General features: G+C 63.9%; 50 protein-coding genes, 5 tRNA genes, 1 other RNA gene and 2 pseudogenes (2 of these 58 only partly in view). 18 read left to right on the top strand and 40 right to left on the bottom strand.

Features of this window, described 5'->3' with window-relative positions; all coding sequences use genetic code 11:
- The 4 genes and pseudogenes from msbA to XpruCFBP8353_RS15480 all read right to left on the bottom strand — a co-directional run.
- Positions 1–1,302 carry the 5' portion of a lipid A export permease/ATP-binding protein MsbA gene (gene msbA / locus XpruCFBP8353_RS15495; RefSeq protein WP_101363986.1) on the bottom strand. The gene continues 468 nt to the left of window position 1, outside the view, so only the first 1,302 of its 1,770 coding nucleotides appear in the window; it begins with the start codon at positions 1,300–1,302; its stop codon lies off the left edge, out of view.
- Complete coding sequence (locus tag XpruCFBP8353_RS15490; protein WP_101363985.1) at positions 1,299–1,763, bottom strand: ExbD/TolR family protein; 465 nt, start codon at positions 1,761–1,763, stop codon at positions 1,299–1,301. Before XpruCFBP8353_RS15490 ends, msbA begins: the two co-directional genes overlap by 4 nt.
- Positions 1,764–1,766: 3 nt before the next feature.
- The gene (locus XpruCFBP8353_RS15485; RefSeq protein WP_101363984.1) at positions 1,767–2,429 is read right to left on the bottom strand and encodes a MotA/TolQ/ExbB proton channel family protein; all 663 of its coding nucleotides are present in this window, start codon (positions 2,427–2,429) and stop codon (positions 1,767–1,769) included.
- A pseudogene (locus tag XpruCFBP8353_RS15480) lies at positions 2,323–4,866 on the bottom strand (DNA internalization-related competence protein ComEC/Rec2); the annotation flags it as partial. The pseudogene XpruCFBP8353_RS15480 and the gene XpruCFBP8353_RS15485, both read right to left, overlap by 107 nt.
- 300 nt (positions 4,867–5,166) lie before the next feature.
- On the opposite strand from XpruCFBP8353_RS15480, the gene XpruCFBP8353_RS15475 reads away from it, so the two are divergent.
- Positions 5,167–6,231: an SDR family oxidoreductase gene (locus XpruCFBP8353_RS15475; RefSeq protein ID WP_101363982.1), complete on the top strand. Its 1,065-nt coding sequence runs from the start codon at positions 5,167–5,169 to the stop codon at positions 6,229–6,231.
- A 105-nt stretch (positions 6,232–6,336) separates the two neighbouring features.
- Here the strand turns inward: XpruCFBP8353_RS15475 and lolD are convergent, their stop codons facing one another.
- From lolD to XpruCFBP8353_RS24105, 10 genes are all read right to left on the bottom strand, one after another.
- On the bottom strand, positions 6,337–7,071 hold the full coding sequence (gene lolD, locus XpruCFBP8353_RS15470; RefSeq protein WP_162301071.1) for a lipoprotein-releasing ABC transporter ATP-binding protein LolD: 735 nt from the start codon (positions 7,069–7,071) through the stop codon (positions 6,337–6,339).
- A complete protein-coding gene (locus tag XpruCFBP8353_RS15465) occupies positions 7,064–8,305 on the bottom strand; it encodes a lipoprotein-releasing ABC transporter permease subunit (RefSeq protein ID WP_101363981.1) in 1,242 nt (413 codons plus the stop codon). The genes lolD and XpruCFBP8353_RS15465 overlap by 8 nt, the downstream gene beginning before the upstream one ends.
- 23 nt (positions 8,306–8,328) lie before the next feature.
- Positions 8,329–8,781, bottom strand: a complete 453-nt coding sequence (locus XpruCFBP8353_RS15460; RefSeq protein ID WP_101363980.1) for a YgfX family protein — start codon at positions 8,779–8,781, stop codon at positions 8,329–8,331.
- On the bottom strand, positions 8,732–8,980 hold the full coding sequence (locus XpruCFBP8353_RS15455) for an FAD assembly factor SdhE (RefSeq protein ID WP_101363979.1): 249 nt from the start codon (positions 8,978–8,980) through the stop codon (positions 8,732–8,734). Before XpruCFBP8353_RS15455 ends, XpruCFBP8353_RS15460 begins: the two co-directional genes overlap by 50 nt.
- A 115-nt stretch (positions 8,981–9,095) precedes the next feature.
- Positions 9,096–9,878: a succinate dehydrogenase iron-sulfur subunit gene (locus tag XpruCFBP8353_RS15450; protein ID WP_101363978.1), complete on the bottom strand. Its 783-nt coding sequence runs from the start codon at positions 9,876–9,878 to the stop codon at positions 9,096–9,098.
- Between the two features lie 16 nt (positions 9,879–9,894).
- The gene (locus XpruCFBP8353_RS15445) at positions 9,895–10,098 is read right to left on the bottom strand and encodes a hypothetical protein (protein WP_165786148.1); all 204 of its coding nucleotides are present in this window, start codon (positions 10,096–10,098) and stop codon (positions 9,895–9,897) included.
- A gap of 9 nt (positions 10,099–10,107) precedes the next feature.
- Complete coding sequence (sdhA, locus tag XpruCFBP8353_RS15440) at positions 10,108–11,898, bottom strand: succinate dehydrogenase flavoprotein subunit (protein ID WP_005995652.1); 1,791 nt, start codon at positions 11,896–11,898, stop codon at positions 10,108–10,110.
- Between the two features lie 34 nt (positions 11,899–11,932).
- Positions 11,933–12,319 (bottom strand): succinate dehydrogenase, hydrophobic membrane anchor protein, encoded by a 387-nt coding sequence (sdhD, locus tag XpruCFBP8353_RS15435; RefSeq protein ID WP_046964082.1) that lies wholly within the window; start codon positions 12,317–12,319, stop codon positions 11,933–11,935.
- On the bottom strand, positions 12,316–12,708 hold the full coding sequence (sdhC, locus tag XpruCFBP8353_RS15430; protein ID WP_101363976.1) for a succinate dehydrogenase, cytochrome b556 subunit: 393 nt from the start codon (positions 12,706–12,708) through the stop codon (positions 12,316–12,318). Before sdhC ends, sdhD begins: the two co-directional genes overlap by 4 nt.
- A 56-nt stretch (positions 12,709–12,764) precedes the next feature.
- The gene (locus XpruCFBP8353_RS24105; RefSeq protein ID WP_243391125.1) at positions 12,765–13,073 is read right to left on the bottom strand and encodes a DUF1674 domain-containing protein; all 309 of its coding nucleotides are present in this window, start codon (positions 13,071–13,073) and stop codon (positions 12,765–12,767) included.
- Between XpruCFBP8353_RS24105 and ygfZ the strand changes: the two genes are divergently transcribed.
- On the top strand, positions 12,975–13,847 hold the full coding sequence (gene ygfZ, locus XpruCFBP8353_RS15420; RefSeq protein ID WP_101363975.1) for a CAF17-like 4Fe-4S cluster assembly/insertion protein YgfZ: 873 nt from the start codon (positions 12,975–12,977) through the stop codon (positions 13,845–13,847). The two genes, XpruCFBP8353_RS24105 and ygfZ, sit on opposite strands and share 99 nt — an antisense overlap.
- 4 nt (positions 13,848–13,851) lie before the next feature.
- Here the strand turns inward: ygfZ and XpruCFBP8353_RS15415 are convergent.
- Positions 13,852–13,926: non-coding RNA, sX9 sRNA (locus tag XpruCFBP8353_RS15415), on the bottom strand.
- A gap of 50 nt (positions 13,927–13,976) precedes the next feature.
- Positions 13,977–15,074, bottom strand: coding sequence for an ABC transporter ATP-binding protein (locus XpruCFBP8353_RS15410; protein ID WP_101363974.1), 1,098 nt, complete (start codon positions 15,072–15,074; stop codon positions 13,977–13,979).
- 420 nt (positions 15,075–15,494) lie between these two features.
- Between XpruCFBP8353_RS15410 and zwf the strand changes: the two genes are divergently transcribed.
- The 6 genes from zwf (at position 15,495) to XpruCFBP8353_RS15380 (ending at position 22,516) form a co-directional block, all read left to right on the top strand.
- Entirely contained in the window at positions 15,495–16,925 is a 1,431-nt protein-coding gene (gene zwf, locus XpruCFBP8353_RS15405) for a glucose-6-phosphate dehydrogenase (RefSeq protein WP_101363973.1), read from the top strand.
- On the top strand, positions 16,922–17,929 hold the full coding sequence (glk, locus tag XpruCFBP8353_RS15400) for a glucokinase (RefSeq protein WP_065469839.1): 1,008 nt from the start codon (positions 16,922–16,924) through the stop codon (positions 17,927–17,929). The genes zwf and glk overlap by 4 nt, the downstream gene beginning before the upstream one ends.
- Positions 17,926–18,645, top strand: coding sequence for a 6-phosphogluconolactonase (gene pgl / locus XpruCFBP8353_RS15395; protein WP_101363972.1), 720 nt, complete (start codon positions 17,926–17,928; stop codon positions 18,643–18,645). The genes glk and pgl overlap by 4 nt, the downstream gene beginning before the upstream one ends.
- A 129-nt stretch (positions 18,646–18,774) precedes the next feature.
- The gene (edd, locus tag XpruCFBP8353_RS15390) at positions 18,775–20,691 is read left to right on the top strand and encodes a phosphogluconate dehydratase (protein ID WP_101363971.1); all 1,917 of its coding nucleotides are present in this window, start codon (positions 18,775–18,777) and stop codon (positions 20,689–20,691) included.
- A 52-nt stretch (positions 20,692–20,743) separates the two neighbouring features.
- On the top strand, positions 20,744–21,403 hold the full coding sequence (locus XpruCFBP8353_RS15385) for a bifunctional 4-hydroxy-2-oxoglutarate aldolase/2-dehydro-3-deoxy-phosphogluconate aldolase (protein WP_101363970.1): 660 nt from the start codon (positions 20,744–20,746) through the stop codon (positions 21,401–21,403).
- Positions 21,404–21,871: 468 nt separating this feature from the next.
- A complete protein-coding gene (locus XpruCFBP8353_RS15380; RefSeq protein ID WP_133125655.1) occupies positions 21,872–22,516 on the top strand; it encodes a hypothetical protein in 645 nt (214 codons plus the stop codon).
- 188 nt (positions 22,517–22,704) lie between these two features.
- Here XpruCFBP8353_RS15380 and XpruCFBP8353_RS15375 read toward each other — a convergent pair whose 3' ends face one another.
- Genes XpruCFBP8353_RS15375 through XpruCFBP8353_RS15365 form a run of 3 tightly spaced genes read right to left on the bottom strand, consistent with a single transcriptional unit; the run spans position 22,705 to position 30,430 of the window.
- The gene (locus XpruCFBP8353_RS15375) at positions 22,705–25,791 is read right to left on the bottom strand and encodes an efflux RND transporter permease subunit (protein ID WP_101363968.1); all 3,087 of its coding nucleotides are present in this window, start codon (positions 25,789–25,791) and stop codon (positions 22,705–22,707) included.
- Positions 25,788–29,300: an efflux RND transporter permease subunit gene (locus XpruCFBP8353_RS15370; protein ID WP_101363967.1), complete on the bottom strand. Its 3,513-nt coding sequence runs from the start codon at positions 29,298–29,300 to the stop codon at positions 25,788–25,790. Before XpruCFBP8353_RS15370 ends, XpruCFBP8353_RS15375 begins: the two co-directional genes overlap by 4 nt.
- Positions 29,297–30,430 carry an efflux RND transporter periplasmic adaptor subunit gene (locus tag XpruCFBP8353_RS15365; RefSeq protein ID WP_162301070.1) on the bottom strand — a complete coding sequence of 378 codons (1,134 nt, stop codon included), beginning with the start codon at positions 30,428–30,430 and terminating at the stop codon, positions 29,297–29,299. Before XpruCFBP8353_RS15365 ends, XpruCFBP8353_RS15370 begins: the two co-directional genes overlap by 4 nt.
- Before the next feature lie 204 nt (positions 30,431–30,634).
- Here XpruCFBP8353_RS15365 and XpruCFBP8353_RS15360 point away from each other — a divergent pair, with 204 nt between their 5' ends.
- The 4 genes from XpruCFBP8353_RS15360 (at position 30,635) to XpruCFBP8353_RS15345 (ending at position 31,788) form a co-directional block, all read left to right on the top strand.
- Positions 30,635–31,027, top strand: coding sequence for a c-type cytochrome (locus tag XpruCFBP8353_RS15360; protein WP_101363966.1), 393 nt, complete (start codon positions 30,635–30,637; stop codon positions 31,025–31,027).
- Positions 31,028–31,035: 8 nt separating this feature from the next.
- Positions 31,036–31,497 carry a c-type cytochrome gene (locus XpruCFBP8353_RS15355; RefSeq protein ID WP_162301069.1) on the top strand — a complete coding sequence of 154 codons (462 nt, stop codon included), beginning with the start codon at positions 31,036–31,038 and terminating at the stop codon, positions 31,495–31,497.
- 92 nt (positions 31,498–31,589) lie between these two features.
- Positions 31,590–31,665, top strand: a tRNA-Ala gene (locus XpruCFBP8353_RS15350).
- A gap of 47 nt (positions 31,666–31,712) precedes the next feature.
- Positions 31,713–31,788: transfer RNA gene (locus tag XpruCFBP8353_RS15345), tRNA-Glu, on the top strand.
- A 176-nt stretch (positions 31,789–31,964) separates the two neighbouring features.
- On the opposite strand, the pseudogene XpruCFBP8353_RS24330 reads toward XpruCFBP8353_RS15345, so the two are convergent.
- Positions 31,965–32,030: pseudogene (locus XpruCFBP8353_RS24330) on the bottom strand (hypothetical protein); the annotation flags it as partial.
- 782 nt (positions 32,031–32,812) lie between these two features.
- Between XpruCFBP8353_RS24330 and XpruCFBP8353_RS15335 the strand changes: the two are divergent.
- Together XpruCFBP8353_RS15335 and XpruCFBP8353_RS15330 are read left to right on the top strand one after the other, a co-directional pair.
- Positions 32,813–32,888: transfer RNA gene (locus XpruCFBP8353_RS15335), tRNA-Ala, on the top strand.
- A gap of 47 nt (positions 32,889–32,935) precedes the next feature.
- Positions 32,936–33,011 (top strand) — tRNA-Glu (locus XpruCFBP8353_RS15330).
- A 294-nt stretch (positions 33,012–33,305) separates the two neighbouring features.
- Here the strand turns inward: XpruCFBP8353_RS15330 and XpruCFBP8353_RS23965 are convergent.
- The 10 genes from XpruCFBP8353_RS23965 to XpruCFBP8353_RS15285 form a co-directional block, all read right to left on the bottom strand.
- On the bottom strand, positions 33,306–33,482 hold the full coding sequence (locus tag XpruCFBP8353_RS23965; RefSeq protein WP_101364028.1) for a hypothetical protein: 177 nt from the start codon (positions 33,480–33,482) through the stop codon (positions 33,306–33,308).
- 590 nt (positions 33,483–34,072) lie between these two features.
- Positions 34,073–34,633: a surface-adhesin E family protein gene (locus XpruCFBP8353_RS15320; RefSeq protein ID WP_101378135.1), complete on the bottom strand. Its 561-nt coding sequence runs from the start codon at positions 34,631–34,633 to the stop codon at positions 34,073–34,075.
- Positions 34,634–34,656: 23 nt separating this feature from the next.
- On the bottom strand, positions 34,657–35,223 hold the full coding sequence (locus tag XpruCFBP8353_RS15315; RefSeq protein WP_053054266.1) for an HGGxSTG domain-containing protein: 567 nt from the start codon (positions 35,221–35,223) through the stop codon (positions 34,657–34,659).
- A gap of 235 nt (positions 35,224–35,458) precedes the next feature.
- On the bottom strand, positions 35,459–35,878 hold the full coding sequence (locus XpruCFBP8353_RS15310) for a hypothetical protein (RefSeq protein WP_053054265.1): 420 nt from the start codon (positions 35,876–35,878) through the stop codon (positions 35,459–35,461).
- Positions 35,879–35,945: 67 nt separating this feature from the next.
- Positions 35,946–36,101, bottom strand: a complete 156-nt coding sequence (locus XpruCFBP8353_RS23730) for a hypothetical protein (protein WP_155405762.1) — start codon at positions 36,099–36,101, stop codon at positions 35,946–35,948.
- A 73-nt stretch (positions 36,102–36,174) separates the two neighbouring features.
- A complete protein-coding gene (locus XpruCFBP8353_RS15305; RefSeq protein ID WP_053054264.1) occupies positions 36,175–36,477 on the bottom strand; it encodes a helix-turn-helix domain-containing protein in 303 nt (100 codons plus the stop codon).
- Positions 36,474–36,722, bottom strand: a complete 249-nt coding sequence (locus XpruCFBP8353_RS24475; protein WP_053054263.1) for a helix-turn-helix transcriptional regulator — start codon at positions 36,720–36,722, stop codon at positions 36,474–36,476. The genes XpruCFBP8353_RS15305 and XpruCFBP8353_RS24475 overlap by 4 nt, the downstream gene beginning before the upstream one ends.
- A gap of 110 nt (positions 36,723–36,832) precedes the next feature.
- Positions 36,833–37,741: a hypothetical protein gene (locus XpruCFBP8353_RS15295; protein ID WP_095574786.1), complete on the bottom strand. Its 909-nt coding sequence runs from the start codon at positions 37,739–37,741 to the stop codon at positions 36,833–36,835.
- A 97-nt stretch (positions 37,742–37,838) separates the two neighbouring features.
- Entirely contained in the window at positions 37,839–39,065 is a 1,227-nt protein-coding gene (locus XpruCFBP8353_RS15290; RefSeq protein WP_053054261.1) for a tyrosine-type recombinase/integrase, read from the bottom strand.
- Positions 39,066–39,249: 184 nt separating this feature from the next.
- Positions 39,250–39,336, bottom strand: a tRNA-Leu gene (locus XpruCFBP8353_RS15285).
- A 138-nt stretch (positions 39,337–39,474) separates the two neighbouring features.
- On the opposite strand from XpruCFBP8353_RS15285, the gene XpruCFBP8353_RS15280 reads away from it, so the two are divergent.
- Both XpruCFBP8353_RS15280 and XpruCFBP8353_RS15275 read left to right on the top strand, forming a co-directional pair.
- Positions 39,475–39,855 carry a response regulator gene (locus tag XpruCFBP8353_RS15280; RefSeq protein ID WP_101364027.1) on the top strand — a complete coding sequence of 127 codons (381 nt, stop codon included), beginning with the start codon at positions 39,475–39,477 and terminating at the stop codon, positions 39,853–39,855.
- A gap of 660 nt (positions 39,856–40,515) precedes the next feature.
- Positions 40,516–43,464, top strand: coding sequence for a PAS domain S-box protein (locus tag XpruCFBP8353_RS15275; protein ID WP_407071314.1), 2,949 nt, complete (start codon positions 40,516–40,518; stop codon positions 43,462–43,464).
- A 620-nt stretch (positions 43,465–44,084) separates the two neighbouring features.
- On the opposite strand, the gene XpruCFBP8353_RS15270 is transcribed toward XpruCFBP8353_RS15275, so the two are convergent.
- Both XpruCFBP8353_RS15270 and XpruCFBP8353_RS15265 read right to left on the bottom strand, forming a co-directional pair.
- Positions 44,085–46,445 (bottom strand): Tex family protein, encoded by a 2,361-nt coding sequence (locus XpruCFBP8353_RS15270; RefSeq protein WP_101363963.1) that lies wholly within the window; start codon positions 46,443–46,445, stop codon positions 44,085–44,087.
- Positions 46,446–46,548: 103 nt separating this feature from the next.
- The gene (locus XpruCFBP8353_RS15265; RefSeq protein WP_101363962.1) at positions 46,549–46,776 is read right to left on the bottom strand and encodes a hypothetical protein; all 228 of its coding nucleotides are present in this window, start codon (positions 46,774–46,776) and stop codon (positions 46,549–46,551) included.
- A 190-nt stretch (positions 46,777–46,966) separates the two neighbouring features.
- On the opposite strand from XpruCFBP8353_RS15265, the gene XpruCFBP8353_RS15260 reads away from it, so the two are divergent.
- Positions 46,967–48,178 (top strand): NAD(P)/FAD-dependent oxidoreductase, encoded by a 1,212-nt coding sequence (locus XpruCFBP8353_RS15260; protein WP_101363961.1) that lies wholly within the window; start codon positions 46,967–46,969, stop codon positions 48,176–48,178.
- Here XpruCFBP8353_RS15260 and XpruCFBP8353_RS15255 read toward each other — a convergent pair.
- The 5 genes from XpruCFBP8353_RS15255 to XpruCFBP8353_RS15235 all read right to left on the bottom strand — a co-directional run bounded on the left by XpruCFBP8353_RS15255 (position 48,136) and on the right by XpruCFBP8353_RS15235 (position 51,950).
- On the bottom strand, positions 48,136–48,624 hold the full coding sequence (locus tag XpruCFBP8353_RS15255; RefSeq protein ID WP_162301078.1) for a hypothetical protein: 489 nt from the start codon (positions 48,622–48,624) through the stop codon (positions 48,136–48,138). The two genes, XpruCFBP8353_RS15260 and XpruCFBP8353_RS15255, sit on opposite strands and share 43 nt — an antisense overlap.
- Complete coding sequence (locus tag XpruCFBP8353_RS15250) at positions 48,621–48,818, bottom strand: PspC domain-containing protein (RefSeq protein ID WP_010373240.1); 198 nt, start codon at positions 48,816–48,818, stop codon at positions 48,621–48,623. The genes XpruCFBP8353_RS15255 and XpruCFBP8353_RS15250 overlap by 4 nt, the downstream gene beginning before the upstream one ends.
- Positions 48,819–48,932: 114 nt before the next feature.
- Entirely contained in the window at positions 48,933–50,009 is a 1,077-nt protein-coding gene (locus tag XpruCFBP8353_RS15245; protein WP_101363959.1) for a class III poly(R)-hydroxyalkanoic acid synthase subunit PhaC, read from the bottom strand.
- Positions 50,006–51,232, bottom strand: coding sequence for a class III poly(R)-hydroxyalkanoic acid synthase subunit PhaE (gene phaE, locus XpruCFBP8353_RS15240; RefSeq protein WP_101363958.1), 1,227 nt, complete (start codon positions 51,230–51,232; stop codon positions 50,006–50,008). Before phaE ends, XpruCFBP8353_RS15245 begins: the two co-directional genes overlap by 4 nt.
- A gap of 55 nt (positions 51,233–51,287) precedes the next feature.
- Positions 51,288–51,950, bottom strand: a complete 663-nt coding sequence (locus tag XpruCFBP8353_RS15235) for a CDP-alcohol phosphatidyltransferase family protein (RefSeq protein WP_207759649.1) — start codon at positions 51,948–51,950, stop codon at positions 51,288–51,290.
- An 84-nt stretch (positions 51,951–52,034) separates the two neighbouring features.
- Between XpruCFBP8353_RS15235 and XpruCFBP8353_RS15230 the strand changes: the two genes are divergently transcribed.
- Complete coding sequence (locus tag XpruCFBP8353_RS15230) at positions 52,035–52,793, top strand: 3-hydroxybutyrate dehydrogenase (protein WP_101363957.1); 759 nt, start codon at positions 52,035–52,037, stop codon at positions 52,791–52,793.
- Positions 52,794–53,168: 375 nt separating this feature from the next.
- On the opposite strand, the gene XpruCFBP8353_RS15225 is transcribed toward XpruCFBP8353_RS15230, so the two are convergent.
- The 3 genes from XpruCFBP8353_RS15225 to ppsR form a co-directional block, all read right to left on the bottom strand.
- Complete coding sequence (locus XpruCFBP8353_RS15225) at positions 53,169–53,657, bottom strand: NUDIX hydrolase (RefSeq protein WP_101363956.1); 489 nt, start codon at positions 53,655–53,657, stop codon at positions 53,169–53,171.
- 84 nt (positions 53,658–53,741) lie between these two features.
- Entirely contained in the window at positions 53,742–54,251 is a 510-nt protein-coding gene (locus XpruCFBP8353_RS15220) for a DUF1249 domain-containing protein (protein ID WP_101363955.1), read from the bottom strand.
- Between the two features lie 206 nt (positions 54,252–54,457).
- A protein-coding gene (gene ppsR / locus XpruCFBP8353_RS15215) for a posphoenolpyruvate synthetase regulatory kinase/phosphorylase PpsR (protein ID WP_010373220.1) crosses the window boundary here: on the bottom strand, positions 54,458–55,246 show its 3' portion. It continues 33 nt past the right edge of the window; only the last 789 of its 822 coding nucleotides appear in the window; its start codon lies off the right edge, out of view; the stop codon is at positions 54,458–54,460.

The following is a 55,246-nucleotide window of genomic DNA, read 5'->3' as shown; positions in this document are numbered from 1 at the left end:
GTCGAACAGCATGACCTGCTGGCCGACCAGCGCAATTTGCCGACGCAGATCCGACAACGCGTACGCCTGCACCGGGTGACCGTCGAGCAGGATCTGCCCGGCCTCGGCTTCATAGAAGCGAGGGATCAATTTGATCAGGCTGGATTTACCGCTGCCCGAGCGCCCGACGATCGCGGTCACCGTGCCCGGTTGCGCGACAAAGCTGACATCGGCCAAGGCCGGATTGACCTGGCCCGGATAGCGCGCAGTGACATCGCGGAATTCGATCAAGCCCTTGGCACGCGTCAGCGGCACGGCGCCTTGATCCGGCTCGTCCGGGCTATCAAGCACCGAGAACAGACGCTCCGCCGACGCCAGACCGCGCTGCACCATGTTCTGCACGTTGGTGAGCTGCTTGAGGCCCGGAATGATCGTCAGCATCGAAGTCATCAGCACGACGAAATCGCCGGCCGTCAACCGCCCGGCCAGTGCCTGTGCACCGGCCACAAACAGCAATGCCGACAAGCCGATTGCGCCAATCATCTGCACCGTCGCAGTGGAAATGCCTCGCGTGGATTCGACCTTCATCGCCAGGCGCAGATTGCGGTCGGCCAATGCGCCATAGCGCTCCATCTCGGTCTGCTGCGCGCCGTAGATCTTGACCTCCTGATGGCTGGACAAGGTCTGGTCGGCGGCTTGCAGCAGCTGTGCGCCGCTTTCCTGGATGCTGTGGCTGATACGCCGATAGCGCCGCGCCACCTTGTCCATCACCCAGGCCAGCACCGGAGCGAGCACCAGAATGGTCAATGTCACCTGCCAGCTATGCCACAGCATCAGCGCCAGCGCGCCGATGACCTGCAACGATTGCTGGATCATCACCTTCACCGCGTCCACCGCGGCTTGCGCCACCTGGTCCGAATCCGAACCCAGGCGGATCAGCATCGACGGCACCGGCTCGGAATCGAAGCGCGAGCCGGGCAAACGCAGATATTTCGCCATCACCTTGATGCGCAGATCGCGCGCGATGCTGCGCGCGGATTTGCCCATCGCCATATCGGTGATGTAGCCGGCGACGCCGCGCACCACGAACAGCAGGATGATCTGCACCGGCAGCCAGCGACTGACTTCGGCATTCTTGTAGATGAAGGTCTCATCGGTGATCGGCTTCATCAACGCCAGAAAACCGGTGGTGCCGGCCGCTTCGATCAACGCCGCAATCAGCGCGGCGACCAGCAGCAGCCGATACGGCTTGGCGAACGCCAGCAGGCGACGGTACGTGCGCCAGGATGAGACTGGCGCCGGGCGGTCGGTGGAGTTGGTCACTGGCGGGTTCCGTTGGTACTTGTCTTGCCGGTCGTGCTCGTCGCGCCGGCCGGGGGCGCGGTGGCGATGGCAATACGCCGGAAGCCGAGCTGGCCCAGCGCATCCTGCGCGGTGACCACTGCCTGATACGGCGTGCGTGCATCGGCGCGCATCAACACGGTCTGCTCGCGATCATCGCCCGCGATCTGGGCGATGGTCTGCTTGAGCGAATCCACGTCCGAGCGCAGCACCTCCTGATCGTTGATGAAATAACGCCCGTCGGCATTGACCAGCACGCTCAACGAACGCGGCGGCGTGCTGGTGTGTTGGTCGCTGGCGGTCGGCAGCTCCAATTGCAGCGTGGAGCGTGCGTCGAAGGTCGTGGTCACCACGAAAAAGATGATGAGGACGAGGATGACGTCAATCAATGGCACCAGATCGATATGCGGCTCGTCCTGGCTTCGGTCGCTGCCGATGCGCATCCGTCAGCCCTTTGCCGTGACGGGCTTGGCGCCCGCTGCGGCCGGTGCCACGGCTGCTGGCACCACGCGGCCATCCATGGTGTCCAGCAACAAGGTGGCTTCCTGTTCCATCTCGATGATGTAACCGGCAATGCGTCCCTTGAAGAAGCGATGCGCCATCAACGCCGGCACGGCGATGATCATGCCGGTGGCGGTGCACACCAGCGCCTTGCCGATGCCGCCGGCCAGTTGATTCACATCGCCCACGCCGTGATCGAGGATGCCCAGAAACATCTGGATCATGCCAACCACGGTGCCCAGCAGGCCCAACAACGGCCCGGCGGATGCGATCGTGCCCAACGCGTTCAGATAGCGCTCCATCCGGTGCACCACATGCCGGCCGGTGTCTTCGATGCGTTCGCGGATCAACTCACGCGGGCGGCCAAGCACGTCCAGCGCGGCGGCCAACAAGGCGCCCAACGGCGAATTGCGGCGCAGGGATTCGATATGGGTGGGGTCCAGCTTGCCGCGCGCGGCCCAGTTACGCACCTCTTCGCCCAGACCCGGCGGCGTCACCTCGTTGCGGCGCAAGCTCCACAGACGCTCCAGCACGATCGCCAGGGCAACCACCCCCAGCAACAGCAACGGCACCATCGGCCAACCGCCTGCCTTGACCAGCTCCAACACGATTCGATTCCTCCGGCAACGCGGCCGCCTATTCGCTGGCCGATAGGATAGCAGCCGACCGCCGCCGTTCCGCAGCATCCCATAGCCGTGGCTGCCAGCGCCGTCGCTCACGCAAACGCAGGCCATCGGCGCCCAGCCAGACCCGGAGCGCGCCGGCCTGCGCGGTATCCAGCACTTCCGCCCCGCCCGCCTGCCAGCGTTGCACCACCTCGGCGAGCGGATGCCCGAATCTGTTGCCGTGGCCAGACGACACCAGCGCCAGGCGTGCGCCGGTCGCAGCGATGAAGCTGGCATTCGAGCCATCAGCGCTGCCATGGTGCGGGACGATCACCAGATCCGCATGCAGGTCCGAGACGTTTCCGCGTAGCAGGCGGCGTTCGACGGTTGCGTCGATGTCGCCCGGCAACAGCGCGCTCGCATGCTGGGTTTCGACCCGCAGCACGCAGCTGGATTGATTACGCAGATACGGAAACCCAGCGGTGGGATGCAGAAAGCGCAAGCGCACACCGTCCCATTCCCACTGCTGCCCGGCGCGGCAGCGGGTGTCGACGTCCAGCGGCGCATCCGGTGGTGCAGCGGTGAATGCGACCGGCAGCCCCGTGCGCACTGCGGCATAGCCACCGGCATGATCGGCGTCGGCATGGCTGAGCACGATGGCGTCCAGCCGGCGCACTCCAAGCGCGCGTAGTGCCGGCAGCACCACGCGCTCGCCAGCATCGAAACCATCGCGCACCGCCGGCCCGGTATCGAACAGCAGCGCATGCCGGTGCGTGCGCACCAGCACCGACAAGCCCTGCCCAACATCCAGTACCTGCACTTCCGCCTCGCCTTGGGCCGGCAGCTCGCGATCCGGCCAGAGCAACGGCAACCACAGCAGCGCCGCCAACGATTTACTCGGCGTCCCGCGCGGCAGCAACAGCCAGAACGCGCCGAGCAAGGCCGCGATCAGGGCAATTCCATCGGACTCCGGCACCCACCACAACGCCACCGGTGTTTGCCCGAGCCAGACGAACCCCGGCCAGGTCAGCTCGAAGCACCAACCCGCGAGCTGCCACGCCCACACGCCGGCCCCTGGGTAGATCGCTTCCAGTGCGGTCCCCACCAGACACAGCGGCACCACCACGAAGGTCCACCACGGAATGGCGACCAGATTGGCGAACGGCCCGACCAGCGATGCCTGCCCGAACAGGCTGACCGTCAACGGCAGCAGGCCGACGGTGGCCACGGTCTGCGCAGACAGGAAGCCGCGCACGATGGCGCGATCGTCAGACGGCAGGCACCAGACCAGCCAGGCCACTCCGGCGAAGCTGAGCCAGAAGCCAGCTACCAGCACGCTGAGCGGGTCCCACAGCAACACCGTCAACAAGGCGAGCGCGAGGATGTGGGCGGTCGAGGCGCGTCGCCGCAGCACTCTGACCAGGGCCACCACCGCAATCATCAACACGGTACGTACCGTCGGCAGCGCCAGGCCTGCCACGACCGCGTAGGCGGCAGCACCAAGTAACGCAGCGATTGATGCCGCGTGGAGGCGCGGCATCAAGATGCCAAGTCGCGGCTGCCAACGCCACACTCCAGCGACCAATAATGCGAAGAATGCCGCGACCAGCCCGACATGAAATCCCGAGATCGCGATCAGATGACTGAGCCCGGTCGCGCGCAACGTCGCCCATGCCGCATCGTCGAGCCCACGCGTATCACCCAGCGCGAGCGCACGCAGGTACGGCGCAGAGGAGCCGCTGACGCGCTCGGCGATGCGTTGCGACATCCTGTCGCGCCAGGCATCCACGCCTTGCGGTGGTGCAGCCTGGTGTGCGGCGGCAGGCACGCGCACATAGCCAGTTGCGGCGATGCGCTGCGCCAGCGCCTGACGCTCCGCATCGAAGCCACCGGGATTGCGCAAACCCCGTGGCGCGCGCAGCTTGAGTCGCAGTTGCCAGCGCGCACCGGCATGCAGCGCTGCGCGCGGGCCGATGCGCTCAGCGCCGAAATCGTCGTACCAGGCCAGCTGTAGGAGCTTTCCACGTAGCGCTGCAGGCTGCGCCTGAGCGTCGTCGACGCGCAGTTGAAAGCGGGTACGGCGCTGCTCGGCGATTGGCAGCCCAACGATCCATCCGCGCACGGTCGTCTCGCGTGCTTCGTCCTGCGGAAGTAGTTGCGCTTGCAGCGCACCGACCACCTGCCATCCCATCAACCCGAATCCGAGCAATACTGCGGACAGCAACACCAACTGCGCTCTCCAGCACGGACGCCGCCACATCGTCATGCCGATGCTTAGCAGCGCCACACAAACGCAGCTGGCATACAACATTTGCGGCAACAGTGCGGGCGACCAGGCGCATGCCACCACGCCAAGCAATAATGCCGCAGCCATGGCAACGGCCGATCCCATCTGCGGCGGCGCTTCTTGCGCTGACACCTCCATGCTGCCGGTCGCCATCCTGGCCCCTCTCACTCAACGCCTTCAGCTTAGGTCGCAAAGGGTTCAACGCACAGCAGAGGTCTGCCTAGGCACGGGTAGGAAGACCACTGTCGCTAAGGTCGCTGATTACGACCACGCACCAACCGCATCGCAGCACTCGCCATGACCTGGTGCGATGCATAGAACAGTGCGTCCATGGAGGTGCATGCCCCGCAGCAAATTGCCCGCTCAGCGATGTCAGCACTCTCTTGGCCCGCATTCGCTTCGATTTCATGGTGTAGGCGCTATGGTCACCGTTGTCTTCCAGGAGCCTCCCCCATGCGTAAAGGCATTGCATTGATTGTCGGTGTGACCGGCATTTCCGGTTACAACCTTGCCAACGTGCTGCTCGCCGACGGCTGGACCGTGTACGGCCTTGCACGTCGACCACTCCCCCACGACGGCGTCATTCCGATCGCGGCAGATCTGCTGGACGCCGAAAGCACCAGCAACGCACTGCGCGGCTTACCGATCACGCATGTGTTCTTCTGCACCTGGACGCGTCGCGACACCGAACGCGAGAACGTCCAAGCCAATGGCGCGATGATGCGGCACCTGTGCGATGCGCTCAGCGATGCGCCGCTGCAGCACATGGCGCTGGTTACCGGCACCAAGCATTACCTGGGCGCTTTCGAAAACTACGGCAGCGGCAAGGCGGAGACGCCGTTCCGCGAAAGCGAGCCACGCCAGCCGGGCGAAAACTTCTACTACACGCTGGAAGACCTGTTGTTCGCACATGCCCAGCAGCATGGTTTCGGCTGGAGCGTGCATCGCTCGCACACCATGATCGGCATGGCCAACGGCAGCAACGCAATGAATATGGGCGTGACGCTGGCAGTGTATGCATCGCTGTGCAAGCACACCGGGCAACCATTCGTGTTTCCAGGCTCGCAAGCACAATGGAATAGCCTGACCGACCTGACCGACGCCGGCCTGCTCGGCCGCCAACTGGCCTGGGCCGGGCTTAGCCCTGCTGCGCGCGATCAGGCGTTCAATACCGTCAATGGCGATGTATTCCGCTGGCGCTGGATGTGGGGCGAAATTGCGAAGTTCTTCGAACTCGATGCTGCACCCTGCCCCACGACCCCGGAACCGCTGGAGCCACGCATGAGCCAGACCGCACCTGCCCTGTGGGCGGAGTTGGCCGCGCAACACGGCCTGGTGGAAGCGGACGTCAATCGACTGGCATCGTGGTGGCACACCGACGCCGACCTGGGTCGTGAGATCGAGTGCGTCAACGACATGACCAAGAGCCGCGAACTGGGCTTTATGGACTTCTACGACAGCCGCGCCTCGTTCTTCGAACTGTTCACCCGTCTGCGGGCATTGCGCATCATTCCGTGACCGATGCGCTCACATCGTTGCAGGCCGCATTGGCCTGCAACGATGTCTATACATACCGTCTCATGCCGACGCGATCGATCACCGGACCAACCGCGTTAGCAGCACTTACACCGCCGACGGCGCCAATTCGCGCAGCTTGCCCTGATGCAGCTCCAGTACGCGATCCAGGCGCCGCGCCAGACTACGGTCGTGCGTGACCAACACCAGGCTGGTGCGCTGGGCGCGATTGAGCTCCAGCATCAGCTCGAACACGGTGCCCGCGGTCTTGTCGTCGAGGTTGCCGGTGGGCTCATCGCCCAACACGCAGCCCGGCTTGTTGACCAGCGCACGCGCCACCGCACAGCGCTGGCGCTCGCCGCCCGACAGTTCGCTCGGCTTGTGTTCGATGCGATGCCCGAGCCCAACCGATTCCAGCAGTTTCAGCGCCTGCCCTTTGGCCACCGCCACATCCTTACCGGACAGCAGCACCGGCATCATCACGTTTTCCAGCGCGGTGAATTCCGGCAACAGGTGGTGGAACTGGTACACAAAGCCGAGCGACTGATTGCGTAGCTTGCCGCGTTGCGCGTCGGACAGTGCCGACATGCGCTCGCCCGCCACATACACCTCGCCGGAGGTTGGAATATCCAACCCGCCGAGCAGATGCAGCAAGGTGCTCTTGCCGGCACCGGAGGCGCCGACGATCGCCACGGTTTCGCCGGTGGCCACCGACAGATCCAGGCCATCGAATACCGGCGTGCGCATCTTGCCTTCGGCGTAGGTCTTGGCCAACGCCTCGGCGCGGATCACCGCAGTTGCCTGTTCTGGCTTTTGCACAGCCGCTTCCCGGATCTCATTCATAACGCAGCGCCTCCGCCGGCTGGGTACGCGAGGCGCGCCACGCCGGGTACAGGGTCGCCAGGAAACTCATCACCAACGCCACTACGGTGATCACCACCACGTCCTGGGTCTGCATATCGGTCGGCAGGCCGGTGATGTAGTACACGTCTTCGGGCAACAACTTGACACTGAAAATCGCTTCGATCACGCCGAGGATGCGTTCAAGGTTGAGCGTCAGCACGATGCCACCGATCACGCCCATGAAGGTCCCCATGAAGCCGATCAACGAGCCCTGCACCATGAACACCTGCATCACGCCGCCCGGCGACAACCCGAGCGTGCGCAAGATGGCGATATCGGCTTGTTTGTCGGTCACCAGCATCACTTGTGACGACACCAGGTTGAACGCCCCCATCGCCACGATCAGCGACAGCAGGATGCCCATCACGGTCTTTTCCATCTTCAACGAGTGATACAGATTGGCGTTTTCCTGGGTCCAATCGCTCACCCGGTACGGGCCGTGCAACTTCACCGCCAGATCGCGCGCCACCGGCCAGGCCTGATCCATGTCGTGCAAGCGCAGCCGCACGCCGGTGACGCCGTCCATGCGCAGCACGCGCGCCAGGTCCTGCATGTTGACCACGGCCAGGCCGCGATCGATCTCGTTGTAGCCGGCTTCGAAAATCCCGCTGACGGTGAAGCGTTTGAGCCGCGGCATCGCGCCCAATGGCGTGGCCTGGGTATCGCTGAGCAACACGACGACGCTGTCGCCCACGTCCACGCCCAGCCAGAGCGCCAGCTCCTTGCCGATGACGATGTTGTAGGAGCCCGGGGTCAGGCTGTCGACCGAGCCCTGCTGCATCTTCTTGGCCAGCACCGACACCTTGTTCTCTTCGGCCGGAACGATGCCACGGACGATGGCCGGCTGCTTGCGCGGGCCCTGCAGCAGCGATTCGGTTTCGATATACGGTGCGGCACCGGCGATGCGCGGATCGGCCATGGCGACCTCGACCGCATGCTGCCAATCGCGCATCGGCGCGCCTTCTGCGCTGACGGTGGCATGTGCGGCCATCTGCAGCAAACGGTCGCGGATTTCCTTCTGAAAACCGCTCATCACTGCCAGCGTGGTGATCAGCACGGTCACACCCAGGGCGATGCCCAGGATCGATGCCATCGAGATAAACGAGATGAAGCCATTGCGCCGCTTGGCACGCAGGTAGCGCAAGCCGATGGCAACCGGGATAGGTTTGAACATGCGGTTCAACCGGGAAAGGGACGCTATGGTGCCACTTGCGGCCGCCCGGACGAAATCGCATGTGCCTGCGCGGCCAGACGCAGTTCACGTCGTTGCGCTGCAGGCAGGGTATCCGGCCAGAAATGCAGGCGTTCGCAGCGACCATCTGCCCGCGTCCACGACACCACTGCAAGCGGCCCGCGCCAGCGCACCTGCAGCCCTTCCATCTGCACGCCGTCAATGCTGGCGGGCGTTTCCGTCCACGGAACCAGCAATTGCCGCACTGGCGAACGCAACAGCAGCCGTAACGCCCGCCCGCCTGCAAGCACCGCATACGCTGACAGCGCCAGGGCCAGCCACGGCGGCACACCACTGCGCCACACCGCCCACACTGCGAGCGCCATCAACACGCCCAGTGCGCAAATCAGCCCGCGCGAAGGCCGCCACTCAAGCCGGCAAGGCGCGGATATCGGCGATGAGTGCGGCGTTGGCGACATCGGGGCAGGCCTCGTAACCCATGAACCAGCGCCATAACTTATCGTCTTCGCAATCCAGTAGCTGTAGGAAAACCGCGCGCTCGGCTTCGGGAGCCTGCGTCCAACGTTGATCCAGATAGCGCCCGAACAATTGATCGAGTTCGCGCATGCCGCGCCGGCAACGCCAGCGCAGTTTTTTCAATAGCGTTTGTTCGTCCATCTCACCTCTCCACCCCGCCGCGTGGCGGGGGCGAAAACGACAGCGGCACCTGACCCAGGGGGCCGGTGCCGCTGCGAACCACATCCCGCTCTCGCGAGACCTCAGTGCCTTGCGATCAGGCGCGACGGGCCATCATCAATTTCTTGATCTCGGCAATCGCCAGCGCAGGATTCAGGCCCTTCGGGCAGGTCCGTGCGCAGTTCATGATGGTGTGGCAGCGATACAACTTGAACGGGTCTTCCAGATCGTCCAGACGCGCACCGGTATCCTCATCGCGCGAGTCGATAATCCAGCGATACGCCTGCAGCAGGATTGCCGGGCCCAGGTAACGCTCGCCATTCCACCAGTAGCTCGGGCAGCTGGTCGAGCAGCAGGCGCACAGGATGCACTCGTACAACCCATCGAGCTTGCGGCGGTCTTCCGGCGACTGCAGGCGCTCGCGATCCGGCGGCGGCGGGGTCTGGGTGCGGATCCACGGCTTGATCGACGCGTACTGCGCATAGAAGTGCGTCAGATCCGGAACCAGATCCTTGATCACATCCATATGCGGCAGCGGGTAGATCGGCACTTCGGCCTTGCCGCAGGCGGCAATCGCCTTGGTGCAGGCCAGCGTATTGGTGCCGTCGATGTTCATCGCGCACGAGCCGCAGATGCCCTCGCGGCACGAACGACGGAACGCCAACGTCGGGTCGATCTCGTTCTTGATCTTGATCAGCGCGTCCAGCACCATCGGGCCGCACTTGTCGAGATCGATCTCATAGCTGTCGGTGCGCGGGTTGGCGTCGCCATCCGGATCCCAGCGGTAGACCTTGAAGGTGCGCGTGTTCTTGGCGCCCTGCGCAGGGTAATGCTTACCCTTGCCGATCTTTGAATTCTTGGGGAGGGTGAACTCTGCCATAGCTGCTCTCGTTGGCTCAGGCGATGCGCGGTGCGAACGACAGCCGCACCGTGCGCATGAAGGTAAAGATGACGGATGCCACTGCCGCAGCAGTCGCGCAGCGGCCGGCTATCTGCCGGTGCTGCTCCAGCGTCATGTCGCGACACCACTGCAGCGCCGCATTGCCGTTACGCGCGGACGCGTCGACGTGCAATGACAGGGCAACAGTAGGTCGCTGCATGCGCATCGATCAGTAAACGCGCGGCTTCGGCGGGACCACGTCCACATCCTTGCTCAGCGTGTACATGTGCACCGGACGATACTCGAACTCGCACTTGCCCTTGTCGTCGACGGTGACCAGCGTGTGCTTCTGCCAGTTGACGTCGTCGCGGTCCGGGAAGTCCTCGTGGGAATGCGCGCCGCGGCTTTCCTTGCGCTGTTCGGCCGAATTGATCGTCGCCACTGCATTGAGCAGCAGGTTGTTCAACTCGTAGGTCTCGATCAGATCCGAGTTCCAGACCAGCGAGCGGTCGGACACCTTGACGTCTTCGAAGGTGGCGAAGATCTCGGCCATCTTGTCCACGCCTTCCTTCAACGTCTTGCTGGTGCGGAACACTGCAGCGTCGGACTGCATGGTGCGCTGCATGTTGTCGCGGATCACCGAGGTCGGCGTGGAGCCGTTGGCATAGCGCAACTTGTCCAGCAGGCCCAGCGCCTTGTCGCAGGCATCGGACGGCAAGGTCTTGTGCGGCTGGTTGGGCTTGACCGTCTCGGCGCAGCGGTTTGCCACCGCACGGCCGAACACCACCAGATCCAGCAGCGAGTTGGAACCCAGGCGGTTGGCACCGTGCACCGACACGCAGGCCGCTTCGCCGATCGCATACAGACCAGGCACCACCGCATCCGGGTCGTCGCCCTGCTTGCGCACGACTTCGCCGTAGAAATTGGTCGGAATGCCGCCCATGTTGTAGTGCACCGTCGGCAGCACCGGGATCGGCTGCTTGGTCACGTCCACACCGGCAAAGATGTGCGCGCTCTCGGCGATGCCGGGCAGCTTTTCGTTGATGACTTCCGGGCCGAGGTGGGTCAGGTCGAGCAGGATGTGATCCTTGTGCTCGCCGACGCCGCGGCCTTCGCGGATTTCCACGGTCATCGAACGCGACACCACGTCGCGCGAGGCCAGATCCTTGTAATGCGGTGCATAGCGCTCCATGAAGCGCTCGCCGTTGCTGTTGCGCAGGATGCCGCCTTCGCCACGCACGCCCTCGGTGATCAGGCAGCCCGCACCATAGATACCGGTGGGATGGAATTGCACGAATTCCATGTCCTGCACCGGCAGGCCGGCACGCATCACCAGACCGCCGCCGTCACCGGTACAGGTGTGGGCGGAGGTGGCGCTGAAGTAGGCACGGCCATAACCGCCGGTGGCCAGCACCACGCCGTGGGCGCGGAACAGATGCAGCGAGCCTTCGGCCATGTCCAGCGCCAGCACGCCACGGCAGACGCCTTCTTCGTCGAAGATCAGGTCCAGCGCGAAGTACTCGATCATGAAGCGCGCGTTGTGCGCCAGCGACTGCTGATACAGCGTATGCAACATCGCATGGCCGGTACGGTCGGCTGCCGCGCAGGTGCGCTGCGCCGACGGGCCTTCGCCGTATTTGGTGGTCATGCCACCGAACGGGCGCTGATAGATCTTGCCCTCCTCGGTCCGCGAGAACGGCACGCCGTAGTGTTCCAGCTCGATGATGGCCGGAATCGCTTCGCGGCACATGTACTCGATCGCGTCCTGGTCGCCCAGCCAGTCCGAGCCTTTGATGGTGTCGTAGAAGTGGTAGCGCCAATCGTCTTCGCCCATGTTGCCGAGCGCGGCGGAAATACCGCCCTGCGCTGCGACGGTGTGCGAACGGGTCGGGAAGACCTTGGTCAGGCAGACCGTCTGCAGGCCTTTCTGGGCCAAGCCGAACGTGGCACGCAGGCCGGCGCCGCCGGCACCCACCACGACCATGTCGTACTTGTGTTCAGTGATCTTGTAAGCGGACATCTAATCTGGATTCCTGTTCTGTGTGCCCGATGACTCAGGCACCGCCCAGCGCGATGCGCGCCACTGCGAAAATGCTGACGATCGCGCCAAGCACGGCGACGAACTTCACCGTCGTCTGCAACGCCAGCGCCAGCAACGAATTGTGAATGTAGTCCTCGAGCACGACCTGCAGGCCAAGCTGCGCATGCCAGAACATCGCCACCAGGAAACCGACCAGCAACACGGCATTCCACGGTTTGGACACCGCGGCGACTGCAGTCATGTAGTCGGAACCGAGCAGGCTCAGCACGAACGCCACGAACCAGATCGCCAGCACGACCAGCGCTGTGGCGGTCAGCCGCTGCATCACGAAGTGTTCGGTACCGGTCTTGGCCGCGCCCAGACCACGGACATTCTTCAACGGGGTGCGATAGCGGCTCATGCGGACGCTCCGGTCAGGACATAGGCCCAGATAGCAGCAGTCAGCACCAGGCTGACGATCACCGATGTCCAGCTGCTGCGGATGAAGGCGGGAATGCTGAAGCCGCGGCCGAAATCCTGGACGATGTGGCGGATGCCGTTGGCCAGGTGATAGGTAAAGGCCCATGACCAGGCGAACAGGAACAACTGGCCGTACCAGGCGCCCATCTGCTGGGTGAGGCAATTCCAGTGCTCCTCGCCGAGCATCAGCAACAGCAACGAGACGGCGATGACCAGCGCGCCTCCGGAAAGGATGACGCCGGTGGCTCGATGCAGGATCGAGGTCGCCATCTGGATCTGCCAGCGATATACCTGCAGATGTGGAGAAGTGGGACGTTCGCGGATCGCCATTCGCTGGGCTCGTTTTCTCGGCTGGGCGGCACTAGGCCGCTGTGGCTAGAAGCTGCTCAAAAATCGATGCAGCGTCCATTTTTTTCCCAGTCGCCGTAGCGCGTTGGCTCGGGGCCGTCGCGTCCACCAATCTCCTTCGGCAGTGGCTTCTTCTCGGGAATGGTCTCCTGAGGGGAAGGCTGCGTCTCGGAATCCTGCGCTGGGGTGGGGGTTGGATGGCCTATCATAGCGGTCTCACAACGTTGCGATTTTAGTCCTCCCCATCCATGGCTGACAACCTGAATCTTATTCCACAGGGTTTTGGCTCCCTGCACGATATGCAGTACGTCCGACTCGTCGGTGCGGATGCAGTGGCGTTTGCGCATGCCCAATTCGCCAATGACGTCCAGGCGCTGGCGATCGGGCAGTGGCAGTGGAATGCGTGGTTGACGGCGAAGGGGCGCGTGATCGCCATCTTCGCACTCCTGCGTGAGGACGACGCACACTTGTTGATGCTATTGCCCGACGGCAACGCGGCCGAGATCGCCGCGCAACTCGGCCGTTTCGTGTTCCGCCGCAAGCTGAAAATCAGCACCGCCGCGCTGCTTGCCTTCGGCGGCTTCGCAGCACCGGAACACGCGTGCGCCGCGCAGGCCGATATCAGAACGCAGCGTATCGAGCTGGATCTGGGCAGCGCCGCATTGCCGCGCACCTTGCTGCTGCATGCCGAAGATGCATTGGCAGCGCCTATCGCCGCACCGAGCGCGGACGCGCAATGGCGGCATGCCGATCTGCAGCTGGGGCTCGCTCGCCTGGTCGAGGGCCAGCGCGAACAGTGGACGCCACAGCAGTTGGCACTCGACCGTCTGCAGGCGTACAGCGTCAAAAAAGGCTGCTATCCAGGCCAGGAGATCGTGGCGCGTACGCATTTCCTGGGCAAAGCCAAGCGCGCCTTGCAGCTGCTGGAAACCGATAGCGTGGTCGAGGCAGGCGATGCCATCGCAATGGACGGCACCGCGATCGGCACGGTGGTGAGCGTGGCTGGCACCCTCGCGCTGGCGGTGTTGCCGTTGGAGCTGGCGCTGGACGCCGACACCACCTTGCAGGCCGGCGCGCACGGCGCACGGCCGCGCGCGATCGTGCTGGGGCTGGAGCGGTAAGAGCAGCTAAGAAAGTCGCGAGCAGTCGTCAGGTGGGCGTGGACAGCGCGCTCAGAACCGCAGCGTACGGGTAGTACATGCCGATTCCGGGCACCGGCCGCGCCCCTCTGCTGGTTGCGCAGTGGTGTGTTAGCTGCTCTGAGCCGCTTCCAGCCGCCGGCCGGTGGCCGGGTCGAAGAAGTGCAAGACATCGCTGCGCAGCGCCAGACGCAGCGACTGCCCCACCGCCGGCAGGCTTTGCGGCGGGACGCGGATCACCAGCGGCTGACCGCCACGGTCGAGATTGAGGAAGATTTCGTTGCCGACCGGCTCGATCACATCGACCCGCGCCTCGAAGCCCAGCAACGCATCGTCGCAAGGCTGCAAATGTTCCGGGCGCACACCCACGATCACGTCCTGGCCGAACCAGGCTGGATCGACCCGCGCCGGGCCCAGCGGCACCCGCCAGCCATCGGCCATGACCAGGTGCAGGCCGTCCTGCGCGTCCAGGCGCCCCTGCAACACATTCATTGCCGGGCTACCGAGGAAACCGGCCACGAACAAATTGGCCGGGCGGTCGTACAGCGCCATCGGGCTGTCGATCTGCTGGATCACGCCGTCCTTCAGCACCACGATGCGCTGGCCGAGCGTCATCGCTTCGACCTGGTCGTGGGTGACGTAGATCATGGTGGTGCCGAGCTTGCGATGCAGCTGCGCAATCTCGGTGCGCACGCTGTGGCGCAATTTGGCGTCCAGATTGGACAGCGGCTCGTCGAGCAGGAACACCGAGGATTCGCGCACCATCGCCCGCCCCAGCGCCACACGTTGCCGCTGACCGCCGGACATCGCCTTGGGCAGCTTGTCCAGCATCGGAGTCAGGCCCAGCAGCTCGGCGGCATTGTTGACGCGCTCGGCGATGACCTGCTTCGGATGGCCGCGCAGCTTGAGTCCGAACGCCAGGTTCTCGGCCACGGTCATGTGCGGGTAGAGCGCATAGCTCTGGAACACCATGGCGATGTCGCGGTCCTTGGGGGCCACGTCGTTGACCACGCGCTCGCCGATCTTGAGCGTGCCGGCGCTGATGTCTTCGAGACCGGCGATCATGCGCAACAACGTCGACTTGCCGCAGCCGGACGGCCCGACCAGCACCATCAACTCGCCGTCGGCGACTTCGAAACTCGCGCCCTGCACTGCCACCTGGCCGTTTTCGTAGACCTTGCGGACACCTTCCAACTGCACTTTCGCCATCGTTCGGCCTCAACGTAAGTTGTGCGCCCTGCCCTCGGCCCTCCCGATGGCGGTGACGCCGCATGCGTCTGCAAGGAAGTTTCCTGCAAACGAATGCATTGGTTTATTCTGACATGTAATCGTTTTCACATGGCAACATCGATCTTCGGAGGGACCATGCCGCCACGCAGTTCAACCTCATTGTCCAAGGTGCAGCCCGCTGCGCCAGGCATGCATGCCACCGCGCTGGTGCAGATATTCCACCACGGCGCTAACCGCTGATCGCCAGTTGCTGCAACAATCGGGGATTGGGCGTCAGCGTCCATCCCCTGCTGCGCGCACGCAAGTGTCGCTCAGGAACAGACGTACCGACCGCCGGCCGTCCGGCGCCTTTCCGACAAGCTGCTGATAACGATGTCCCCAGAATCTGAAACGCGGTCCATGCACAACACCCTGATCCTGTTTGGCGCCACCGGCGATCTTGCCCAGCGCTACCTGTTCCCCTCCCTGCTGCGTCTGTACATCGATGGCCTGCTGCCGGAGGACTTCCGCATCCGTGCGCTGGCGCTGTCGCCGCACGACACCGATGCGTTCCGCGAGGTGCTGCGGCCGCGCCTGACCGAGGCGCTGCCGATCGCTACGCCGGAACAGATCCAGGCGCTGCTGCAGCGCGTGGACTACCGCTCGGTGGACCTGCGCAATGCCGAGTCGGTGGCCGATGCGGTCCGCGAGCTTGCGTCCCGCCAGATCGTGAGCTATCTGGCGATCCCGCCGGGGCTTTACATCAGCACGTGCCAGGGCCTGGCACTGGGCGGCGCGCTGGCTGCACCGCACCGGCTGATGCTGGAAAAGCCGATCGGCCACGACTCGGACAGCGCCCGCGAGATCCTGCAGTCGATCGGCGCGCTGATCGACGAAGACCGCGTGTTCCGCCTGGACCATTACCTGGGCAAGGCGGCGGTGCAGAACCTGATCGCGCTGCGCTTCGGCAATACGTTGCTGGAAGCGGTCTGGAACCGCACCTACATCGAGTCGGTGCAGATCCTGGTCGCCGAGAGCGAAGGCGTGGACGGGCGCGATGCCTACTACGCGCGCTCCGGCGCGCTGCGCGACATGGTGCAGAGTCACATCCTGCAGTTGCTGTGCCTGGTGGCGATGGAGCCGCCGGCCGCGCTGGAAGCCGACCGCATCCGCGACGAGAAGGTCAAGGTGCTGCGTGCGCTGCGTCCGATGACCGCCGCGCATGCCGCCCATGACAGCGTGCGTGGCCGCTACACCGCCGGCAGCATCAACGGCCAGCCGGCGCAGGCCTATCACCCGCCGGAAGGCAGCGACGTGGAAACCTTCGTCGCGGTGACCGCGCATATCGACAACTGGCGCTGGGCCGGGGTGCCGTTCCATCTGTGCACCGGCAAGCGCCTGGCCGAACGTTCCACCCGCATCGTGGTGACGCTCAAGCCGGTGACGCATTGGCTGTTCGAGCGCCCGGACCGCCAGAACGCAGTACCCAACCGGCTGACCTTCCAGTTGCAGCCGCAGGAGAACATCGAACTCGGCCTGATGAGCAGCCTGGCCGGGCCGGAATGGGGCGCGATCGAACTGCAGCCGCTGGAGTTGGAACTGTCGGTGCCGACCGGCCTGCACCGCCGCATCGCCTACGAGCGCCTGTTCGTGGACGCCTTCAATGGCAATCCGGCGCTGTTCGTGCGCGATGACGAGGTCAAGGCGGCGTGGTCGTGGATCGACAGCGTCAGCGACGCCTGGAAAGACGCCGCGCTGCCGCTGCAGCCCTACCCGGCCGGCAGCTGGGGGCCCGAATCGGCCACCCATTTCCTGCCCCCGGCCACCGACGCACAGGGACACACCGCATGACCGCTCCTTCCAAGCCGGTGCTGGTTGCCGATATCGGCGGAACCAATGCGCGCTTCGCGCTGGCCGATGTCGACGCGTCGGTGCCGTTGCTGGATGACACCTCGCGCGAATTTGCCGTGGTGGACTTCGGTTCGCTTGGCGAAGCCGCGCGCTATTACCTCGACCAGATCGGTGTGCAGGCCACCCAGGGCGTGTTCGCCGTGGCCGGCCGCGTGGATGGCGACGAAGCGCGCATCACCAACCACCCGTGGGTGATCTCGCGTTCGCGTACCGCCAGCATGCTGGGTTTCAGCACCTTGCACCTGATCAACGATTTCGCCGCCCAGGCCATGGCGATCAGCCTGCTGCGTCCGCAGGACGTGGTGCAGGTGGGCGGCGCCAGCTGGCGCCCGGCGCCGATCGACCAGCCGCGCAACTACGGCGTCATCGGCCCCGGCACCGGCCTGGGCGTCGGTGGCCTGATCATCCGCAACGGGCGCTGTTTTCCGTTGGAAACCGAAGGTGGCCATGTCAGCTTCCCGCCCGGCACGCCGGAAGAAATCCGCATCCTGGAAATCCTCTCCGAGCAGTTCGGCCGGGTGTCCAATGAGCGTCTGATCTGCGGCCCGGGCCTGGTCAACATCCATCGCGCGTTGAGCGAAATCGCAGGTGTCGATCCGGGCCCGCTGCAACCCAAGGACATTACCGCGCGTGCGGCGGCGGGCGACCCGCGTTCGTCGCGCACGATCGATCTGTTCTGCGCCATCTTCGGCGCGATCGCCGGCGATATGGTCCTGATGCAGGGCGCCTGGGACGGCGTATTCCTCACCGGCGGGCTGGTACCCAAGGTGCTGGATTCGCTGCAGCATTCGGGCTTTCGCCAGCGCTTCGAACACAAGGGCCGCTTCTCCGCGATCATGTCGCGTGTGCCATCGCTGGCGGTCATGCACCCGCATGCCGGCCTGCTCGGCGCCGCCGCGTATGCAGTGGATGCACAACGTCAGCACCCTGGGGAACAGCGATGAACTTGCAGGACAACCCGCGCATCACTCTGGTGCGCTACGACGACCCGGCCGAGTGGACCGAGGCGGTGGCCAGCGAAATGGTCGACCTGCTGGAACAGGAAATCTCGCGTCGCGGCCAGGCACGCATGCTGCTGTCCGGTGGCACCACCCCGGCACCGGTGTACGAGTCCCTGGCCCACCGGCCATTGGACTGGTCGCGGGTCGAAGTGGGTCTGGTCGATGAGCGCTGGTTGTCGCCGCAGGATCAAGACAGCAATGCCTGGCTGGTGAATCACAGCTTCCTGACCCACGCGCGGGCCGCCACCTTCATTCCGCTGGTTCGCCCAGGCAAGCAATTGCCCGAATGCGTGCACACCGCGAATCTGCAGGCCACGCATGCAGAACCGGCCTGCCTGGCGGTGCTGGGCATGGGCGGCGACGGACATACCGCTTCGTTGTTCCCGGGTGCCACCGACCTGCCCAAGGCGCTCGCCAGCCCGCAGCCGTATGCGTCGCTGGATGCCACCGGCTGCCCGGGTTCGAATCAATGGCCGTTGCGCATCACCCTGACACCCGCAGGACTTGCCAGCATTCCGACACGCCTGCTGCTGTTGCGCGGCAAGCAGAAGCTGGACGTGCTGCAGGCCGCGTTGGCCGGCGATGACATCAATGAATATCCCATCCGCGTGGCACTACAGCAGCCGGGTCCGCGGTTGCGGGTGCATTGGTGTAGTTGAGTGCGAGTCGTTTGAGACGAACTCCTCGCAACAGCCGATAACGCGAATCCCTTGCGACAGCCCGCACATTCTTGTGCGGGAATCAAGAAACGCCCTTCTCCTTCCCTCGTTTCTCATAGCCGGTAGCCAATGAGCCTGCATCCGAATATCCAAGCTGTCACCGACCGTATCCGCAAGCGCAGCGCTCCCTCGCGCGCGGCGTATCTGGCCGGTATCGATGCCGCCCTGCGTGAGGGCCCGTTCCGTAGCCGGTTGAGTTGCGGCAATCTTGCGCATGGTTTCGCTGCGTCCGAGCCGACCGATAAATCGCGCCTGCGCGGTGCGGCCACGCCGAACCTGGGCATCATCACCGCCTACAACGACATGCTGTCGGCGCATCAGCCGTTCGAGCATTACCCGCAGCTGATCCGCGAAACTGCACGCTCACTCGGTGCCACTGCGCAGGTGGCCGGCGGCGTGCCGGCGATGTGCGACGGCGTAACGCAGGGCCGCGCCGGCATGGAGCTGTCGCTGTTCTCGCGCGACAACATCGCTCAAGCTGCAGCCATTGGCCTAAGCCATGACATGTTCGACAGCGTGGTGTATCTGGGCGTATGCGACAAGATCGTGCCGGGTCTGCTGATCGGTGCGCTGGCGTTTGGCCACTTGCCGGCGATCTTCATGCCGGCCGGTCCGATGACCCCAGGCATTCCAAACAAGCAGAAGGCCGAAGTGCGCGAACGCTACGCCGCTGGCGAAGCCACCCGTGCCGAGCTGCTGGAAGCCGAATCTTCGTCGTATCACTCGCCCGGCACCTGCACCTTCTACGGCACCGCCAATTCCAACCAGGTGCTGCTCGAAGCGATGGGCGTGCAATTGCCCGGCGCCTCGTTCGTCAACCCGGAATTGCCGCTGCGCGATGCGCTGACCCGCGAGGGCACCGCGCGGGCCTTGGCGATCTCCGCACTGGGCGATGACTTCCGCCCGTTCGGTCGCCTGATCGACGAGCGCGCCATCGTCAATGCCGTGGTCGCGCTGATGGCGACCGGCGGCTCGACCAACCACACCATTCACTGGATCGCAGTGGCGCGTGCGGCGGGCATCGTGCTGACCTGGGACGACATGGATCTGATCTCGCAGACCGTGCCGTTGTTGACGCGCATCTACCCGAACGGCGAAGCGGACGTGAATCGCTTCCAGGCCGCAGGCGGCACAGCGTTCGTGTTCCGCGAGTTGATGGACGCCGGCTACATGCACGACGACCTGCCGACCATTGTCGAGGGTGGTATGCGGGCCTATGTCAATGAGCCGCGCCTGCAGGACGGCAAGGTGACCTACGTGCCCGGCACCGCGACCACGGCCGACGACAGCGTGGCACGTCCGGTCAGCGCTGCATTCGAATCGCAAGGCGGCCTGCGTTTGCTGCGCGGCAACCTCGGCCGTTCGTTGATCAAGCTGTCGGCGGTCAAGCCGCAGCACCGCAAGATCGAAGCGCCTGCGGTGGTGATCGACACCCCGCAGGTACTCAACAAGCTGCATGCGGCCGGCGTGTTGCCGCACGATTTCGTGGTGGTGCTGCGCTACCAGGGTCCACGCGCCAACGGCATGCCCGAGCTGCATTCGATGGCCCCGTTGCTCGGCCTGCTGCAGAACCAGGGCCGCCGCGTGGCGCTGGTCACCGACGGACGCTTGTCGGGTGCCTCGGGCAAGTTCCCTGCAGCGATCCACATGACCCCGGAAGCCGCACGCGGCGGCCCGATCGGGCGCGTGCGCGAAGGCGACATCGTGCGCCTGGACGGCGAAGCCGGCACGCTGGAAGTGCTGGTCTCGGCCGAGGAATGGGCATCGCGCGAGGTTGCCCCCAACACTGCGGTGGCCGGCAACGACCTTGGCCGCAACCTGTTTGCGATCAACCGCCAGGTCGTCGGCCCGGCCGACCAGGGCGCCATCTCGATTTCCTGCGGGCCGACCCATCCGGACGGTGCGCTGTGGAGCTACGACGCCGAGTACGAACTCGGCGCAGATGCTGCTGCAGCCGCTGCGCCGCACGAGTCCAAGGACGCCTGATCCCCTTCCCTCTCTGCGGCCGCCCCGGCGGTCGCCGTCACCCGGAGTTGCAATGACGATTGCCCAGACCCAGAACACCGCCGAACAGCTGCTGCGCGACGCCGGCATCCTGCCGGTGGTCACCGTGGACACGCTGGACCAGGCGCGCCGCGTCGCCGATGCGCTGCTCGAAGGCGGCCTGCCCGCGATCGAACTGACCCTGCGTACCCCGATCGCGCTCGAAGCGCTGGCCATGCTCAAGCGCGAGCTGCCCAACATCGTGATCGGCGCCGGCACCGTGTTGAGCGAACTGCAGCTGCGTCAGTCGGTGGACGCCGGTGCAGACTTTTTGGTCACCCCGGGCACGCCCGCACCGCTGGCACGCCTGCTGGCCGATGCGCCGATCCCGGCCGTGCCCGGCGCGGCCACCCCGACCGAACTGTTGACCCTGATGGGCCTGGGCTTCCGCGTCTGCAAGCTGTTCCCGGCCACCGCCGTGGGCGGTCTGCAGATGCTCAAGGGCCTGTCCGGCCCGCTGTCCGACCTCAAGCTCTGTCCCACCGGCGGCATCAGCGAGACCAACGCGGCGGAGTTCCTGTCGCAGCCCAACGTGCTGTGCATCGGCGGTTCGTGGATGGTGCCCAAGGACTGGCTGGCCCAGGGCCAGTGGGACAAGGTCAAGGAAAGCTCGGCCAAGGCGGCGGCGATCGTGCGGCAGGTGCGTGCGGGTTGATTGGCACAGCGCTGCATCCGGCGCCTTTGTTCATGCGCGGGAGCGGCCCGCGGGCGCCGAGGCAGGACGCGCCGTGAACCCATCCATGGAGGCCCTCACGCGCGCCTTGTCGTGCGTGTAAGGGCCTGCCCCGCTACCCGTGGACCACTTTTCGGGCACTGCTTCATTTGCGGAACGTAAAGCCAAGCCTTGTCTTCTGATGACAACGATTGTCTGAAGTCAGGGCGTCAGATCGCCAAGGTTTAGGGTCAATGTGATTGGCGAAGAGCCCCACTTAGTATTAACGCCATGCGCATCAGACAGGATGTCTGACTTAGTCGATGAGTCGGTTTCTAGACGCGCTATTATTCTGAGCGCAGCCAGCGATCAATCAAGAGTTAGATTTCATCAATGATACTGCCGCGAACTTATAGAAAAGCCAAGCTGGATCTCTTGCTATCAGCTCTTGCGTTAATTTGCGTATGGGTCATGTTCGCGACAAGCTCTGACCCGATTGTGTCTTGGCTTCAGGGTTCTTCAATAGAGGTTGTATTCGATCAGTTCTCCACAGGTAATCAAATCGCGTTCGATCTCTCAGTAGGCGTCGTAGCCGCACTATTCACTTACTGCCTGCTTGTCCGATTGCCTGAGTATGAGCGGAAAAGACGGATCAAAAATCATCTTCTAGCTTCATACGCCTCCTTTAAAGAATCGACGATTTGCATCTTTCTCGGCTCTGTAGACCACGTTTATGCCCCGCAGGAAGCCGAAGAACTTTGCAAGCAATCTTCCTTCCGCGCTCACTTCAAAGCCGGCTATGCACCAGGACAGGACAAGTGGGACGCAGTGGCCAACAGCATGAACGATTTCATGCTTCGACAGCTTGTGCTAGAAACAGAAGTTCTGCTAAGCGAGTTTCAATACGCGATTGGGGCGGTCGACATCCGCGACCCGGAGGTTTATGCCTTCATGAAGCGTCTTTCATCTACACTTTATCGCGCCAAGAACTGGTCGTCTGACTATGACGGGACAAAGCAAGTGCTAGGCTTCTTCTGGCAGCTTCTAGCGGGCTGGAGTCCGGTAACAGGCTATAGCGATCATGAATATGTGGTGGGCATGATTCATCGCTTATGAAAACTAACAATCCATTCGAGCTGGACCCGCTTTGCGAGTCGGCTTCTTTTAGGCATTAGCGACTTGCAGGCAAGTGCCTGATCGCATCCGCCAATGAACACGTACCCTAACCCCTCTCACGAAAGTAGCGGGGCTTTGGCACTGTCAGCGGCGTTCATCGCCATCCTCATCGCCGACGGGGGCTGCGCTCAAGATCTAAGCGCACCGTCCGGAGGTGACCAAGCAGGCAGGCCGCGCGCACGTCGTACCAGCGCGGCTGCGCCGTTGCTCATGTCATCGAGGATGGCGTAGATCGTCGGCAGAAACAGCAGGCTCACGACGGTGGAAAACGCCAGGCCGCCGGCGATGGCGCGCGCCATCGGGAAGTACGGCGGGCCGTCGCTGAACATTGTGGTGCTGGTCAGCGAGATCGGCACCATCGCCAGGATCGCGGTGCCCATCGTCATCATGATCGGGCGCAAGCGCTCGCGTGAGCCTTCCACCAGCGCCTGCGTACGGCCCATGCCGCGGCGACGCAGATTGTTGATGTGCTCGATCATCACGATGCCGTTGTTCACCACTACGCCCATCAGCACCAGGATGCCGATGAAGGACATGATCCCGAACGAGGTACCGGTGATCCAGAACAGCCAGAACACCCCGAAGATCGAAAACAGCACGCCGCTCATGATGGCTGCCGGGAACAGCAGCGATTCGAACACCGCCGCCATCACCACGTAGATCATCACCAGCGCGATCACCAGATTGAACACCATCTGGTTCATTGCCTCGCCGTCGTTCTGGTAATCGCCGCCGTCGAAGGTGTAGCTGTAGCCGGCCGGGAAACTCATCGCCTTGAGCGGCTTTTCCATCGCCGCGCGTGCTTCCGGCACGGTGACTTTTTCGGCCAGGTTGGCCTTGATGGTCAAGGTGGTCTGGCGATTGGTACGCCCGATCTGGGTGGCGGCCGGGCGAATCTGCACGTCCACCAGGCTCAGCAACGGCACGCTGCGGCCATCCTTGGTGCGTACCGTGAAGCTGGCCAGATCTTCCGGCTTGCTCTGTTCGGCGCCGGCAAAGCGCACCCACACCGGTACCTCGTTGTCGCCGCGGCGGAATTCGCGCAACGGCGTACCGCGCAATGCCAGACCCACGAAACTGGCCACCTGCTCCGCACTGAACCCGAAGGCCGCCGCACGCTCGCGGTCGACCCGGATCGCCAGCTCGCTGGTGCGATCGCCGGTATCCACATGCACGTCGCGCAATTCCTTGCGCTGCGCCAGCAGCGGCATCACGTCGTCGGCCAGGGCCTGCAAGGCCTGGGTCGAATCGCCGACCAACTGCACCTGTACGCCTTGATTGCCGCTGCCGCCATCGCCCTGATTGCCGATGCTGTAGTCCGCACGCGCCGAGCGCGGCAAGGCCTTGCGGATCTGTTCCAGCAACGGCGGCAGCTCCTTGACCTTGCCCGCGTCGAAAGTCACGGTGGTGCTGCCGCCTTCCGCTTCGCTGAACCACGAATAGATCTGGGTGATGTGGTAGTTGTCGCGATTGGCCTGCAGGTAATGCTCGACCCGCCCCACCTCCTCCCCCATCTGCTCATGCGTGTACGAGCCTTTCCACTGATACTGGATGAACGCCTCGTTGCCGCCATCGCCGCCGAACATGTCGACCTTGGTCAACTTCATCGGCACCAGGCTGATCGCACTGACCAACACGATGCCGGCCACGCTCCAGCCGCGATGGGCCAGCGTCCATGCCAATACCGTGGCGTAACGGCGCTGCAGCCGCGCAATCACGCCGCGCTCGGAGCTCACCATCGGCGGCGTCTTCATGCGCGCCGACAACATCGGAATCAGGCTGATCGCCACCAGCCACGAGGCCAGCAGCGAGACCGAAATGGTGATCGCGATCTGCGCCATGAAGATGGAGATGTTGTTGGTCTCGCCGAACAGGTTCGGCACAAACACGATGCAATGGCACAAGGTGCCGGCGCTGAGCGCGATCGCCACGCTGCGCGTGCCGAGCAAGGCCGCCAGCTGCGGTTGACCGGGCATGCGCTCGCGTTCCTGGTAGATGCTTTCCACCACCACCACCGCGTTGTCGACCAGCATGCCGACCGCCAGCAGCAGGCCCATCATGGTCAGGATGTTGAGCGTGACGCCGACGAAGTACATGAAGCCCAGCGTGATCGCAAAGCAGATCGGGATCGCCAGCGTCACCATCAACGTCGATGGCCAATGCCGCAGGAAGAAGAACAGCACGGTGATCGACAACAGCAGGCCCACCGCGCCGGCTTCGGCCAGTTCCGCCAGCGACGAGGTCACCGCCTTGCCCTGGTTGTCGATGACCTTGATCTGCACATCGCGCATCGCAGGCTCGGCGCGAATGTCTTCGACCTCTTTCAGCGCAGCCTTGGACACTTCCACCAGATTGGCGCTGCGCTCCTTGTAGACATCCAGGCCGATCGCCGGGCGCCCGTCCAGCCGGCGCCCGTAGTTCATGCGCGTGGGCTTGAGGCGAACCTGCGCAATATCGCCCAGACGCAGGCCCTTGGCATTGAGTACGAGCTCACGCAGCTCCTGCAGATCGCGTAACTCGCCGATCGGCTGCACGCGGATGCGCTGCCCGTTGTCGTCGATCTGCCCGGCGGACACCGAGAAATTGAGCTTGCCCAGCCGCTCGCTCAGGTCGTTGAGGCTGAGATCGTGCGCGGTGAGGCGATCCGGCGCGATGGCGATCTCCACCTCGTTGGGCGGGGCGCCGGAAATTTCGACCTTCGCCACGCCGGGAATGCGTTCGATGCGCCGCTTGAACTCGCGGTCGAGCATGTCGTACGCGCCGGTCAGATCGGTCTGGCTGGCCAGGCGCACCTTCAGCACCGGTTCGTCGCTGCTGGACCATTTGTAGATGTGGAAGCGCTGCAGATCGTCCGGAAAATCGTCGCGGATGGCATCCAGCCGCTCGCGCGCATCCGATGCGGCAATGGCGATATCGCGGTCCCAGTCGGAGAACTCGATGAAGATATTGGCGCCATCGGCGGTGGCGGTCGAGCGCATGCGCTTGATGCCGGTCATCGTGGCCAAGGCTTCTTCGGCCGGCCGCACCAGGTTGCGTTCCACTTCGTCCGGCGTGGAACCGGTATACGGCAATTGCACGAACAGGAACGGCGCCGAGATATCCGGCAACGCCTCCAACGGCAGGCGAAAGGCGGCGATCAAGCCCACCACCACCAGCGACACGAAGCACATGATGGTGGTGACCGGCCGACGGATGCTGAAGGCGGCAACGCTCATAGCGCCTCCAGCCCGTCGGAGTTACCGGTCGCCTGCGCACGTTGCGCGACCATGCGCCGGCCACGCTCCAGGTAATAGGCATCGGCGCGACGGTCCAGCAGGTCGTACACCACCGGGATCACCAGCAGGGTCAGCAGCGTGGACACCAGCAGCCCGCCGATCACGGTGATCGCCATCGGCGCGCGCACCTCGGCGCCCTCGCCCATCGCCACCGCCAGCGGCAGGAAGCCGAACAGGGTGCACAGCGTGGTCATGATGATCGGCCGCAGGCGCGAACGCGCGCCTTCGATCAGGGCCTGCCGCTTGGGCACGCCTTCCTCGCGCAGCTGGTTGACCTTGTCGATCAGGATGATCGCGTTCTTGGTCACCAGGCCCACCAGCAGGATCAGGCCGATGAACACCACCACCGACACCGGCTTGCCGGTCATCAGCAAGGCCAGCACCGCGCCGACCATCGCCAGCGGAATGGTGAACAGGATGACGAACGGATGCAGCAGCGATTCGAACTGCGATGCCATCACCAGGTAGACCAGGAAGATCGCCAGACCGAACGCAAACAGCAGCGATTTGACCGATTGCGCCAGCTCCTCGCCCTGCCCGCCGATATGCATGCCGACACCTGCTGCCAACGGGTCCTTGCGCACCAGCGTTTCGACTTCGCGCACCGCACCGCCCAGATCGATGTCCTTCAGGCTGGCCGACACGATGGCCACGCGGGTCTGATCGGCGCGATGGATCTCGCTCGGGCCGGTCGTCGCCAGCACCTCGGCCACTGCGGCCAGACGCACCGGCCGGCTGCTGCCCGGATTGACGATCAGCTGGCGGATCGCATCCACGCTTGCACGGTCGCTGTGCTGCGCACGCACCAGCACATCGATCTTGCGATCGCGGAAGCTGTAGCGCGTGGCCACATCGCCACGCACCTTCTTGACGATGACATCGGCGATCTGGCGCGTGGTCAGCCCCAGCGCACCGGCGCGCTCCTGGTCGAAACGGATCTGGATCTCCGGGAAGCCTTCTTCCACGGTCGACTTGACGTCGGCGTAGTGCCCGTTGGCGCGCAGCATCGCGGCCAGTTTTTGCCCTGCACGCTCCAGCTCGCCCAGGTCCTGCCCGCGCAGTTCCACTTCCAGCGGGGTCGAGAAACTGAACAAGGCCGGCCGCGCGAAATCCACCTGCGCACCCGGGTGCCCGACCATGCTGCTACGCAGCCGCTGCGTCGCCGCCGCTTCCACTTCCGTGCTCCCGCCGCCAGCCATCACCACGGTGAGCTTGCCGATGTTCTCCCCGCTTTCGGTGGGGTTTGCATCCAGACGCGTGCCGCTGCCACTGACGCCATACAACGACGCCACCCCCGGGTCCTTGTCGTGCGCCAGCTGCAGTTCGCGGACGAGCGCATCGGTCTGCGCCAATGGCGTGCCGGACGGCAGCTTCACGGTCATTTCGAAGCGATCCTGCGCCAGTTGCGGAATCAGGTCCGCGCCCAGCATCGGCACCAGCAACACGGTGCCGACAAACGCGGCCGCCGCCAGTCCCAGCACCAGACCGGGCCGACGCAACGCCGCCGGCAACATCGCCAGATAGCCGCGTTCGGCACGGCCGTACGGCGCCATCGCAATGTCACTGGCCTTGCGCATCACCGGCGACACCACCCGCGCGAGGCCACGCCATAGTTTGACCACTGCCCACGCCGCACCGAAGAACGCATAGCGCACGCTCGCCCCCGCGCCGCGCCGGCCGGCCGCCACCGGCTTGAGCCAGCGCTGCTCGGGCTGCCACTGCGGGTGGCTCGGCTCGTCCGGGAACGCCATCGGCGGTGCGCCCTTGAGCGAACTCAGCATCGGGATCAGCGTCATCGACACCACCAGCGAGATCGCGATCGCGATCGCCACGGTCAGCGCCTGGTCGCGGAACAGCTGCCCGGCGATGCCCTCGACGAACACCAGCGGCAGGAACACCGCGATCGTGGTCAACGTGGACGCCATCACCGCCATGCTGACTTCACGGGTGCCGGCGATTGCCGCATCCAGCACGCTCAGGCCACGCTCGCGCGCCTTGGCGATGCTTTCCAGCACCACGATCGAGTCGTCCACCACCAGCCCGGTGGCCAGTGCCAGCCCGCCCAGCGACATCACGTTGAGGCTCAGGCCCAACTGGCCCATGAAGAAGAACGTGGTGATGATCGACACCGGCAACGACAGGCTGATCACGAAGGTGCTCCAGCCATCGCGCAGGAACAGGAAGATGATCAGGATCGCCAGCACGCCGCCGATCACCGCATCCTTCTTGACGTCGCTGATCGCGTGTTCGATGAAGTGCGACTGGTCCTCGATGGTGGTGATCTCCACATCGCCGGGCACGGTCGCCTTCAACTGCTCCAGCTGCTTGCGCAGCGCTGCCGCCGTGGACACGGTGTTGGCATCGCCTTCCTTGTAGATCGCCAGCTCCACCGCTTCCTTGCCGCCCAGGCGAATGATCGCCTCGCGCTCCTTGTAGCCCTGGCGCACCTGCGCCACATCCTTCAGCCGCACCGGCATACCGCCGGCGATGCTGCTGCTGGACGAAGACGACGTGCTCTGCACTTCGGCCGCCGCCGCCAATGCTGCCTGCGACCCGGTGGACGCGGCAATCGCATACATCTGCTGCATCGCCGCCTGCGCCGCGCTGCCGCTGCTGCTTTGCGTGGTGACCAGCATGTTGCGGATCTCGTCCAGATCCACGAACTGGTTGACCGTGCGCACCAGATAGCGCTGCGAACCTTCTTCCAGCCGGCCGCCGGAGATGTTGACGTTCTCCTCCTTGAGCCGGGTGATCACGTTGTCGATCGGCAGGTTGAGCTGGGCGAGTTTTTGCTGATCGATATCGACCTGGATTTCGTCTTCCAGGCCGCCGCCGACCTTGACCGCCGCTACGCCGGCCACCGGTTCGAGCTTCTTTTTCAGGTCTTCGTCGGCATAGCGGCGCAGGCCGGTGAGCTGACGGATCGCATCGGTGTCGGAGGCCGGCGCCTGCTTGGGCGACAGCGCCAGCCGCATGATCGGTTCGGTGGAGGGGTTGAAGCGCAGCAGCACCGGCGGCTTGGTTTCCAGCGGCAGCGACAAGGCTTCCATCTTGTCGCGCACTTCCAGGCTGGCCTGGTCCATGTTGGTGCCCCAGGCGAACTCCAGCACCACATCGCTCTGCCCTGTGCGCGAAATCGACTTGAGCTTGCGCAGGTTCTTGACCACACCGACGGCTTCTTCCACCGGCTCGGTCACCAGCGTCTCGATTTCCGCCGGCGCCGCGCCGGTGTATTCGGTGCGCACGGTGAGCGTGGGATAGCTCAGATCCGGGAGCAGATTGACCTTGAGGCTACGCAGCGCGATCAGGCCGAACAGCAGCATGGTCACGGTGATCATGGCGATGGTCACCCGCCGCCGCGTGGCGAAGACCACCAGCCCGCCACCGCCGCCAGGCAGTGGCGCATGTGGATCATGCACAGGTCCGTGCGGGTTGCCGTGGTCGCTCATGCGTGCGTCTCATCGTGCGCGGGCGCAGCGGCCTTGGTCGCGACCGGCTTGCGATCGGGCTGGCCGATCACCTGCACGGCAGTGCCGTCGCGTAGCGCCACCTTGCCGGCGGTCACGACTTGGTCGCCTTCCTTCAGGCCCTGGCGCACTTCCAGCCACGGCCCTTCGGCATAGCCCAGCTTCACCGGCACGCGGCTGGCCTTGCCATTGCGCACCACGAAGACTGCCGGTTCGCCATCGTCCAACAGCGCCAGGCGGGGGATCACCAACGCGTCCTTGCGCTGGTCGTAGTCGATGCGGATGCGCCCGAACATGCCCGGCTGCAACGCTTCGGCCCCCTGGCCGAACGCGCACACCACACGAAACGTGCCGCTGCCCGAATCCACCACTGGCGCAATGCGGTCCACCTTGCCCACGAATTGCTGGCCAGGCAGCGCATCGGCCAGCAAGGTCACCGGCTGGCCGGATTTAAGCGTGGCCAGTTCGCGCTCGGGGACGTTGAGCGTGGCCTCCAGCTGCGAATCGTCGACGATGCGGAAGATCGGCGTGTTGATCTGCACGAAGTTGCCCGTCTTGATCGAACGCGAGGCGATCACGCCGGAAATCGGCGCCTGCACCGTGGTGTAGGACAACTCCAGCGATGCCAAGCGATGCTGCGCACGGCTGTTTTCCACATCGAACTTGAGCTGGTCCACATCTGCGGCGCTGACCAATTGCTGCCCCACCAACTGGGTGGCGCGGCGATAGCTGTTTTCCAGTTTGCGCAGTTGCGCTTCGCTTTGCGCCACCGCTAGATGCGCCCGATCCGGATCCAGCCGCACCAGCGCCTGGCCGGCAGATACCTTCTGCCCTTCTTCCACCATCACCGACAACGCAACGCCTGAGGTCTTGGCCACCACTTGCGCTTCGGCGCGCGGCTCCAGCGCAGCGGTGCCGGTATAACTGGCGGCCACCGCACGGCGCGCGGCCTTGGCGATTTCCACCGGCACCGCATCCACTGCCTTCTTTTCCTCGGCGGCTTTGGCCTCGCCCGCTCCTGCCTTGCAACCGCCCAGAAGCAGGCTCGTGGTGATCAACAATGCAGCGGCGCAGGTTCCGCTGCGGCCCGGCAAAAAGGAGAGTGGCGACATCGTCGTGTCCTAGTGGATGCGTGAACAGGTGTTGTAGGCAAGTAGACCACCCAAATGCACATGTCGCCAATGCGCCAAAGGTCATGGTCTGTTCAAGTTGGCCTATTCACCCGGTTTCCGCCGCGCCAAATCGCAGGCATACTCGGTCCGGTTCCGTCACGCCCCCACGTGCGGACGCTCAATCAGTCTTCCGGATACGAAACCATGCGCCCGCAGCCGCTCGCCGCTTGTCTCGCTCTGGTCGTCTTCCTGCCGTTTGGGGGCGCATCAGCAACACCGTCAGCCACACCTGCAGCTCCGGCCACGCCGGCGCCCGCTGCCGTGGCGGCGACACCCGCCGCGCCGACCGGCAATCCGTCCAATGGACGCCTGCTCGCTTACACCTGTCAGGGCTGCCACGGCGTGACCGGTTATAAGAACGCGTATCCCAGTTATCGCGTGCCCAAGATCGGGGGCCAGACTAGCCAGTATCTGACCCAGGCGCTGACCGAATATCGCCAAGGCAAGCGCAAACATCCGACCATGCAGGCACAGGCGCAGAGCTTCTCCGAGCAGGACATCGCCGACATCTCCGCCTTCCTGTCCACCCTCAAGTAAGCGCCCACATGCCGAACGCCCTGCACGCTCCGCGTCTAGCCATCGCCCTGGTCGTTGCCTTGATGATGGCGGCCTGTTCCCAATCCCAGGTCGAATCCACCGACCACTCCGCCGGCGATCCCGGCCACGCCAGCGGCGAGCATGGCTCCGGCTCGTCGGCAGGTCTGCCTACCGGCCGCGCCGACGCCGGCGACAAACTCGCGCATGCCAAGGGCAAGGCCACCGGGCAAAGCTGCGTGGACTGCCACGGCGCCGATGGCAATGCGCCGATCGATCCCAGCTATCCCAAACTTGGCGGCCAATACGGCGACTACCTGGCGCATGCGCTGCAGGCGTACCGCAGCGGCGACCGTCAGCATCCATTGATGACCGCGCAGGCAACCGCATTGAGCGATCAGGACATCGCCGACCTGGCGGCGTATTTCGGCGCACGTCAGACCCAATTGCGCGATCTGCACGGCATCAAATGATCGCACCATGCGCCCCGCGCCAGTCTCATTCGGAATGAAAAAGCGCTTGCGCGAACATTAACAGGCCGCTATCATTTCGTTCTCAGTTTCGTGGGGCCATAGCTCAGCTGGGAGAGCGCCTGCATGGCATGCAGGAGGTCGGCGGTTCGATCCCGCCTGGCTCCACCACTCCAGACATTAGGCCGTCTGGAATGGACAACGAGGTTTTGATACGCGTCCCCATCGTCTAGAGGCCTAGGACACCACCCTTTCACGGTGGACACCGGGGTTCGAATCCCCGTGGGGACGCCAATCATCTGAAAGCCCCGGCACTGCCGGGGCTTTTTTTTGAATGATGCAGCCCTATCGCAGTGCCCGATGGCGTACCTGCCTCGCCCATCCGGCGAATCAGAAGCGACGGCGCATGCCGATGAGGACGTTGGGACAAAACCGTATCGCGCGCACAACGGGTGCGTCGCCCTGCTGGCGAGCACGCTGACTTCCGCAGAAGGCGGCACATTCGCCTGCATCCAGTCGCTCAGCAGCTGCTGCATCACTTCCTTGCCCAGACCGCGCCCCTGCCAACGCGGATGTACCGCAACGTCACAGACCTGCAGTGGCAACCGCCATCAGCGATGATGCACCCCATCGCCACCAACGCATCGTTGGAGGAGCCGAAGACGCCGAACAGCGTGCTCGCCAGTGCGCGCTCAACCGCATCGACTGTCTTTGCGCTGAGTCCAGCCCGCACGCGCAAGCTGTAGTACGCATCAGCCAGCGGGCGGGCGTGGCGAAACAGCACCACATCAAGATCACTCAAGCCTCGTTCTCGGCCCTAGGCCCTAGGCCGCGCAAAGCCTAATGATTTCGACACGTCGCATCATGACCAATACAGCGATATCCCTGATGCATTCGCAAAAAAGATCGTCAAGTTCGCCGGTGTACTAGCAAAAAAGAGTCATGACAATTGGTGCACACTTTTGTCGTGAAGCGCGGCGCACTGACGAAGTCGCATCTCGCCACCGCACCTGTTGAACGCAACGCGCACCAGCAAGGACGCACTGCATCAGGGGCCGCGCGCCCTTGCCACGACACCCGCGCCCGGCGAGTCGCAACTCAAATGCGCAGGGCGTGCCGGCCAAGTGCCGCAAGCGATCGCGTGCATGCGTAATCCATTGCGGCGCTCGAACGCGCAAGGCGTGCGCCCACCTCGCCCAACCAGGCGCAGGCGTTTCAGAAGCCGTGTCACTGCGCCTCACCGCGTACGGCAAAAAAGTTGCAACATTGCTTTGCAAACGGCGATGAGTTCGCTATGATTGCCGGCTCGCAGCAACGCGGGGCCATAGCTCAGCTGGGAGAGCGCCTGCATGGCATGCAGGAGGTCGGCGGTTCGATCCCGCCTGGCTCCACCACTCCAGACATTAGGCCGTCTGGAATGGACAACGAGGTTTTGATACGCGTCCCCATCGTCTAGAGGCCTAGGACACCACCCTTTCACGGTGGACACCGGGGTTCGAATCCCCGTGGGGACGCCAATCATCTGAAAGCCCCGGCACTGCCGGGGCTTTTTTGTTTTTGCCTCGACCTCCGTCCCGGACGAACGTTGCGGCAATTGCAGGACGGGACCAGTAGGCGTGCAAATGCTTGCCAGTTGTGCAACTTGCATGCAACACCCCGCTAAGCACTCGCAAGCCGCTGCATTGTAGGCCTGGTCTGTGGACCTCACACTGCGCTCTAGCGCGACGCAGGCTCGCACCGCACGCTATCGCGATGAAGAAAGCCTCCGTTCGATATGCACCCCAGCCACGCGGTGCACTGTGCAGAGCACCTCAGGCCTGCCCGCTATCCAGCGCCTTGCGGCCCTCGTGCGTCAGGTCGATATCACCATCTTCGGCTTGCGTGGCATAGCCGGCGCGTACCGCCCAGTTTCCCTCTTCGTCGGCGACTGGCTTGGTGTCATGGATGTCGCGCAGGATGCGCAGCTGCTGCGAAGGATCGAAGTCCATGGAGGCCACCTGCTTAAAAGAGACGTCCAAGGTACGCACGCCGCGTGATGGTTGCGTGCCTGCAACGTCATCCATTGACTGCGCACTGCATTGCACGTGTGCACACACAGAGGCAAGTGTGTATCCGATGCAGTTGCGCGGCGATGGAGGACACTCGGTACACAAGCGTTCGCATCATGCCCACAGGGTTCGCGACGACAGCGCGTGCACCTCCACGACCCCCACTCCGCCCGTGCTCAGCCAACTGCCAACTGACGAATGAAGGTCACCCGCGTCGCCGATCGCATCGAGGCCAATCGAGGCCTGCATCCTGCCGAAACGGCACACAGCAAAAAGCCCCACCGGATTTCTCCAGAAGGGCTTTCGCCGGTACTGCAACAACTTGGTGCGAAGGTGGGCAACGAAAACCCATTGATATCAACCATTCTGCGCAGGATGCCCGAAAGATACCGCCAAAGTTACCGCCACGAGGTGGCCGCTTGGGCCATCTGCAGGCAGCCGTTCCCGCCTGCAGATGGCCCCCCGCTTCCCGGAAGAAAGTTGGGATTGACCCTCTTTAGCCGACCAGACGTTGCTGGGCGATGGGCTATTCAGCGCTTGCTGCAAAGCGTGTCCAGTTCGATTTCTTGCACGGTTCCGGGGACGACAGGCAATGCAGCAGGGCGTAATGGGGCAGAAGACGTGCCATTCGAGTTGCCCAGTGCGTACTCAACGCTCATAAGCAGCTTTGCCGTGCGCTTTGCGCAGTCAAACTCAATGCGTGACACAACTCGCTGCAGAGTCCCTTGCCCAGTTCTTGCGATGAGGTGAACACCCCACTGCTGAATCCAGGCAGTCGTGATGCCTGGTGATCTGGATATCGTCTTCGAGTCGACTTGGACGGGATCTCCATCTGCGGTTTCCGCAATTTCGATCCATCTTGGATCATTCACAATGATCGCCCGGCAACTCCAGCCGGGTGGGAGGGGCTTTGTACTGTAGGTGACTGGCTCGCCTTCCTTCTTGCAATTGAATACTGCCGTTTGAGCCTCGGCAACGCCGGATGCCAGCAGCCAACCAGCAATGATGAGAAAAACCGCCTTCCACATTGCCGCCCCCATATCCGCGATGATCCGCCATTCCGAGCAGGCCAACAGGCTCCGCGAATCCATATTAGCGACTTTCGCCTCCCCGGCTAGCCCTTGTACTGCTTCAAGTTCGAAAGTGCTTTCGCCTTGCCCTCATCGGTTCTCGGGCCAGTGGATCGCCCACCATGGAAGCGGCAGCGGAGCTTGCCTGGCTCTGGCTTCGCCTGGCATGGCTGGCCGTCGCGGTGGCGAGTTGCCCCGCACTTGTTGGCCCGCTGGTACGGCCTTGCGGTGATCTTCTGGTTTCCCGCTCGCCCGGAGTCATACGCATGCGCGCACGCCCGCGATGGGAGCATTAATTCCGGCAGTGGCGCCGAAGTCAAACGCGCCCGCGCGAAATGGTCAGTTAATTCCGGCGTTGGGGCCGTAGCTTTGGGCTGGCCTACTTGGCTGTACTTTACTCCGGTCAGCTCGGCCCACTCGATCAAGATGGCGTCCAGTACCGCGCTATTGGTTGCCTCAATGCTGCGGGGCCGCTCCTGCGCCTGCCGCGCCTCGAACACCGCCAGCGCCCTCCGGCCGGGCATGTAGTCGATGCGGCGCATTGTGGCCCGCCGCTCCCTTTGCAGTTTGGCCAGATGAAGCTTGTCGCCGCTCAGGTATCGGTCGTGCATCACCCACCTCCATGCAAGGGGCGCGCTGTAATTGGTCCGTGGTGGCCCATAGATCTAGCTACCGCTTGGTAGATATCTAGAAGGTGCCCGATAGCCGGGGCACCGAAGCGAGTGAAAGCTGCCCTGTAGGACCGACCACCGGGCCACACTGCCCCGATAGTCGTACCTACTGGCGCGCTCCTTGACCCGATAGCCGGGGCGCACTGCCCCAATGACCGGGGCGAGCATCGCGTTTTCATGCCACCACGCGCAGCAGTCGCACGCACTTTCGCCACATGTTTGACGGGACCACGTTGGGCTTTACATCCAGCTTGCCGCCGCATTCCTCAATGCCCATCCAGGTGAAAGCAAAAAGTGAACACCAGTGCAGGCCACCTTGCCGGGTCTGCTCAATCAATCCAGCGGCCAGCAGCTCCAACAACGCCTTGCGCAGCGTGTCCTTGGACTTCCAGCCACGCTTGTGCATGACAGACCACGCCGCGCTCTGATCTCCGTTGTTGTAGCCATTGAATTGAGCGCCCAGATCCAGCAGAAGCGCACGCGCCTTCATGGAGAGGCCGCAGAACGCTGGACTTTCCAGCACTTCGACACTAACCCGGAAAAATGCACCGCCCGACTTGCGGCCTTTGAAGCGTTCCCGTTTCCTGGCGCTCATCGCGTGCCTCCCCGTATGGCGCCAAGCGCGCGGTGGACGCTCCCAACACCGTCGAAACAAGGCCGGCTCACCGGGAACCCTCCAGCGCAGCGCGTGCTGCATCCAACAGATCGGCCGCATCCACGACGGCCCAGTGTGGCTCGTCGGTCAAGCGCGCCCATGCTTCAAGCTGGGCCTGCGCCGCTTCCATGGCCACCGCCGCCAGATACAAGGCCGCCTCCATCGTGTAGTCTCGACTCGCACCCAGCCTGCCAGCGTGTGCGCCGTGGCCCGCCTCGTGCGGGCTGCGTTGTTTATCAGGGAAGCGCATCAGCCACCTCCCCCTGCATCGCGTACTGCGCTACGCGGCTATGTGGCCGCCCTTGGTCGTCCAGCAACCGAATCAGGCGAGTCACGATGGGGTGCCCCTCCTGCCGCAACTCGAATACGCGGACGCCGGGCACGAACACGTTCAAGTCTCGCCGGGCGTCCAGCGTCGTCACTGGCCCCTTTCGCAACGCGGCCAACAGGCGCGCGCGCTGGGCAGATGCGGAAGTATCAACGATGTTCGCCTCAGGCCCGTTTTCAGCCGCCGGAGCATGCGTGTTGTTCTGGCTCATGGAGCCACCTCCTTGCCGGTGGCCTCGATCAACGCGCGAATGTCCTCGACCCGCCAGGCGGTGCAGCGCTCGCCCAGTTTGACCGGCTGCGGATAGCGGCCGGACCTCACGCCGGCCCACCAAGTGGACCGGGAGACCGGGATCAGGGCTGGGATGGCCGTAGTGTTGGTCTTGGTGTCGGCAGCACGGCCGACGATTTGGGGAAGTCGCAGGAAGCCCGTTGTGGGCAGTGGTGCAAGCTGCATATCTATGTCCGTCACCGCTCCGGGATGGGCGGCGTTGGACTCGAAAACTATGCTTTGAACCTACCTGCTAGTTGCAATTGCAGTCTTCAGCAGTGCAATTGCAGTTGCTTTCATTTTGTTCGCTTTTCCATGGCTTCTCCGACCTTTTTCAGATGCTCGCCAATGGTTCGGCCGGTCAGCTGCAACTCCGGCACAATGGCGGCTATCGTGTCGCCAGCCTTCATGTGCTGCGACAAATCCAATTTCGCATGCTTTGCAAGCGCACCGATGACGCATAGCAACGTCGTGCGCTCGCGCTCATCAAGCGGTTTGTTTGCCTTGGGGGCGATCTCCGGCACAGGCACGATAGCAGCGAGATCGGCAGCGCTGGAGCGATCACGCTCCCGCACAGCCGCGAGCAGCGAAGCAGGAAATGTGTCGAACTGCTGGGCTGCCCATTCTGCGGCAACGCTGGGAACGAAATGCCTAGCAGTGCCATACATCCGCGCCGCTGAGTCCGCGTCATCTCTTGGCACGAATGCGAGCCTCTGGGAAAGAGTGCCTCTGCGGATATCGTCCTCTGCACGCAGTATCGCTATCGCTTGCTGGTCGCTTCCATTGACCCGTCCGGGATCGTTCGGCATACCGCGTTCATCGGGCACAAAGCCGCAGCACAGAGCCGCCAACTCTGCCTCGCTCCACAGGTCTTTCTTTGCCCAGTGAGGCCAGCGCTTTTCGCGTGATAGCTTGGCTTCCTTGGCAAGCTGCTTGGCCTTTTCCAAGTCGCTCGATTTCGCAGCTTCAACCTGCGCATTAAGCTCTGCCAAACTCATCGCCTCATAGCGTGCGCGCTGCTTTTCCATCGGCGTAGCTTCGTTGGATCGGCCTGCCATCGCTAGATCGCGCTTCCAGCTTGCTTTATCAAGCATGGCATCCAGGCGCATGCCAGATAACGTGGGCACCGGGGGCGGGGCGAGCGATCCGAACTGGCGGCGCAACAGGTAGTCGATCAGTTTCTTTCGGTCGTAAATTTCCGGCATGGCGCACCCTTGCGCCCCTGAAATAGTCCCCACACCAGGCCGGCAGGGTGTCCGGCTTTTCGCCCCGTCGGGCTAGGTGCGGGTGTTCGATGAAAGCTCAGCCCGCCTTGGCCCGTAGCGGCACGACGTTACCGCCAGCGCACAGGCCGTCCAGATAGTCCGCCCAGGCCTGCATCATGCGCACGCGCTCGGGCAGGTACTGCGCCGCATGCGTGTATGCCTCGCGGACCTTGTTTGTTTCGGCGTGCGCCAACTGCCGTTCGATGGCGTCGGCGTTCCAGCCCATCTCATTCAGCCGGGTGGCGGCCATGCTGCGGAAGCCGTGACCGGTCATCTCGTCGCCGGAATAGCCCAGTGCGCGAAGGGCGGCATTGACGGTGTTTTCCGACATGGGGCGATTGGGGCGCAGGCCGGGGAACACATGCTGGCCGCCGCCGGTCAGGGCATGCAGATCGCGCAGGATCGCCACCGCCTGACTGGAAAGGGGCACCAGGTGCGACGCCTTCATCTTCATGCGCTCAGGGCGGATGCGCCACATGGCGGCGTCCAGGTCGATTTCCTCCCATTCGGCCGCGCGCAGTTCGCCAGGGCGAACGAACACCAGCGGGGCCAGCTTCAATGCCGCATGGGTCACCGGCTGCCCGCTGAACCCGTCAATGGCGCGCAATAGCTGGCCGATCTTGGCCGGCTCGGTTACAGCGGCATGGTGGCGCGCCTTGGCAGCTTTGAGCGCGCCCCGCAGGCTGGCGGTGGGATCGATCTCCGCCTTGCCTTCCAGCATGGCGTAACGGAACACCTGCCCTGCCTTGATCTTTGCGCGGGCGGCTGTTTCCAGCTTGCCGGTGGCTTCGATCTTGCGCAGGGCGTCCAGCAGCTCGCGGGGCGTGATCTCGCCGACAGGGCGGGAACCGATCTCGGGAAACAGGAAGGTTTCCAGCAGCCAGCGATTCTTCTCCGCCGTGACTCGTGCGACGGTCTGGCGGGCCATCCACTCCCGGGCCACCAGCTCGAACGTCTCGCCAGCGGCATCCACCAAGGCGGCCCGCTCCTGCTTGGCCTGCTTCCGTTGCTCGCCGGGGTCCACCCCAGCAGCCAGCAGCTTGCGCGCGGCGTCGCGCTTCTCCCGCGCATCGGCAAGGCCGGTATCCGGGTAAGTGCCCAGGCTCAGGGTGTTGCGCTTGCCCGTCACCGGGCGCCGGTAGTCCCAGCGCCACCAGCGGGCGCCATCCGGCCGCATAAGCAGGTACAGGCCGCCACCATCACGCAGTTTGAACGGGACAACTCCGGGCTTGGTCTTGCGGATGGCGGTATCTGTCAGCGGCATGGCGGTAACTTTCGGCCTTGGCGAGCGGTAACCACCGCTGTTACCGCCAAAGCTACCGCCACTTACCGCCGGATTTCAACGCATGTCGCTGGACGCAGTTGGACCAACAGACACAACAAAACCCGCCAAGTTGCGGGTTTTGTTGAAGTTTCTGGACGCTACTGGACATCCTGAAACGATGCACTGGTGCCGAAGGTGGGACTCGAACCCACACGCTTTTAAGGGCGGCGGATTTTGAGTCCGCTGCGTCTACCGATTCCGCCACTTCGGCGTGGCCGCGCAGTATAGCGACTTGTGGATGAAACGAACAGTGTCAGTTTGCGCCTGACGAGTTCAGGCGCAAGCAGGGCATGCAGCACTGGGTAAGGGCAGTCCCGATATAATGGCCGACTTAGTGAAGGAGCAAGCGATGTCGGTGTTGCGTGGAGTTCGGGTACTCGTGGTCGAAAACGATGACATGAATGCCATGCTGCTCGATCTGCAGCTTGTTCAGGCGGGTGCGGTCGTCATGGGCCCTGTGGGCGAAGTGCGCGACGCCTTGCAGCTGATCAGCGAGGACGCGCCGGATATCGCAGTGTTGGACTATCGCCTGGGGAATGGTGAAACCAGCGAACCGGTCGCACGCCTGTTGTCCGAGCGTGGTATCCCGTTCGTGCTGGCAACTGGCGTTGCCAGCGGCAGCATTCCGAGCGGTTTCGAGCGTGGCGTCATTCTGACCAAGCCTTACCTGTCCGACGAACTGGTCGGCGCGTTGTCCAGGGCGCGCGAGTCGAGCGGCGCCAAGAGCTGAGCCGCTTCCCCTGCTGCGATGCTCGCCTGCCACTGTGCGGGTTTGGCCGGCATGTATGCCCCCTCCTCTTAACCACCCGACCCGCCCAGACGCGGCGTGTCTGATAGCCTACGCAGCAAGCCTATTGACTGAATCGTCGGATCCTCGACGAAGCCGTTGCAGGCCCGGTTGCCACTAAAATCTGCCATCGAAGAATGACGGGCGGGTCGCTGGATGGATATCGCCGTGTCGCCGTTGGCCGGCTTGCTGCCGGGGACGAGCGAAACTACAGCATTGTTAGCCGCTTCCGCGCACGCCGCGGACGCCCTGCTGCGCGAAAGCCCCGCGCTGCGCACGGCCTTGTCGATCTGCTTGCATGCGCAGGTTCCGATGCTGCTGGTATGGGGCCGCGACGACCGCTGCATCTACAACGATGCCTGTATTGCAGTGCTGGGGCCTAGTCATCCGGCGGCATTCGGGCAGCCGCTTGCGGCGCTGACTAACGCATCCGGTGGCGAGGGCGAGCAAGCGACCAATACACCCCTGAATCTGGCGACCTGGTCATGCAGCCCGGTACTGCAAGCTGGCGAGCGGCTGGGTGCCTTGTACGTCGGCGTTGCAACTTCAACCACTGACGTCAGCGAACAACATCACAGCGACTGTCGCGACAGCTTTTTATTGATGCTGGAAGACGCGCTACAGCACGTGTCCGATCCGCGACAGATCATCGACACCAGCGTGCGCTTGCTTGGCGAACATTTGCACGCGAACCGTTGCGCGTTTGGCCTGGCCGCCGCCGATGGCAGCACCCTGCATGTGATCAGCGACCATGTACAGGACATGCCGAGCCTGCAAGGCGATTTTCCGCTGGAGGCGGCGCAGGGCCTGCGCGATGCGTTGCTGGAAAATCGTCCCTGGTTCACCACCGATGCAATGGCACCGGGTGCGCCGGACTATGTGGCCGAGCAGTACCGCCGCTCCGGCTTGCGTGCCTCGCTGGCCATTCCATTGCACAAGCACGGTCGCCTGGTGGCAGCGATCGGTGTGCATCAGCGCGCGCCGCGGCACTGGCTGTCGACCGAGATCGAACTGGTGCGCTTGGTGGCGGCACGCTGCTGGGAGTCGATGCAACGGGCTAAGGCACAGCAGCAACTGGCGGCCAACGAAGCGCGCCTGCGTCGCCTCGCCAACACGCTGCCGCAGATCATCTTCATTGCCGATCCAGACGGACGCCCGTACTACTTCAACCAGCGCTGGTACGAGTACACCGGCCTGGATCCTTCCAACGACGAAGAAGCCGCGTGGCACCGGGCACACACTGCCGACGGCCTACGCCTGTCCACGCAGGCCTGGACATTGGCATTGAGCGGCGAGCGCGCATTCGAGGTGGAGTGCGAACTGCTGCGTCACGATGGGCTGTCGCGTTGGCATCTGGCGCGTGCACTGCCGGTACGCGGCGACGACGGCAGCATCAGCGAGTGGATCGGCACCTATACCGACATCCATGACCGGCGCGCGTTCGAACAGCAATTGCGCGAAAGCGAAGTGCGCTTCCGTGCGCTCTGCGAAACCGTCCCGGCGATGATCTGGATGTCCGACGCGCAAGGCGATTGCGTGTACTGGAATCCGCGCTGGTACAACTTCACCGGACAGGGCGAAGACCAGGCGCTGGATCAGGGCTGGTGGGATGTGATGCATGCCGATGATGCGGCACGCGTGCGGCATGCCTTCGAACAGGCGCTCAATCAACGCGGCGAATTCCTCGCCGAATACCGCGTGCGTCGCCACGATGGGCAATACCGTTGGTGCATCGACACCGCATCGCCGCACTTCGCCAGCGATGGGCGCTTTCTTGGGCACATCGGCTCGCTCACCGACATTTCCGAACGCAAGCACATCGAAGACACCACTGCCTCCGACCGGGCGATCCTGAGTTTGATCACCACCGGCGCACCACTGGCGGTGGTACTGGATGCAATTGCGCTAAGCGTTGAGGCACGCGGCGAAATCCCGCTGTACTGCTCGGTGATGGTGCGCGACGAGGTCCGCCATACCTTGAGCTTCGGCTCCGCACCGCATTTCCCAATCGAATACCGCGGACACTTCGAGCCATCGGCGATCGGGCCGGATGGCCCGCCCTGCGCGCTTTCGGCGCATCTGGGCCGTCAGGTGATCTGTGCGGACATCCAGGCCGATGCCAGCTTTGCCAGCCACCATGCGATCTCGGCGACGATGGGCATCGCGGCGTGCTGCGTCACTCCGATCCTGGCCAGCAATGGGCAAGTCCTGGGCACGCTCAACATTTATTACGACCGCCCTCACCTGCCCTCGTTACGCGAACAGGCAATGGCGCGCTCGGCCTCGCATTTGGCCGGCATCGTGATCGAACGCACCCGCGTGGATGCCAAGCTCAAGTTGTCGTTGCAGGCAGAAACCGCCGCACGCGCCCAAGCCGAGCATGCCAGCCGCGTCAAAGACGAATTCCTGGCCACGCTCAGCCACGAGTTGCGCACACCACTCAACGCGATTCTGGGTTGGTCGCGGTTGATGCAATCGGACATGACGGAGCCGGCCAATCTTGGCCGTGGTCTGGTGATTATCGAACGCAGTGCGCGTGCGCAGACGCAGATCATCGACGATCTGTTGGACATGAGCGCGATCCTGTCCGGCAAGATCCGCCTGCAGGCCGAGCATTTCGACATCGCCGGCTTGGTACGCAGCACGCTGGAACTGATGCAGCCGACCGCGCTGGCGCGCGAGATCGCGCTTGAGCTGGATGCGCCTTGCGATGTCCAATTGTGGTTCTTTGGCGATGCCGGGCGGCTACAGCAGGTGCTCACCAACCTGCTCAGCAATGCGCTCAAGTTCACCCCGGCCGGCGGCACGGTACGGGTGGCGATGGACGTCGAAGACGAGCGCCTGCGCCTGTGCGTACAGGACACCGGCATCGGCATTGCAGCGGAATTCCTGCCACATGTGTTCGACCGTTTTCGGCAGGCCGATGCCGGCACGACACGCCGCGTCGGCGGACTGGGCCTGGGCTTGTCGATCTCGCGTCAGTTGGTGGATCTGCATGGCGGCAGCCTGGGTGCGTCCAGCGCAGGCGAAGGACAGGGTGCGCTGTTCACCATCGTGTTGCCGTTCCAGCACGGGGTCAGCGAGCTCCGCCCTGCGTCGGCAGACACCGCACACGTTGGCGCGTTGCCGGACGAGTGCCGTCACCGCCTGGCCGGCGTGCGCCTGTTGCTGGTCGACGACGATCAGGATTCGCGCGAGGCAGTGATGCAGTTCCTGATGCTGGCCGGCGCGCAGGTGCAGGCTGCAGGCTCGGTGGACACGGCCGAGCAGTGTTTGGCGAATGCGCACTTCGATGTCTTGGTGAGCGATATCGCAATGCCATTGCGCGATGGCTACGACTTGATCCGAACGGTGCGTTCGGGCCGCGCCGATCTACCACGACATATTCCGGCCATCGCACTCACCGCTTATGTTCGCGAAGAAGACCGCGACCGCGCGGTGGTGGCCGGCTTCAGTGCGCACATGGGCAAACCGGTGGAACCGCCCGGCCTGGTCGATCTGATCGAGCGCTTGATCTTGCCGACGCGTGTGGTGCGGGATGCGGTGCAATAGCGCTGGAGCGTGCCTGGTCGATGACTTGGTCACTGATCGGCATACTGAGGAAGCCTGCCCGCACCGAGCGCTTTTTCTTGCTACGGTGCAGAGAGGGTGGAACGCTTAGTTCGTCGAGGGCGCGCTGCCCTCGCTGCACGCGGATAAGACTGCGCAAATCACCTTGTCACTGATCGTCAAAATTGACCAAGCCGAGCTGCACCGGTGCAATCACAGGCGACGGCACTGAAAAGTCTGGCGAGTTGCTTTCTTGAAGAATAAGGACACCGCGTCGCGCAACTTGGCGGTCGCTTTGTTGAAAACGCTGCGTACCGACCAGGCCTGACTGGACCTTGTCCGCCTACCGTGGCGGGACCTTACGTAGCATGGATGCTGTGTAAGCGCTTACATGGACGTACTTGCAGCGTGCCCCACGGGTGGGCGGGCAAGCGCCCTGCAGCGACGTCGCAGATCACTCGAAGCTTCTGGCGGCATGCCAGTTACCAAAGAAACCAACCAGAGGTGCCCGCCACCTATGGCGTCATGATCTGCGGCTAAGACATCCAAGCCCAACCGCAGACCAGACCATTGCGACGTCAGATCCATGCCACGCCGATCAACCGAACAATCAAACGCACGACTTAACGACGCTTAGCACGTGCAAATGCAGCTGCCAGCGCATTGTCGGCCGGCGGCGCGGTGATCCGCGGTTGACTGTTGGCTTGCGCCTGACCGCGCCCACCACCGTCGCGCCGGCCCTGCCCAGGACCGGGGCCGCGCGCCTGGCGCGGTTGCGCTGAGCCATCCGCCGGTGGCGGCGTATCGGACAAACGGCAGGTCAGCGCGATGCGCTTGCGTGCCACATCGACTTCCAGCACCTTGACCTTGACGATGTCGCCGGCCTTGACCACATCGCGCGGGTCCTTGACGAAGGTCTCCGACAACGCCGAGATATGCACCAAGCCATCCTGGTGCACGCCGATATCGACGAATGCACCGAACGCGGCCACGTTGCTGACCACCCCTTCGAGCACCATGCCTGGCTTGAGGTGCTTGATGTCCTCAATGCCTTCGGCGAACTGCGCTGCCTTGAATTCGGGACGCGGATCGCGGCCGGGTTTTTCCAGCTCCTTGAGGATGTCGCGCACGGTCGGCACCCCGAATTGTTCGTCGGTGAACATCTCCGGCTTCAGGCCACGCAAAAAACTGCCATCGCCCAGCAATGCCTTGATCGGCTTGCCGGTGCTGCTGACAATGCGCTCGACCACCGGATACGCCTCCGGATGCACCGCCGACACGTCCAGCGGCTCTTCACCATCGGCAATGCGCAAGAACCCCGCGCATTGTTCGAAGGTCTTGTCGCCCAGGCGCGGCACCTTCAGCAGGTCCTTGCGGCGCTTGAACGGGCCGTTGTCGTCGCGATGGCGCACGATATTCTCCGCCACCGTGCCGGACAGGCCGGACACGCGCGACAACAGCGCCGCCGAGGCGGTATTGACGTACACACCGACCGCGTTGACGCAGTCTTCCACGCGCGCTTCCAGCGCCTTGGCCAAACGATATTGATCCACATCGTGCTGGTATTGGCCCACGCCAATTGCCTTCGGCTCGATTTTGACCAGCTCTGCCAACGGATCCTGCAGACGACGCGCGATCGACACGGCACCACGCAGCGATACGTCCAGATTCGGAAACTCCTTGGCTGCGAACTCGGACGCCGAATACACCGATGCGCCCGCTTCGCTGACCACGACCTTCTGCAGCTTGGCCGCGCCGCACAGCGCAATCGCCTCGCCGGCCAGCTTGTCGGTCTCGCGGCTGGCTGTCCCGTTGCCGATCGCGATCAGCTCCACGTTGTGCTGCATGCACAACTTTTTGATCGTCTGCAGCGACTGATCCCACTGCCGCTTAGGCTCGTGCGGATAAATCGTTTCGGTGGCCACCAGCTTGCCGGTGGCATCGACCACAGCGATCTTGCAACCGGTACGGATGCCCGGATCCAGCCCCAGCACGACGCGTGGGCCGGCGGGCGCCGCCAGCATCAGGTCCTTGAGGTTGTCGCCGAACACCGCAATCGCTTCGGCTTCTGCCTTTTCGCGCGCCTGGTTGAACAGGTCCAGCAGCAGGTGCATGTGCAGCTTGGCGCGCCAGGTCAGCCGGCAGGCATCCAGCAACCAGCGATCGGCCGGGCGTCCTTCATTAGAAATGCCGGCATTGCGCGCCACGCGCCCTTCGGCATATTGATGTCCGGCCTCGGCATCGCTGCCCGGGTCCAGATCCAGGTACAGGATTTCCTCGCGTCGCGCGCGAAACAGCGCCAATAAGCGGTGCGACGGAATCTTCGCCAGCGTTTCGGCGTGATCGAAGTAGTCGCGGTATTTGGCACCGGCCTCTTCCTTGCCCTCGGCCACGCGCGCGCGGATCACGCCGTTGTCGTTCAACCAGCTGCGCAGCTCACCCACCAGCGCGGCATCTTCGCCCCAGCGCTCCATCAGGATGGCGCGCGCGCCTTCCAGCGCTGCCTTGATATCGGCCACGCCCTTCTCTGCGTCGATGTACGACGCAGCAGCGACTTCCGGCGCCTGGTTCGGGTCGGCCAGCAAGCCGTCGGCCAGCGGCTCCAGACCGGCTTCGCGCGCAATCTGGGCACGCGTGCGCCGCTTGGGCTTGTAGGGCAAGTACAGATCTTCCAGCCGCGACTTGCTGTCGGCCGCCATGATCTCGTCGCGCAATTCGTCGCTGAGCTTGCCCTGCTCCCCAATGCTGGACAGGATCGCCGCGCGGCGTTCTTCCAGCTCGCGTAGGTAGGTCAGGCGCGTTTCCAGGTTGCGCAACTGGGTATCGTCAAGGCCGCCGGTGACTTCCTTGCGATAGCGGGCAATGAACGGAACGCTCGCGCCCTCATCGAGCAGGGCAATGGCGGCGCGCGCCTGGGCGGGTTGGGCACCGATCTCGTCGGCGATGGTGCGAGCAATCTGCTGGGCAAGCTGGCTATCGTGCATGACGGCGCGGCGTGAACCGCTTCACTGAAAAAAAGCATTTTCGCAGTGCAGGCCCGCTACGGAAACCCGTTGACAGCGCCGTCATAACCCTATGCCGCCGCGCTCAGCTGACGTGACGCGCGTAGTGGGTAGCGGCGCGTTCGACCAGAATGCTTTCGTGCAGCGATTCCAGCGCCATCACACGGACCTTGCCTACGTCCTTCAGCGGCACCATGCGCTCGACATACACCTCAGGACCAGCGTCGGTCATCGCACGCGACTTGCTGAAGCCGTAAGGCACCACGCCCTTGTCGCCATCTTTGCTGCCACCGACGTACAGGACAATCGACATACCCACACCCTTTTGCTGCTGTTGCTGCGTTGTGGCGCAAGGATAACCAGCACGCCGTGAGGAGCTTTCCACGCACGTTAACGCCGGCTGTTTGCGGTTTGGTGACGGCGGCAAGACGGGGCCCGCCTCACGGCCGCTTCACCCCACTTGGCTGTCAATCGCGATCCGCCCGCTCTCTATACACCACCGCATGGACCTCAAAAGTGGCTACCCGTTCTGGTCGATCCGCAATGGATTAATGCGCGCTTACCCGCGCCTGGAGCAAGACACCCAATGCGAGATCGCCATCGTCGGTGGCGGCGTCACCGCCGCGCTGCTTGCGCACGAATTGCTGCGCCACGGACACGCAGTGGTCGTGATCGAACAGCGCGACATCGGCTGGGGCAGCACCTCGGCCAGCACCGCCTTGCTGCAGTACGAAATCGATACGCCGATGATCGAACTGGCCAAACAGCACGGTATGCAGGCAGCGGCGCTGGCCTATGGCGCGTGCGCACAAGCCATTCTCGATCTGCAGGGCCTGTGCAATACCTTGGGCGGTACCGACTTCACACGCCAGGACAGCCTGTACTACGCCAGCCGCTCGCGTGATGTAAAAGACCTGCGCAGCGAGCTGGAGACCCGCATGGAGCACAAACTGCCGGTGGAATGGATCGGACGCGAGCCGCTCTGGCACAACTACGGCGTGCATTCGGACGGCGCGATTCTGAGCCGCCTGGCCGCCAGCGTGGACCCTTACCGCCTCTGCTATCGCCTGTTTGGCGAGTGCGAGCAGTACGGCGCGCGCATCTACGACCGCACCACCATTGTCGCGATCGACCCGCACGACCAGCATGTCCAACTGCGCACAGCAGAGGGCGTCAGCGTGCGTGCGCGTAACGTGATCCTGGCGGCCGGCTATGCCAACCAGCGCTGGCTCTCGCAGCCGGTGGCGCGTAACCGCAGCAGCTACGCCTTCGTCACCGACCCCTTGCACGATGACGAGATGGGTGCGCTCAAGCACACCATGATGTGGGAGACCGCGCGCCCATATTTGTACGTCCGCAGCACCCCGGATGGGCGCGTGGTCGCCGGTGGCGAAGACGACAATATCGACATCCCCACGCGCCGCGATGCGCGGGTGCAGAACAAGCTCAAGACGTTGCTGAAGAACATTGCCAAGACCATGCCGGATATACGCCTGCGCCCGGCGTTCGCATGGGCTGGCACCTTCGCCGAAACTGCCGACGGGTTGCCGTTCTTCGGGCCGCACGCCGAACTGGGGCCACGCGTGTCGTTCGCGATGGCGTATGGCGGCAACGGCATTACCTACAGCGCGATTGGCGCGGGCTTATTACGCGCCCAACTGGAGGGCAGGCCTCACCCGTTATCCGACGTGTTCGGCTTCTCGCGTTTGGGTTGAAACCACCAAGGCCACCAGCCGTGGCCATGCATCGCGTACCTATCGGCGGCCCGCTCCAGCGGGTTGCGTACATGGATGCCGCCGCACAACAGGTAGACCGGCAAAAACAGCGGTCCCAGCAGCATGTATTGATACACATGCGCGCGCTCGTGGTCGCCCAGGCGCACCGGAGGATGCTCGCAACGGCCCGCAGCGTGCGCGTAGGTACTGCACTGCAGGTCGAGCGACGCACCCTTCAGCAGGATCACGTTGCCCAACGTCATCGCCCCGCCCGGCCCCCATGGCCAGGCATGGAAGACCACCGCATGTTCCCGTGCGGACCAGAGTGCGTGTGCGCCAAAGCAACACCCGGCAGCGCCGATCGCCAGCCCGAGCAAGGTATTGGGCAGCGTCCATAACGCGCCCAGCGCCTGCAGTGCAAGCCGCACGCGCGTTGCCGGATTCAGTCGGCCTGGTTGGGAATCAGCAGCCACAGAATCAGATAGACCAGGATGCCGGGAAATGCGGCCGAGGCAATCGACACGATCACGAACAATACGCGCAGCAGCGTGGAGCTCCAGCCAAACCGATGCGCGATGCCGCCAACGACACCGGCGATCATGCGGTCATTCAGGGAGCGGGACAGCGTGGTAGTGGACATGGCAAGACTCCTGCAAACGTAGCCAACAGTCTAAAAAGCGCGACGGGAGCACATCGTGACGGCTGCACAGCCTGCTCAGCGCAGCGTCACCCGCGCGTGCGGCAGGCCGCGATGTCAGGCATTGCCGCCGCGTTCCTGCAACCAGCGATGGATCGCCACCGGCACCTCGCGCTGGGCACGTCCGGAGACGTAGATCCCGATATGCCCACCGCGGAAGCTGAGTTCGCTGTAATCGTCGCTTCCGACCAGCCCACGCAGTGCGCGCGAGGCATCCGGCGGCACCAGGTGGTCGTGTTCGGCGTAGATATTCAGTACCGGCATATCGAGCGCCTGCAGATCGACCGCCTGCCCGCCGATCCTTACTTGTCCGGTGACCAGCCCATTGCGCTGGTAGAACAACGTGACGAATTCGCGGAAGGCTTCGCCCGCCAGATCGGGCGAATCGAAGATCCACTTTTCCATGCGTAGAAAATCTTCCAGCGCCTGCTTGTCGTCGAGGATGTCGAGCAAACCCACGTATTTCTGCAGATTGAGCCGGAACGGCTTGAGCATCAGGTAACTGGCGTTCATCAGATCCGCCGGCACGTTACCCATCGTGTCCACGAACAAATCCACATCGACCATGCGCGCCCAGTTGGACAGCATGTTGTCGGGGGTGTGGAAATCCACCGGCGTCACCATCGTGATCAGGTTGCGTACCTTGTCGCGTTGTAGCGCCGCGTAGCACAACGAGAACGTGCCGCCCTGACAGATGCCGAGCACATCGACCGCCTCCAGCCCGGACTGCGCGCGCAAGTGATCCACTGCACCATCGATGTAGCGCAGCAAATAATCTTCCAGCGTGAGGTAACGCTCGGAGCGATCCGGGTAGCCCCAGTCCAGTACGTAGACGTCCTGGCCGTGACTCAGCAGCCCCTTCACCAGCGAGCGATCCGCCTGCAGATCGACCATGTACGGGCGATTCACCAGCGCATAGACGATTAGCAGCGGCGTCTTGGCCACCGGCGCCTGCTCGCCGATGAAGCGATACAGCACCACCTTGCCGTCGCGCCAGATTTCTTCGCGCTCGGTGACGCCGTAATCCACGTCGTCCACGCCCGGCAGCAGCTTGAGCCCTTCGCGCAACTTGCGTTGCATCGACAGGGTTTCCTGCATCAGGTCTTCGGCACTGAATCCCAACGGGCCTTTCATGCCTGCGCTCCACGTGGCTTGCGTGCGGTGGGTTTGCCAGCCGCAGGCTTGGCCGAGGGTTTCGCGCCAGTGCCCTTTTTAGCCGGCGTCTTTTTCGCCGGCTTAGTGCTGGCCGAGGTCTTTTTAGCCGCCGTCGTTGGGCCCGCAGACTTTTTGACGGACGCCTTCCTCGATGCACCCTGCTTCACCGCCCGCGCTGCCGTGGGCGGCAGGGCTGCACCGCTCGGCTTGGCGGCCGCTGCTCGCTTGCCTGCGGCCGGCGCGACCGGATCAGATTCGGGCGCCGCCGTGGGCTTGCTCGGCGGTGACGCTGCGGCGCGTAACATCCTCCTGACCAAGCGTTCCAGTTCGGCGATGCGGCGGTGCGCGGCGTCCATCTCGGAGCGTGTCGGCATGCCGATGCGTTCGCTAAGTTGCTCGATCTCTTCCTGTAGCGCAGCGCGCAGGCGCATGTGCGCATTGGCGAAGCCGCCGTACACCTCGCGAAAGTGATCCGACAAGGCGATGTCGGCATAGGATTCCTCGGCCGCTTCGATCCACAGATCGAACAAGGCGCGGGCGCTGGTCAACTGGCTGCCGCTACTTTCGTGCTCGCTCAGTTTGGACGCAAAACGCGCAAACGCCTGCTCGATCGCCGCCTTGAGTTGCTCGCCGTAGGCTTCCGATTGGGCCTGGAAATCCTGCTGCGCGCGGGCCAATTTCTGCAGGCGCGACTGGTGATTGCGGTTCAAACCAAACGCCGGCATGTCCAGCCACGGCGCGTTTTCCTCCCGCCATTTTTGCAGTGTCTGCGCCGCTTCCTGCAGCCACGGGTCGAACCCGCCCGGGCTGCCGCCGCGCAGCGAGCCCAGCGTCCACTGCATCAGCTGTTCGCCCTGCCCTTGTACGGCTTGGCGCCAGGCATCAGCCACTTCATTGGCCGACGTGTCGCGCCCGGCAAACTGCGCGGCCACTTGTTGCATGGTGCCGAACCAATCACCGGCCTGGGTACGGAAGCGATTGATCGCCTCCTGCGCCTGCGGTGCGGCCTGGGTGGGCAGCAACTGCGACCACCAATCCACCGCCTTGCGCCAATCCTGGGGGGCGTCGCCACCGGACGCAGGCGGCGGTTGTTGCGCAGCGGCGCCGGCCTGGCCGTGGCGCATGGCATCTCCCCAGGCAGCCCAGTATTGGCGCGCCTTGTCGTCGAAGTTGCCGTTGTCCGAACCGCTGCTTGCCATCATTCCGTCCCGTGACCGTTCACCGAGCCATCCTACCGCGTGCGTACCAGCGTGCCGCTCAAGGTTTGGGGATTCGCAGCGTCTTGCTGATCATCAGCGAGCCGGACACCGCAAACAGCAGCACCAGCGGGTGGAACTGCCACGGACCCAGCTGCCACTGGCCCCACCACAAAGTCTCGCCGAGATGGCCACTGCTGGCGGCGACCGCGAGCAGGATCACCAGCAGCAGGCTGGTGGGAATGGGCGTGCCTTCGAAATACGGCACCTTGTCGGCCTCGCCGGCGATCGCTTCGGCCGTCACGTTGTAGCGCGCCAGCCGGCTCACGCCGCAGCAGACGAAATAGCTCAGCACCAGCCAGTCCCAGCCGCCGCGCATGCCGCAGGCATACCCCAGAGCCGCCGGCGCCACGCCAAAAGAAATCACATCCGCCAGCGAATCCAGCTCGCGGCCCAAGGTGGACGACGCCTTGCGCCAGCGCGCCACGTGCCCGTCCAGCGCATCGAACACAAATGCCAGCGGAATCAGCGCCATCCCCAGCAACAGATCGCCACGATGCCCCTCTTGCAGGAACCGCATTGCCGCAAACACCGCGCCGGTGCCGCAGAAAGCGTTGGCAAGTGTGAACCAGTCCGCGAGTTGGAAATCGCGCAGCATCGAAAAATGGCGTTTCATGCGGAGCCTGAGATAAGCAAGACGCGAAGGGTAACGCGCGCGCGCCATGCAGGCGACCGTTTCCCCACACTCGGCTAGGCTGGCGATCCGCGCGACCGCTCCCGGCTGCGCATCACTTCGTGAGGACACCCGATGCGCAGCATCCTGATCACCGGCGCGGGCAGCGGCATTGGCGCCGGTATCGCCACCCATTTGGCGGCCGATGGCCATCACCTGATCGTCAGCGACATGGAACTGGCGGCCGCCGAGCGCACGGCGGATGCGGTGCGCCAGGCTGGCGGCTCGGCCGAAGCGCTGGCGCTGGACGTCACCGACGCAGCCAGCATCGCGCAGGCACTGGCCAGTGCATCCCGCGCCCCGCAAGTGCTGGTGAACAATGCCGGCCTGCAGCACGTGGCCGCGCTGGAAGACTTCCCGATGCAGCAGTGGGCGCTGCTGGTGGATGTGATGCTCACCGGCGCGGCACGTCTCAGTCGGGCCGTGCTACCCGGCATGCGCGCTGCCGGCTATGGCCGCATCGTCAATATCGGCAGCATCCACTCGCTGGTGGCCAGCCCGTACAAGAGCGCGTACGTCGCCGCCAAGCATGGACTGGTCGGCCTGGCCAAGGTCATCGCACTGGAAACCGCCGATTGCGACATCACCGTCAACACGCTGTGCCCCAGCTATGTGCGCACGCCGCTGGTGGAGCGGCAGATCGCCGATCAGGCGCGTACCCGCGGCATCGCCGAGGACGCGGTGATCCGCGATGTAATGCTCAAGCCGATGCCTAAGGGTGCCTTCATCGATTACGACGAGCTGGCCGGCACCGTGGCGTTTCTGATGTCGCATGTCGCGCGCAACATCACCGGGCAATCCATCGCCATCGACGGCGGCTGGACGGCGCAATAACCACGCTGGCGAAATTTTGATCAGCCGTCGCGCGCGCCAGATGGCGCAAGGGCTGTGCGCATCTGTCCACAGACTTGCGCAGCGTCCATCCACAGGGGATGTGGAGAACGATGTGACGTCCGCCGTTCCGTGGAGAGCCGAGATGCTCCCCGATGATCGCTGTTCAAAACGGAACGGTTGAGCCTGGCTGGTGTCGAGTGCTGCACTGCTCGCCGGCACTGCCCGCCAATCTGGTGTCGAGTGGTAGGTCGCTGACCGACATCGCTCGCCGATGCAGTCCACATGCGGCAGTCGGCTTCGGCGAACGTCCCTGCTGGCGCGGCATCGGCAGCGCGTATCCCGCGTCCCGTGCAAGCGGCGGGGTCCGCGAACCGATCAGATGCGCGAATACGTCCATGACTGCATGCGCCCGTCGCGATACGGCATGACGCCATGGAACGGGCGTGGGTCGCCATCGAACACCAGCGGCAGGAAATTGCGATCGCCCTCCCACATCGGCACCTGGTCCATCTGGTCGATCGCGATCCATTCCAGCGTCCCTTCCGGATTGGACGTGTGTGGCGTCCCTTCGAAGCCGCGGATCAGGAACACGAAGCCCAGCCAGTCTTCGCCCTGTTTGCCGAAACCCGGCCAGCTGATGGTGCCGCGCAGTTGCATCTGGCCGCAGTCCACGCCGGCTTCTTCACGAATTTCGCGGCGCATGCAGGCCAGCACGTCTTCGTCCGGCTCCATCTTGCCGCCCAGGCCGTTGTATTTGCCCAGATGCTGGTCCCCGGGACGGGCGTTGCGGTGAATCATCAGCACCTGGGTGCCGTCCGGCGACAACAGGTAGCCGAGCGTGGCGACAATCGGGGTATAGGGCATGGCACGCGATCTGACATGAAGCGCATCAGTATGACTGAAGCGGTATGACCGAAGCGGCGCGGCGTACGCTGCGGCAACGCTGGCTCAGCCGACGGCGGCCTGCGGGTTCGGCCGCGGCGGTGCCACGTAATCGGTATCCAGGCGCAGCGTCGCAACGCCGTGACCACGCTCGGCCAGGTACTCCAGCCACTTGCCCAGGAACGTATTCATCCGCATGCGGTGGCTGATCAGCTCGGCCGGCGGCGGGAACATGCCCATCACGTCCTGCCAGCGACGACCGACATAGCAATGTGTGGTCTCGGCCTGGCGCGCGTCGCGATACAGGCGCACATACGCCGACGGGTCCGGCTCGCCAGTCACCGGGTCGCACAGGTCGTAGGTCAAACGCAATTCCACCGTGTAGCGGTGACACTCGATCACGTCCAGCCGCAGGTTCAGGCCGTCGCCGATCGACGACACATAGGAACCGGGGGCCAGATCGGCCGGAGCGAACAGCCGGGTCAGATGCTGGAAGTTTTCTGCGTACAAGCCCATCAGCCAGCCAAAGCGGCTCAGTTTGGGAATGCGTTCGAGTTTGCTCAGTGCTTGCGCCATGGGCCGATCCTACACGCTGCGCCGCCGCACGGGCAGCATTGACGAGGGCCCAATCGCAGGCCTACCTTGGCGGAGCCCTGCCCCGCCCACTTCGTTTCCCAAGCCACCGCACGAACTGCCAGGCCAGTTCCCCCGGCCACTGGGCACGCCCGCCGAAGACCCGCTAGACGGCTACCACTCCCGAATGTCCAATCCCCCCTCCCCGATCAAAACATTTCGCGCTGAAGTCCCAGCGTAGACAACACCTTGCTGGAGATTTCTTCGATCGACGTATTGGTTGTGCTGAGCGAGGGAATGCGCTCCATCTGGAACATGCGCTCGGCGATCGCCACTTCGCGCCGGCAGGTCTCTGCCGCGCTGTAGCGCGAATTGGCCCGCCGCTCCTGCCGAATCTGCTGCAGCCGCTCCGGATCGATCGTCAGACCGAACAACTTGCTACGGTAATTACGCAACCGCGGCGGGAGCTGTTCGTTTTCCAGATCTTCGTCGGTGAGCGGATAGTTGGCGGCGCGAATGCCGTAATGCAAGGCCAGGTAGATGCAGGTCGGCGTTTTACCCGCGCGCGACACCGCTACCAGGATCACATCGGCCTCGTCGTAATTCAATGCGATGCCATCGTCGTGACTCAGCGCGAAGTTCATCGCGTTGATGCGGCGGTGATAGGTTTCGAAATCGACCATGCCGTGCGCGCGGCCCACTCGCGAATGCCGCGGTGCGTTGAGCTCGCGCTCCAGCGGCTCGATGAAAGGCGCGAACACATCCAGCATCAGCGCACCGCTTTCGGCCAGAATCATGCTCAATTGTGGATCCACGCACGAATTGACCACGACCGGACGCACCTGATACCGCTCGCCCGCAGCGCGCACACGCATCGCGGCGTCGCGCGCTTTTTCTGCATCATCGATGAACGACATGCGGTCGGTGACGAAGTTGAACCCGCTGAACTGCGTGAGCAAGCTATGCCCAATCGTTTCAGCGGTGATACCGGTTCCATC

The sequence above is a fragment of the Xanthomonas prunicola genome (genome assembly GCF_002846205.1).
GTDB classification, from domain to species: domain Bacteria; phylum Pseudomonadota; class Gammaproteobacteria; order Xanthomonadales; family Xanthomonadaceae; genus Xanthomonas; species Xanthomonas prunicola.
The sequence above is the reverse complement of the archived record's forward strand: the minus strand, read 5'-3'. Positions and strand labels throughout refer to the sequence as shown.

What these genes read in the sequence shown, in the direction of transcription:
- sdhD (WP_046964082.1), bottom strand. Translation starts at nt 12,319, where the DNA reads ATGAGCCGCTATCGCACCCCGTTGAAGAATGTCCGTGGTCTGGGCGCG.
- XpruCFBP8353_RS15460 (WP_101363980.1), bottom strand. Translation starts at nt 8,781, where the DNA reads ATGTCGCCAACGCCGCACTCATCGCCGATATCCGCGCCTTGCCGGCTT.
- XpruCFBP8353_RS15360 (WP_101363966.1), top strand. Translation starts at nt 30,635, where the DNA reads ATGCGCCCGCAGCCGCTCGCCGCTTGTCTCGCTCTGGTCGTCTTCCTG.
- pgl (WP_101363972.1), top strand. Translation starts at nt 17,926, where the DNA reads ATGAACTTGCAGGACAACCCGCGCATCACTCTGGTGCGCTACGACGAC.
- XpruCFBP8353_RS15230 (WP_101363957.1), top strand. Translation starts at nt 52,035, where the DNA reads ATGCGCAGCATCCTGATCACCGGCGCGGGCAGCGGCATTGGCGCCGGT.
- XpruCFBP8353_RS15235 (WP_207759649.1), bottom strand. Translation starts at nt 51,950, where the DNA reads ATGGCGCGCGCGCGTTACCCTTCGCGTCTTGCTTATCTCAGGCTCCGC.
- XpruCFBP8353_RS24475 (WP_053054263.1), bottom strand. Translation starts at nt 36,722, where the DNA reads ATGCAGCTTGCACCACTGCCCACAACGGGCTTCCTGCGACTTCCCCAA.
- XpruCFBP8353_RS23965 (WP_101364028.1), bottom strand. Translation starts at nt 33,482, where the DNA reads ATGGACTTCGATCCTTCGCAGCAGCTGCGCATCCTGCGCGACATCCAT.
- zwf (WP_101363973.1), top strand. Translation starts at nt 15,495, where the DNA reads ATGCACAACACCCTGATCCTGTTTGGCGCCACCGGCGATCTTGCCCAG.
- XpruCFBP8353_RS15355 (WP_162301069.1), top strand. Translation starts at nt 31,036, where the DNA reads ATGCCGAACGCCCTGCACGCTCCGCGTCTAGCCATCGCCCTGGTCGTT.
- XpruCFBP8353_RS15375 (WP_101363968.1), bottom strand. Translation starts at nt 25,791, where the DNA reads ATGAGCGTTGCCGCCTTCAGCATCCGTCGGCCGGTCACCACCATCATG.
- XpruCFBP8353_RS15455 (WP_101363979.1), bottom strand. Translation starts at nt 8,980, where the DNA reads ATGGACGAACAAACGCTATTGAAAAAACTGCGCTGGCGTTGCCGGCGC.
- XpruCFBP8353_RS15250 (WP_010373240.1), bottom strand. Translation starts at nt 48,818, where the DNA reads ATGTCCACTACCACGCTGTCCCGCTCCCTGAATGACCGCATGATCGCC.
- edd (WP_101363971.1), top strand. Translation starts at nt 18,775, where the DNA reads ATGAGCCTGCATCCGAATATCCAAGCTGTCACCGACCGTATCCGCAAG.
- XpruCFBP8353_RS15380 (WP_133125655.1), top strand. Translation starts at nt 21,872, where the DNA reads ATGTTCGCGACAAGCTCTGACCCGATTGTGTCTTGGCTTCAGGGTTCT.
- XpruCFBP8353_RS15410 (WP_101363974.1), bottom strand. Translation starts at nt 15,074, where the DNA reads ATGGCGAAAGTGCAGTTGGAAGGTGTCCGCAAGGTCTACGAAAACGGC.
- XpruCFBP8353_RS15280 (WP_101364027.1), top strand. Translation starts at nt 39,475, where the DNA reads ATGTCGGTGTTGCGTGGAGTTCGGGTACTCGTGGTCGAAAACGATGAC.
- XpruCFBP8353_RS15475 (WP_101363982.1), top strand. Translation starts at nt 5,167, where the DNA reads ATGCGTAAAGGCATTGCATTGATTGTCGGTGTGACCGGCATTTCCGGT.
- sdhA (WP_005995652.1), bottom strand. Translation starts at nt 11,898, where the DNA reads ATGTCCGCTTACAAGATCACTGAACACAAGTACGACATGGTCGTGGTG.
- lolD (WP_162301071.1), bottom strand. Translation starts at nt 7,071, where the DNA reads ATGAATGAGATCCGGGAAGCGGCTGTGCAAAAGCCAGAACAGGCAACT.
- XpruCFBP8353_RS15290 (WP_053054261.1), bottom strand. Translation starts at nt 39,065, where the DNA reads ATGCCGCTGACAGATACCGCCATCCGCAAGACCAAGCCCGGAGTTGTC.
- XpruCFBP8353_RS15225 (WP_101363956.1), bottom strand. Translation starts at nt 53,657, where the DNA reads ATGCCCTATACCCCGATTGTCGCCACGCTCGGCTACCTGTTGTCGCCG.
- XpruCFBP8353_RS15445 (WP_165786148.1), bottom strand. Translation starts at nt 10,098, where the DNA reads ATGCAGCGACCTACTGTTGCCCTGTCATTGCACGTCGACGCGTCCGCG.
- XpruCFBP8353_RS15450 (WP_101363978.1), bottom strand. Translation starts at nt 9,878, where the DNA reads ATGGCAGAGTTCACCCTCCCCAAGAATTCAAAGATCGGCAAGGGTAAG.
- glk (WP_065469839.1), top strand. Translation starts at nt 16,922, where the DNA reads ATGACCGCTCCTTCCAAGCCGGTGCTGGTTGCCGATATCGGCGGAACC.
- XpruCFBP8353_RS15265 (WP_101363962.1), bottom strand. Translation starts at nt 46,776, where the DNA reads ATGTCGATTGTCCTGTACGTCGGTGGCAGCAAAGATGGCGACAAGGGC.
- XpruCFBP8353_RS24105 (WP_243391125.1), bottom strand. Translation starts at nt 13,073, where the DNA reads ATGCGCAAACGCCACTGCATCCGCACCGACGAGTCGGACGTACTGCAT.
- phaE (WP_101363958.1), bottom strand. Translation starts at nt 51,232, where the DNA reads ATGATGGCAAGCAGCGGTTCGGACAACGGCAACTTCGACGACAAGGCG.
- XpruCFBP8353_RS23730 (WP_155405762.1), bottom strand. Translation starts at nt 36,101, where the DNA reads ATGGAGGCGGCCTTGTATCTGGCGGCGGTGGCCATGGAAGCGGCGCAG.
- XpruCFBP8353_RS15315 (WP_053054266.1), bottom strand. Translation starts at nt 35,223, where the DNA reads ATGCACGACCGATACCTGAGCGGCGACAAGCTTCATCTGGCCAAACTG.
- XpruCFBP8353_RS15275 (WP_407071314.1), top strand. Translation starts at nt 40,516, where the DNA reads ATGCTGGAAGACGCGCTACAGCACGTGTCCGATCCGCGACAGATCATC.
- XpruCFBP8353_RS15370 (WP_101363967.1), bottom strand. Translation starts at nt 29,300, where the DNA reads ATGAGCGACCACGGCAACCCGCACGGACCTGTGCATGATCCACATGCG.
- XpruCFBP8353_RS15385 (WP_101363970.1), top strand. Translation starts at nt 20,744, where the DNA reads ATGACGATTGCCCAGACCCAGAACACCGCCGAACAGCTGCTGCGCGAC.
- XpruCFBP8353_RS15305 (WP_053054264.1), bottom strand. Translation starts at nt 36,477, where the DNA reads ATGAGCCAGAACAACACGCATGCTCCGGCGGCTGAAAACGGGCCTGAG.
- XpruCFBP8353_RS15465 (WP_101363981.1), bottom strand. Translation starts at nt 8,305, where the DNA reads ATGTTCAAACCTATCCCGGTTGCCATCGGCTTGCGCTACCTGCGTGCC.
- ygfZ (WP_101363975.1), top strand. Translation starts at nt 12,975, where the DNA reads ATGGCTGACAACCTGAATCTTATTCCACAGGGTTTTGGCTCCCTGCAC.
- XpruCFBP8353_RS15245 (WP_101363959.1), bottom strand. Translation starts at nt 50,009, where the DNA reads ATGAAAGGCCCGTTGGGATTCAGTGCCGAAGACCTGATGCAGGAAACC.
- XpruCFBP8353_RS15260 (WP_101363961.1), top strand. Translation starts at nt 46,967, where the DNA reads ATGGACCTCAAAAGTGGCTACCCGTTCTGGTCGATCCGCAATGGATTA.
- XpruCFBP8353_RS15365 (WP_162301070.1), bottom strand. Translation starts at nt 30,430, where the DNA reads ATGTCGCCACTCTCCTTTTTGCCGGGCCGCAGCGGAACCTGCGCCGCT.
- XpruCFBP8353_RS15490 (WP_101363985.1), bottom strand. Translation starts at nt 1,763, where the DNA reads ATGCGCATCGGCAGCGACCGAAGCCAGGACGAGCCGCATATCGATCTG.
- XpruCFBP8353_RS15295 (WP_095574786.1), bottom strand. Translation starts at nt 37,741, where the DNA reads ATGCCGGAAATTTACGACCGAAAGAAACTGATCGACTACCTGTTGCGC.
- XpruCFBP8353_RS15320 (WP_101378135.1), bottom strand. Translation starts at nt 34,633, where the DNA reads ATGGATTCGCGGAGCCTGTTGGCCTGCTCGGAATGGCGGATCATCGCG.
- XpruCFBP8353_RS15270 (WP_101363963.1), bottom strand. Translation starts at nt 46,445, where the DNA reads ATGCACGATAGCCAGCTTGCCCAGCAGATTGCTCGCACCATCGCCGAC.
- XpruCFBP8353_RS15220 (WP_101363955.1), bottom strand. Translation starts at nt 54,251, where the DNA reads ATGGCGCAAGCACTGAGCAAACTCGAACGCATTCCCAAACTGAGCCGC.
- sdhC (WP_101363976.1), bottom strand. Translation starts at nt 12,708, where the DNA reads ATGGCGATCCGCGAACGTCCCACTTCTCCACATCTGCAGGTATATCGC.
- XpruCFBP8353_RS15310 (WP_053054265.1), bottom strand. Translation starts at nt 35,878, where the DNA reads ATGAGCGCCAGGAAACGGGAACGCTTCAAAGGCCGCAAGTCGGGCGGT.